We start from the raw sequence: 57,671 nt of genomic DNA on the forward strand, positions 1-57,671 counted from the left end.
TAATCGAAACAGACTCGCCTTATCTAGCGCCAGTACCGTATCGTGGGAAAACTAATCAGCCCGCTTATGTGCAAGATGTTGCTTATTACATTGCTGATTTAAAAGGTATTAGCTACAAAGAGCTAGCCAAAGCGACTACGGAAAACTTCTACTCATTGTTCAACTTAGTGAACAAAGGTTAATTAGCATATGAGCACAGCATCACTTCCTCTATTAATAATGGGGCCGATGGTGCGCCGAGCTGATGCTGCAGAGGTTTGCATACAGTTTGCAACGTCTGTAGCATCACAATTTAGTATTGAATTTGATGATATAGACGTTTTTAGTGAGCAACAGAGCATTGCTTTAGGTACTCATCTTTACTTGCACTTTGTGATCGTAAAACCGATTGCCGCAACATTGCCTGTTAATCAGCTGATCAGCTACCGCCTATTAAACAGCAACTTAGACGTTGATTTAAGTGATTTTTGTTATCAAGGAAAAGCCACCCCTGAATTTGTGATCCCGCAAAAACTTGAGCAGATTTTACATGGCTCATGCCGTAACCCACATCATCCTGCAAAAGATAGCTTAGTGGCTGCGAATGATTTTCAACAGCAAAATCGCAGTGTAAATAAAACCGGGGCGGATGTTTTACTGCTCTCTGGTGATCAAGTGTATGCCGATGATGTTGCTGGTGCGATGTTATTAGCAATTGAACGACTGATCAGCGTATTAGGAATATACCAAGAGCAACCACTGGCAATTGATTTACCTGCACAGTTAAGTGAACAACTTTATCAGCGCCACTTATATTTACCGACGGTCCCTTGGCAAAAACGCAATAAAATAGGGGTTGGCTATTGGCTAAAAAAAGATGAGCCACATTTTTCAAGCTTAAAAGCTGCAAATCACTTGATCTTTTTTGAAGAGTTTATAGCCCTTTATTTACTCAATTTTAGCCCGTTACTGTGGGACTTAATTGACTTTGATAGTATTAGCTATCAAGCAAGCTCGCCCAAATGCCAGCAAGTTTTTGATAATGAAAAAGCAGCTTTAACGGATTTTAAAAATGGCTTAGTACACGTTCAGGTGCTACTGGCAAATATTTCAACGTTAATGATGTTTGACGATCATGATGTTACCGATGATTGGAACTTGACGGCTGGTTGGGAGCAGGTTATTTACCAACATCCAGTTAGCCGCCGTATTGTTAATAATGGCTTGATCAGTTATTGGCTGATGCAAGGCTTTGGCAATGATGCAGGTCATAAAACAGCTGCTTTACTTGATGCGTTTAAGACGAGTTTTTCTGAGCAAAAACAATGGCAATTTAAAGCGTTTGATAAAACCATTCTCGAGTTTAATCATTGGCATTATGAGTTGAATACTGTGCCTAAAGTGGTCGTGCTGGATACCCGCACTCATCGTTGGCGTAATGAGCAAAACTTTAATGAGCCCTCTGGTCTACTTGATTGGGAGCGTCTCACTGAGCTCGAAGAAAGTTTAGTGACTCATGAACAAGTGATCATTGTCTCACCCGCACCGGTGTTTGGCGTTAAATCAATTGAAGCTATTCAGTCATTGTTTAATATTTGCGGACAGCCATTATTAGTTGATGTTGAAAACTGGATGGCCCACGAAGGCTCAGCTAAAAAGTTACTGGATACCTTTCGCCGTGACGATACCCCTAAAGAAACGCTTATTTTATCGGGTGATGTACATTACTCATTCTGTTTTTCCGTACAGAAACGCTTTGGTAAGCACCCCAATAGAATTTGGCAACTTACTGCCAGTGGTATTAAAAATGAGTTTCCGCGTAAATTAATTAACGTGCTGGATAAGTTAGACTCGATTTTATACGCGCCGAAAAGCCCGTTAAACTTTTTTACAAAGCGTTGGCAGATGGAAGTCGATAAACATCAAACCATCGGGGAGGGGCAAAAATACTTGGTGAGTGATTCAGCGATTAGTTTGATTGAATTACAACAAGGAAAGCTGGCGCGTTATCAGTTACTCCATCCCGATAATCGCACCACAGAGTTTGATTTAAGCAATGATTAATTTAATGGTTTGCGCTGTTGTCTTACATAGTCGCTAACGTTACTTACTGTATCTAACCAATAACCGTTAGCAGGATCTTTCAGATAAACAAGCAATTGCTCGAGTACTTTTGCGTCAGTGGTATATTGATCTCCGTTACCAATTTCATGGCCCGCCAAAATCAACCAAGCATTATTTTCCCGTAATTGATCCAGCATGGTAATGATTTCATCAAAACTCATTCCGTCGATCCTAAGTCCTGTTAGCTGTGCAAAATCAGTAAAATTAGGATTATTAGCTGACTCATCTAACCAAGTTCGGCCGCTGTCAAAATGTTTAGCGATTAAAGGCACGTAGCTCTTAGTATCAATGCCCCGGCCAACAAATGTATTGCCGCACGGATAAGCAAAGGCGCGAGGGGTCACTCCTAAATGATCTTTTAGGTATTGCTGCGCTGATAAAATATCATTTTCAAGCCACTTGAGTGTAGTGTGTTCAAGTGATAAGTCTTGTGCTCTTAACCATTCAAAATTCCCTGTACATACGTGGCTGCTGGTATGATTTGCAATTTCATGGCCCGATTTTACCGCGTCTTGCCACTGAGTTAGGCGCTGCTTGACGTTAAAAGGGGAAACATAAAAAGTTGCTTTGACTTGGTGCCTGTTCAAAATCGCAGCGCCAACATCGACTTGGCTGTGACGGGCATCATCAAACGTGATACTCACAGCATTTTGCGCTTTATGCGGGTAATTAAAACCAAGGTATTTTTGCGACTCAGGATTGGCAATAACAGAGAATGACAGTACTGAAATAGTCATGATCAATGAAGATATTTTTAACATGGTAGTCCTTACACTTTCTTAGTCTATATATAGAAACAAGTTATGTGTAATAAAGCAATGATTACCTATGTGACTGAGACTGAATAAATTTCAAGACGATAGCTTATTTATAGACAAAAAAACGCCCAGAACGAATCCGCATTGTTCTGGGCTTAGGGGATGGCTCTAATGAGCCTGCGCTAACTTTAAAAACACCTTCTAAGTTCATTAAGGGAGAAGTAGAAAGTAATATTAAGTGTAGTTAACATATGTAAAAAAACCCAATAAATGATGATTTTTTATACTGCTTATAAAACAACTGTTTGTCTTAAAACGAAGCGCAAAGCTTAAATTTTATACATTGGTTGTTGCCAACTTATCCACACCTTATTATTATCACCAGCTGATCAGTTGAGTGTTTTGTACTAAATCTCGAGGTAAGGAGTTTTTAATTTTATTTTTTTGCCATTTTCCAAGCCCTATCGGACAGCCACAAAGGGTTAAAACCACTTCGCCAAGTGCGTTGCTAGGTTCGCTTAAACGAATATCTTTACCTTGAAAGTAGTCATTGGCCTGCTCGTTACTTAGCGCAATTACATTAGCCTTACATTGGCCACCAAATACGGTGGCAAATTCGTGGTTAAGACGCACCCCATTTTTGTGGATCATGCCGAGGTGGATACCAAGTCGCGCGTATTTTATTTTGTTTTCAATGGCGGCAAACTGCTCAGGGAATAGCCACAGTTCTTTATCGCGCTGCATTAGTGAGCCGCTGAGTGATGTCAGGTCAAATTGTTTTTTTAGCTCAGTGTAAAATGCTTGGCTGGATTTTTTGTCAAACGGCTGAAAAGGGAATGCACCTTTTTTTACTTTTTGATTTGGATTATCGCAGCTAGCAAGCTTTTTAAACTTAGCAATAAAAAAGCCTTCGCTGTCGAATGTTTGCGGCCAGACATGCAAATAGCCTTCGCTGGTTGTGGCTCGCTCTGCACCTGCAAACAAATGATCTAATGGTTGTATTTCAAGATGTTCTGTAAACTCAGTGAGAAGATATTCGCACACTTGCTGATTTTCGAGCGGGGTTAAAGTACAGGTTGAATAGACTAATGTACCGCCTGGTTTTAATGCATAGAAAGCGCTTTTTATTAAGTTTTTTTGCACTTTGGCAATATCAATGTTTGACTCAATCGACCAATTCTTTAAGGCATCAGCATCTTTTCGAACCGTACCTTCGCCAGAGCATGGGGCATCGAGTAAAATACTGTCAAAGCATTCATACATATAATCGCCAAAAATAGCCCCATCAAAATGCGACAATGCACAATTGCCAACTCCCATACGCTTTAAGGTTGCGCTGAGTACTTTTAAACGAGATGACGACAATTCATTGGCAACCAATACCCCGTGATTATTCATTAATGCTGCTAATTGTGAAGTTTTAGAGCCAGGAGCGGATGCCATGTCGAGCACATGAGTTGCATCAGTTAATGCGTCTTTGAGTGCTATTGGTGGCAGCATCGAACTGGCTTCTTGTACATACATAGCGCCACTTAAATGTAGATCCGTGTTACCCAGTGCCAGAGCTTGCTCTTCATGTTCACTGCGCTCTAACCAAAAACCTTCGCTACACCATGGGATTGGGCTTAATGTCCAGCCTCTATCAAGGGCATACTGCTGAAAATCCTCAACCGACATTTTAAGCGTATTGACACGTACAGATTTACGAAGCGGTCTGCGACAGGCATTGAGAAAGTCATCCAATGTTAGGTGTGCAGGTAAATAGGTCTTTACGTCATCTATAAAATGCTGGGGAATATAGGTATTGGCGTCCAAGGTCGTGCTCACAGAGAATTTTAAAGTTGTATTCTAGCATTATTAGTGGCTCAGAGCAGTGCCTTAAATAATCTTTTAAAGTATGCAAACCTGTCGACACTTGGTGCATAAATGTGTGTTTTAAGTGTTTTTAAACATTATTTATTATACTTATGTCGACAATAGCCGTTTTAAAACGCAGTTTTTACTGATTTAGGGTTGACACATTTACAGCTAAAGACCATAGTGTATCCGTAAATTGTCGACAATCTTGGAAAGGTGAATAATGACGCAAGATGCTTTTAGTGAAACACCTATTACTACCGCCTCAGATCAGGTATTTGTGGATATGCGTCGAGAAATTGTCGAAGGCAGTATTGTTCAAGGTAGCAAGATATCCGAGCCAGAACTGGCAAAGCGTTATGGTGTAAGCCGTGCAACGCTTCGTGAAGCGCTTAACCGCCTTGAAAGTTGTTATTTAGTTGAGCGTAAAGCGAATGTGGGTTGTCGTGTTGTGGCACTTACAGCTGAACGTTTAATAGAAGTATATCAAGTTCGCAGTGCGCTTGAAGGTTTAGCGTGTCGTTTAGCTGCCGACAATATGGCACCGGATGAAGTACAAAGTTTAAAGCAATTACTTAATCAGCATCTGAAAACACAACGTGTAAAAGAGGGTGAGTCTTACTATCAAGAAGCCGGCGATCTGGATTTTCATTATCGCATTATTAAAGGCAGTAAAAACGACCACCTTATTCACTTATTGAGTAACGGACTTTATCAGTTAATTCGTATGTATCGTGTGCAAATGGGTATGGTTGGGCCTCGCGTATCAAAAGCGTTTGATGAGCACTTAGCCATTATTAATGCGATTGAAAACCATGATGGGGAATTAGCTGAGTTATTGATGAAGCGCCATATCAGTGCATCGCAAGCCAATATACAAACGAAGTTTAATTTACATGCCGCGCAAAATGAGCGCGCGGAGCAGTAAAAACGTCATATTAAACCATTAAAAAATATAAGTTGTCATAAAGCAACCCCGTTCAAAGTTAGGAGAATGTAATGTCAGCAGGATTAAAATTTAAACAGGCGATTGCCAATAATCATCCATTACAAGTCGTCGGCACAATCAACGCTTACACGGCGATGATGGCTGAAAAAATGGGTCATCAAGCAATTTACCTTTCAGGTGCAGGTGTCGCGAATGCTTCATTTGGTATGCCTGATTTGGGGATGACCAGTCTTGATAATGTTTTGGAAGATATTCGCCGCATCACAGGTGCCAGCGATTTACCATTACTTGTTGATGCCGATACTGGTTGGGGTGGAGCATTTAATATTGCTCGCACAGTCAAAGAGATGACCAAAGCTGGCGCGGCGGGGTTTCATATTGAAGACCAAGTAGCGCAAAAGCGGTGCGGCCATCGCCCGAACAAAGAAATTGTCTCGCAAAGCGAGATGGTTGACCGTATTAAAGCAGCTGTTGATGCTAAAACTGACAGTGACTTTTACATTATGGCGCGTACTGATGCGTTTCAAAAAGAAGGCTTAAATGCCGCGATTGAACGTGCAGCAGCCTGTGTTGAAGCTGGTGCCGATGCTATTTTTGCAGAAGCCGTACACGATCTTGCCGACTATCAAGCCTTTACCAAAGCGATTAATGTGCCTATTTTGGCCAACATTACTGAGTTTGGCCAAACGCCAATTTATACTAAAGAGCAACTAAGTGATGTAGGCGTAGAAATGGTGCTTTACCCACTCAGCGCGTTCAGAGCAATGAATAAAGCGGCACTTAACGTCTATTCAGCAATTTTAAATGAAGGGTCTCAACAGAGCCAAATTGAAAATATGCAAACACGTGCTGAGCTTTATGACTTTTTAGATTATCACTCGTATGAAAATACACTCGATAACCTTTTTTCAGCAAAATCTGATAAATAATAATAAATTCAACAGGAGACACATCATGGTAGATAAAGCATTAGGCGGCGCAGGACTTCGCGGACAAGTAGCAGGCCAAACAGCACTTTGTACAGTAGGGCAAACCGGTTCAGGCTTAACGTATTGTGGTTACGACATTGCAGAGCTTGCTGAAAAAGCGCAGTTTGAAGAAGTATCTTTCCTGCTTTCGCGCGGTGAATTACCGACCTCTGCAGAGCTTAGCGAATACAAAGCTAAACTAAAAAGTTTACGTGGTTTACCACCGGCACTGAAAACTGTACTTGAAAACATTCCAAAAGACGCGCACCCAATGGATGTTATGCGTACAGGTTGCTCTATGCTAGGTAACCTTGAAATGGAGCATGATTTTAGTCAGGCTAATGATGCCATTGACCGTATGGTTGCGGTATTCCCAAGCATTATTTGTTACTGGTATCGTTTTACTCACGACGGTGTGCGTATTGAAACACAAACTGATGATGACTCAGTTGGCGCGCATTTTTTAACGCTACTACATGATAAAGCGCCATCAGAGTTATTTGCTCAAGTGATGAATGTATCGCTGATTTTATATGCAGAGCATGAATTTAATGCCTCAACCTTTACTGGTCGCGTTTGTGCATCGACATTATCTGACATTCACTCTTGTGTAACAGGTGCCATTGGCACGTTACGTGGCCCATTACATGGCGGCGCGAATGAAGCGGCAATGGATATGATTGAAGGCTTTAAAGATGCAGACCATGCAGAGCAAGAAATCATGGGCATGCTGGAGCGTAAAGATAAAATTATGGGCTTTGGTCACGCAATCTATCGCGAATCAGATCCACGTAATGTGATCATTAAAAAGTGGTCTGAAAAACTCGCTGCAGAGCTAGGCGACGAGGTACTTTATCCAGTATCAGTGCGCTGTGAAGAAATTATGTGGCGTGAGAAGAAGTTATTTTGTAACGCAGACTTTTTCCATGCATCGGCGTATCACTTTATGGGCATTCCAACTAAGTTATTCACCCCTATTTTTGTTATGAGCCGTGTAACAGGCTGGACCGCACACGTAAAAGAGCAACGCGCTAATAACCGTATTATTCGTCCAAGTGCAGATTACACTGGGCCAGAAGCGCGTAGTTATACGCCAATCGAATCACGTTAAGACTATTAAAGGTGGGCGAAAATACGCTCACCTTTTATTTTTTGCACATTGCCACTAGCGCATAGTTTTTAAGGCCTCTTTTTTCATACATCCCTTAAACACGCTATACGTGTGCGACCACCGTCACCAAATTAGCGAGTCTTGTAATGACTATCATAAACAATACTAAATACAGAAAACCCTTACCTAACTCTAATGTCGATTATTTTGACACCCAAGCTGCAATTGATGAAATTAAGGCTGGTGCGTACGCAGCCTTACCCTATACATCACGTGTTTTAGCAGAGAATTTAGTACGCCGCTGTGAGCCGCAAATGCTAACCGCAGCACTGTCGCAGCTTATCGAACGCAAACAAGATTTAGATTTCCCTTGGTATCCCGCGCGCGTAGTCTGTCACGATATTTTGGGACAAACAGCGCTGGTTGATTTAGCTGGCTTGCGTGATGCCATTGCAGCCAAAGGCGGCGATCCAGCTAAAGTTAACCCAGTAGTACCAACACAGCTGATTGTTGATCACTCATTAGCCGTTGAATACGCAGGGTTTGATCCTGATGCTTTTGAAAAAAACCGCGCTATTGAAGATAGACGTAACGATGACCGTTTCCACTTTATTAATTGGACTAAAACTGCGTTTAAAAATATTGATGTGATCCCTCCGGGTAACGGCATTATGCATCAAATCAACCTTGAGAAAATGTCGCCGGTGATCCAAAGCCGCGATGGGATTGCTTTTCCTGATACCTTAGTCGGTACTGATAGCCACACACCGCATGTTGATGCGTTAGGTGTCATTGCAGTAGGTGTTGGCGGCCTTGAAGCCGAAAGCGTGATGCTTGGCCGCGCCTCTTATATGCGTTTGCCTGATATTATTGGTGTTGAACTCAGTGGCAAACGTCAACCGGGTATTACAGCAACGGATATCGTGCTTGCGATCACTGAGTTTTTACGTGGCCAGCGTGTCGTATCAAGCTATTTAGAGTTTTATGGTGAAGGCGCAGATGCATTGACATTAGGCGATCGCGCTACTATCTCAAATATGACACCAGAATTTGGTGCCACCGCAGCGATGTTTTATATCGACCAGATGACCATTGATTACTTACGCCTAACAGGACGTGAAGAAGAGCAAATTGCCTTAGTTGAAAATTACGCAAAAACTACCGGTCTGTGGAGCGACAGCCTAAAAACAGCGCAGTACGATCGGGTATTAAAATTTGATCTATCAAGCGTTGGCCGCAATATTGCTGGACCGTCAAATCCGCATCGCCGTGTTTCAACCAGTGATTTGGCAGTGCAGGGGATCTCTGGGGTTGTTGAAAATGAAGATGGTTTAATGCCGGACGGTGCCTGTATTATTGCTGCTATCACTAGTTGTACGAATACCAGTAATCCACGTAACGTCATTGCAGCTGGTCTTATTGCGCGTAATGCAAATGCGAAGGGCTTAACTCGCAAGCCATGGGTTAAAACCTCATTAGCACCGGGTTCAAAAACAGTGCAATCGTATCTTGAAGATGCCAAATTACTGTCAGAATTAGAGCAACTTGGTTTTGGTATTGTTGGCTTTGCGTGCACTACGTGCAACGGTATGAGTGGCGCGCTTGATCCCGTTATTCAACAAGAAGTGATTGATCGCGACCTATACGCCACGGCTGTGCTCTCTGGTAATCGTAATTTTGATGGCCGTATTCACCCATACGCTAAGCAAGCATTTTTAGCGTCTCCGCCATTAGTAGTTGCCTATGCCATTGCAGGAACTATTCGTTTTGATATTGAAAAAGACGTACTCGGACAAGATCAGCAGGGCAATGACGTAACCTTAAAAGATATTTGGCCATCAGATGAAGAGATTGACGCAGTGATTAAACAAAGCGTAAAACCTGAGCAGTATAAGAAGGTTTACGAGCCGATGTTTAATTTAACCGTTGATTACGGTGAAGATAACGACCCACTTTACGATTGGCGCCCACAAAGTACTTATATTCGCCGCCCGCCATATTGGGAAGGCGCACTCGCTGGTGAGCGTACCATGCAAGGCATGCGCGCATTAGCGGTACTTGGCGATAACATCACAACTGATCATTTATCACCGTCAAATGCAATTATGGCCAGTAGTGCAGCAGGTGAGTACTTAACGCATATGGGTGTGCCAGAAGAAGACTTTAATTCTTATGCAACGCACCGCGGCGACCATTTAACTGCACAACGTGCAACTTTTGCTAATCCTAAATTACTTAATGAAATGGTGATTGAAAATGGCGAAGTGAAACAAGGCTCATATGCCCGTATTGAGCCTGAGGGCACAGTTACTCGGATGTGGGAAGCAATCGAAACCTATATGCAGCGCAAACAACCATTAATTATTGTTGCAGGAGCTGACTATGGACAAGGTTCTTCTCGTGATTGGGCAGCCAAAGGCGTGCGTTTAGCAGGCGTTGAAGTTATTGCTGCAGAAGGTTTTGAGCGTATACACCGTACTAACTTAATTGGTATGGGTGTATTACCGCTGGAATTTAAAGCGGGCACCACCCGTAAAACGCTTAAGCTAGATGGTAGTGAAAGTTACGATGTAACTGGTGAATTAACACCAGGTGCGAGCGTTAATTTAACGATTACCCGCACTGATGGTGAAGTATTAAATGTGCCAACAAAGTGCCGTATTGATACTCAAGAAGAACTATCCATTTATGCTGCAGGTGGCGTATTACAACGCTTTGCTCAAGACTTTTTAGAAGCCACGCAAAGTGTATAAGGAAAACAGCTATGACATTTAAACCACAAATTAAAGTACCTGCCACCTACATGCGCGGTGGCACTAGTAAAGGGGTATTCTTTAATCTCAGCGATTTACCAGAGGCTGCACAAGTGGCAGGTTCTGTGCGAGATAATTTATTGCTGCGAGTGATTGGTAGCCCAGATCCATATGGCAAACAAACCGATGGTATGGGGGGGGCTACTTCTAGTACCAGTAAAACCGTTATTTTAAGTAAAAGTGAGCAAGCTGATCACGATGTTGATTACTTATTTGGCCAAGTTGCTATTGATAAAGCGTTTGTTGATTGGAGCGGAAACTGCGGCAATTTAACTTCTGCAGTTGGCGCATTTGCAATTAGTAATGGTCTTGTTGATGCTAGCCGTATTCCAGAAAACGGTGTGGCTATAGTGCGAGTTTGGCAAGCTAATATTAAAAAAAGCATTTTAGTGCATGTGCCAATGACCAATGGTGAAGTACAAGAAACGGGTGACTTTGAACTCGACGGAGTGACATTTCCCGCCGCTGAGGTGAAATTAGAGTTCATTGATCCAGCGGATGGCGATGGTGCGCTATTTCCAACAGGCAATGTGGTTGATGAACTAGCAGTCCCTGAGTTTGGTGTACTTAGAGCCACTATGATCAACGCGGGTATCCCTACTATTTTTGTTAATGCAGCAGATATCGGCTATACCGGCACTGAACTTCAAGATGATATAAATAATGACGAACAAGCATTAGCTAAGCTTGAGTCTATTAGAGCGCATGGAGCAGTAAAAATGGGCTTGATCGCTCATATTAGTGAGGCGGCAGCGCGTCAACATACACCAAAAGTGGCATTTATTAATAAACCAATGAAATATCTAGCTTCAAGCGGTAAAGAAATTCACAGTGATAATATCAACCTACTGGTACGTGCCATGTCGATGGGGAAACTTCATCATGCCATGATGGGGACTGCCGCTGTTGCAATCGGCACCGCAGCTGCGATAGCAGGATCGCTCGTTAATCTTGCAGCTGGTGGCGGTCAGTTGAGCGAAGTTAATTTTGGCCATCCGTCAGGTACATTAACTGTAGGCGCGCAAGCGATACTTCAAAACGGTAAGTGGCAGGTAACCAAGGCCAGTATGAGTCGCAGTGCTCGTGTGCTAATGGAAGGCGTTGTCCGAGTACCTGAGGCGAATTAATTAATGTAAGAAAACGAAAAGTGACTGCTAAGTTACTTTTCCTCTCTTATTTATGTGAATGAATGTAAATGGATTTGCATTATTTTATATCTTTCGGTTAACATTTCATCTCTTATCTGTTCCCCAATCAATTAAAAAACAAATGAAAAATAATTAAGAACTTGTTTTTAAATGTTTTTATTTTTTATTTTCTTACTGGATATATAAATTCTTTGAGCCTGTCAGTTGATTATTTACAGGTGTAATTAAAATTACATTTTTCCATAAATTGTCATATATTGGTGGTAAGTTGATAACATGTAATAACAAAGTAGCTTATTGCGTTAACTTGATACGGTTTGATACATAATTTTAACTTAAATGACTGTTGATATTAATATAGGCTACGATTTCAGTAATGCTATTTGCTAACAAGCACTCTAGGAGATTTTCATGGCGAAAAGAATAATTAAATTTACCCCAATTGCAGCCTCGGTTGCATTGACTCTCGGCCTAACTGGTTGTGGTTCAGATAATGATAATAACTATAACAAGCCTGACCCAGTTACAGTATATAAAGGCGAAGTCAGCACTAATTTTAATACCCAAGTATCTGGGAAAGCGGTAAAAGGTTCGTTAAAAAATGCTGTAGTGACAGTATCTACAGTCGATGACTCGGGTGAACCTGTTCCCGTTGCGTATCGTTTAGAGGCTGCGTCTGATGCAAGCTATACTGCAGAATCGACGACTTCTCAAGCTGATGCTGATGCCAAAGCACAGGCAATGGTTGCGGCAGCTAATCCAACTGAGACAATGACATCAATCACGGGTGCATATAATATTTACCTTGAAGACGGCTTTACGGGAGCACTTTATATTACGGTGAGTACGTCGAAAGAAGATGATAACAGTATGGTTAAATGTGATTCATTTACTGGTTGTGGCAGCTATGATGAAGCCCCAGCAGCATCTGAAGACGCTGGGATGATAAATAATGGTGATACTGCGATTGATTTTGGCGAATGGTACAAAGACGATCTTGAACTACAGGTTGTTAAGTTTATTAAAGCGCCAGTAGCGCCTGCAAGTGCTCGTGGTATTAATTTTGCGGAAGGTGATGGGAGTGGTGCACAGCAGTACTTTGCTAATGTGACTCTTTATACAAGTATTGCAGCAAAAATATTGTTAGATGGCGCTAAAGATGGTTCAACAGTCTCCGATGAAGCAGTTGCAGCGGCAAGTTTAAAAACATTAATTCAAATATTAGGCCCTGATACCGCAATTAAAGCAGCTTCTTTACTTGGTGATATTTCTCTTGGTGGTGCGGTTGACTTCAGTGATATTGGCGAAGGTGATTCACTGGATGCAGGTACTTTGGCATTAGTTCAAACTGCCGTTTCATTGCAGTCTGTTGCTGGGGCGGGTGCCAATGGCTCATTAAAAGACCTGATTGCAAGTTTGTCTGCCGCGGTTACAGAAGGCAAAGTAAGCAACAGTGACAATGAAATTGTCCAAAAGATTGCAGCTGAACTACAAAAAGCCGTTGAGAATACTAGCCTTATTTTTGCCGCAGTAGTAACAGGTGAAGGCATTGATGAAGCATTTACTAAAGTTGCTGAAAACTTAGGTATTACCGATCCTGATGAGATTGCAAAACTCAAAGATAAAGCCACTAAAGCTGTTGAAGATGTGCAAGCAAAAGCAAAAGAAAAAGGCTTAGATAAAGATTTAAATGAAACCGCAAAAGAAGTAAAAAAAGCATTAGAGAAGATTGGCTGTGAAGATAACTGTGATGCTGGTGATGACTTTGTAGCTAAAGTAGCTGCAGAATTAGAATCACAAATAACAACTATCACTAGCGCATTAGCAACTGCTACAACTTCCGTTTCTAAGGGCGTGACTGAACTCAATACAGTTAAAGAATTGGGGGATGCAGGTTTAGATACAACGGATAAAGTACTCGCTTATAGTTCAGCAGTATTCACTTTATCGGGTAATAAAGTAGCGTATAGCCAGTTGCAAGTAGAGCTTTCTGCTGCGCTTAATTCAGCCACTTCAATTGCCAGCACTGCCGCAGGTTTAGGGGATGAATATCAGCAACTAACAGATAAATCAGATGTGTTAGTCAATGCCATAACAGCACAACTTTCTGCCGTTGTTACGTTAATTAAAGGTATTGCAGAAGAAGAAGCACGTTCTAATGAGGCTGTAGCAGCATTTGAATTAGCACTAGATGTTGCCAAAAATAATGCTAGTGTTGCCAATGCCTCACTAGGTTCAGCTGATTCAGCTGCAATGGTTGCTCAAGCCGATTTATCGACGGCTATGATGGCTGTTGATGCAGCAATGCTTGATACAAAAGAAAATGCTGTAGCTGCTCTTGCATCAGCACAATCTGCAATTATCCAGGCTATGGCTCTTAGTACTAAAGCAGATGAACTTGCCAGTGCTGCTGACCAAGCTGAAACTGCTGCTGCATCGTTAGCGGCGATTGCTTCCGAAGAAATTGATAAAACAATGGCCGCTGAATTATCAGCAGCTGCAAAATTAAGTACTGCGTTTGCAACTGAACTTGCAGATAAAGCCGCTACTGCTCTTACAACAGCTACAACTCTTGAAACAAATGCTAAATCCACAATTGCTAAGTTTGAGCTGTTAGTTAAGGTAAAAGCAGGAACAGAACAAGCGCGTAGTGCTACGCTTATAACTAAAACTGGTGGCCAAGCTTTATTTGATATTTCAGAAGTAATCTACGACGTATTGACTGAAGCATGGGATTATGGCGATGAAGGAGTTGATGTGGTTTCAACTCGCTATCCAGCTTGGACTTATAGTTTTGATAAAGATGATTTAGAGCTGGATCTTATGAATACAGTAACAGGCGAAAAGGTTACTGTGAATGGCTCCATCAACAACAAAGCACTTATTTTTGCTTTTGGTGGTATGATAAAAAGCGAAGATGGTGCGGTTATTAAAATCGAAACACTAGCTAACATGAGTGATGCTTTAGAAGATTGTGTTGATGCTTACTATGGCGTAATCTCAACAGAGCAATCTGACTCATGTTTAGCAATTGACTTTGAGGAAGAAGTTAACTCAGATACGGCGATTGATGGAACTGTATTGGCTGTAAATGGTTGGAGCAGAGTCGAAATAATTGATGGTGATTCTGGTTTTGTGGGGACACTTTCATTAGCAGGAACCGACTCTTCTAGTATAGCTGCAATTACGGCTTCAGGATTAACTTCAGGCCTTAACTTTACCGCAACTATTTCTATTGATGGTAACTATCAAGAAGACCTTTACGGATTAGAAATTCAATTACATAATGGGTTTGGTTACGAGTTGTTCATTGGCGCTCGAGATGGTGAAGATTTCTCTGGGTCTGTTAATGCCAATTTCAATAATATGATTACGGAATTCGGACAGGTTACAGAAATAACAAATGGTATATCTGTTAAATATTATGATGGCGAAGTCATCGATTACACAGATATTACTTTCTTAGATTCGTCTAAGTAAAAGTAACTTTAAGAGGGAGAGTACTCTCCCTCTTAGCTAAAATAATAACAAGTGAAATAAGTATGAAAAAAAAAATTCTCACGTTAGGATTTTCCGCTTTTTTAATTACCCCTATTAGTTACGCTGCAGAGCAGTTTCAAGTCTTTACCACATTCGATTCAGAAGTGTACACAGAGACCCAACCAGTTAAAGCATTTATAGATGATTTTGATGCTCCATTAACATCCGGTGATAGCGCCTTTACTTATAATGTTTTTGAGTTTGGTGTTGGCTATGGAAATTTTAAAGTCGGTTATCAAAGCCGCTTTGATTATGTTTTAAGCTTTGATGCGGATACCGCGCGTTATTTGCATACTGAAAAAAATGACCTGCCTTTTGAAGATAGAAATTATGTTTATTACCTAGACGGTAAGCAATCAACCACCAATGGGTTGTTTGTTTCATATGATTTCAAATTTTTAGACTCTGACGCATTAACAATAACGCCTAAATTAACGGTTTTTGCTAGTACGCATTTTCAAGATCTGAAAGTCGAAGGCACAGTCTATAGTGATGAGATCCAAGGCGCATTAACAGTCGACTCTTATTTTTCGAAAGATATTTTATTTAAGCGATTTACTCCAGATGAGAACCCATCCGGCTTAGGGTACAGCGTTGATTTAGCGGTTAATTGGAAAATAAACCATGATTTAAGCGTTGGGCTACTTGCACAAGACTTACTGTATGAAACTGAGTATGAAAAAAGCGGTTTTGCAAATGGTTATACAACAGAGGTCCCGTTTACTGAAAACGATGATGGGGATATTGTCACTGAGCCAACAGTACGCTTAGCAACGTCTGAGTATGGCAACGAAGTCACGCATAAATTTGATATGCCGGTGCGTATCAAAGTTTATGCAGATTATCGCATTAACGATTTGTTTTCTACTGAGCTGATGGTTAAACAATTTGATCAAGATACGTTTTCTCAATTAAAAGCACGCATGCACTTTTGGGATCATTGGGCAGTAATTGGTGGTTATGAAATAAAAAGTGAAGCATTTTTGCTTGGTATTGAGAACGATTATTTTGGTTTCAATATACAGACTGATAATCTCGATATTGATAAAGCGTATTATGCCAATGTAAATTGGTACCTGAAGTTAGCGTTTTAAGGACTTGTGATGTTTAAAAAACTTATATCAGTTAGTTTACTTATGTCATTAGTTGGTTGTGGTGGCTCATCAGATAATGGCACAGCAGACACTTTACCGGCCATGCTGGAAACGTCTTCTACGGTAAGCTTTTATATTGCTCCTTGGCAATCCACTGCGGGTACATTAACGATCATAAATGATAACACGGGCTCTATAGAAAATATTGACGTTGCAGATATTAACGATGTTACTTTATCAGCCACAACTTTAAATTTTCATCATGTTGAATTTACCTCAAATGCAACGACGTTAACATGTCCAAGTTTTGCAGGTTGTGGTCGCACAGTGAGAAATAATCCGAATGATGGGAATGCCAATCGTCGTATTGATTATCAAGAAGTGATGGATATGACATTAAGTTACCGTGCTGATTTTTTTGCAGCTCCGGGCGAAAATAAGGTCTATTTATCACCGATCAGCTCAGTGATTAGCGACAATAACTTAGACATAAGCATAACCACGCAGAGCTTGAGTGCGACACCTTTTTATCACCTTACTCACAGCCAACTAAATGACAACCTTGAAACCGAGCTGCTTACTAATGCACTGACTTTTGGTGTGATCTTAAAAAGAGCTGCGGATATCGAGGCGAGCTTAAATACAGCCAATAATACGGTGGTAGAACAACAGGCCCAGTTAGCAAGTTTGCCACTTTATCGTACTTTTGCAGATCGCTATGTGTCAGAGAATTTACTTAATGAAGATGGTAATCAATTATTGCAATCCGTCGTTGGAGAGGTCAAACAACAGCTCATTATGATTGGGAGTGCTAGCAATATTTCGCCACAAGAACGAGATGAAGAGCAATTACACTCTCGTGAGTTACTCGAAGATGTGCGTAATATAATAGGTGTGGCACGCTTACAAGAGCAAACGTACAGTGATGAGCTCAAACAAAAGCTGACTGAATTTGAAACAATATTAGGCGAAGACTCGCAACAAGCTATTATCGTTTTAGGGAATGTGCTTTATGACGTGCTCTATAATTTTTCGCCATTAAATAATACCGACGCAGGAGTTTATAATTTACAGGGACTGACAATAAACTACCAACAATCCCCTTATTCTTGGGCTATTAGTGGCCAGTATGATGATCATGACGTACAACTAGATTTGAATATTCCACAATGGCAAGTAAGTGGACTGTTGGGTAATAAAGTCTCCGGTATTATGAGTGCTAAAGTGATAGGCCAAGATACTCAACTAAACGCCGATGTGAGTGATTTAGTGCTGTCGTTTGATGGTACTGACGATCCATTTTCAAATGATCAAAGTGAAACAACCGGGCAGCTGAATATAGAGACAACGGTATCATTAGAAAACGCCAATAGCGGTGTGTTAACAGGTGACATAAAGCTAAACGCCGATCGCTTCGTTACTCCTTTTGAAGAGCTTGTGACAGTGGTATCTGGTTTTGACTTTAAGGGTCAGCTTGTTAGTGAAAATCAAACGACACAGTTTAACTTACAAGCAATCGAAGCAACGCCATTTATAAATGAAGCTACACAGAATCTTGCATTTGCTGTGCAATTGATAACGCCATTAAATGGCGCACCGGATTTTCAGTTTGCTTATGTTGGTCGTTTGAATCGTTTAGCTGATATTACCAATGCAGAGATTGCCTTACGGCTAAAGAATAGAGCACTTGAAATTAACTTACGTACAGTAGGCAATAATATTAATGCTGTGATCCACGGTGCTCAAGGTCGCTGGTTAGATGTTAAGCAAAAAGGTCGCAACTACAGTGGTGGATTATATTTTGGCGATACACAAATCGCAGATGTAACAGCGGTAAGAGGGGTGCCTGGTATATTATTTCCTGATGGGACATTTGAGTCGTTGTTTTAGTAGTATAAAGGCGCTTATTTGCTAATATTTAAGCGCTTTACTATTATCGGCTACACTGTTGCTTATTTTTTTCGATATAGGCTAAAAGTGTTCTTTGCTCTTTCATTTTACTTATCTCGTTATTGAGATCGGCTAAAATTTCCTGCCACTGTGGATTTGCTTTACTTACCATGTAATACAATGGTTTGTAAGCGAGAGCAGGGGATAATGGAACCAGAGCGTTTTTCATTTGTTGCTTTTCTTTTGCTGAAGCGACAGATTTTTCAATACTGGCAATTAACACATCATAATCGGCTACAATCAGGTTGACTCTCAGGCTCATTAGTAAATGAATTAGCTGATACTCATTATTGGCAATAATGGTATTAATTTTTTTTGAATCAATCAGCTCATCGAGTTCAGGGGTGTTTTTATATGATCGGACCACACCAATAATTTGATCTTTTATTGACTCTAAACTGCCGTTATAGTTTGAGTTATTACCTCTGAGTGCGATCAGTGACAAATTACCACCAGGAACTGCTGAGGATAAAGCCAGTAAATCATTGCGTGTTTTACTCGGCCTATTATCTGACATAATGGCATCATCAATAAAATACTCGGGAAATAAAATATCCGCTTTTCCTAACTCGGCTGCTCTAACCGCTCTCGCCCATGGAAAAAATTCAATATGCACACCATAGCCTTTTTGCAGCAACAGTTTAACGGTTAATTGAAACAGCCAGCCATTGTTGCACAATGATTCATCGATATAAGGAGCCCAATTTAACGTGACTAGTTTTAAAAGCCTTTTGCCACCAATGTTATAGGCATAACCATATTCATATCGTACTGCTGGCGCAATGATTGTTTGCTTACCCACTTGGTAACTAACAGGGGTCATAGTTGCCTGTGTGAACCCGCAAAATAACAATAAAAAGACTAAGTACTTTTTCATTTATTTGATAAGTTTTCGTAATTATTACTAAAGCTTAGTCGCATATATGCATTTAACAACTTAAAAAGACGATAACTAAAATGCATTGGCAATGTTTATCGTTGCAGCCGTTTGAAAAGGAACGGGTAAATGATGGCATGTTTTTTATGTGTTTTTATTGGCAAGGTAAGGAGTAACAGCAGCTATCAGCGCCTACACAAAAGTTACTTGGCTTGCTTAAAAATACGTTAGATGCAAGAATAAAGACGATAATTTATTCATTCTACATAAGGAACAATGTTTTGCGTTTAACGCCGCCCTAAGTTATTCCTCCCCTAAATCACCGCTGCGTGATACCTATATACCAAACATTGGTAGGCATTTATGTGCCGTTTTAATAAATAAAAAAACATTAATGAAAATGCGTTTGTCATCGTTTAGTAAAGCATTGTCGGTGTTTTATTGACTGCTGTATGCGCGTTAATGTTAACTACATGACAAGGTTTTTTATGTTAGAAAAAATAAAACGAGATTGGCTTTTTAACATCCGAGGGGACTTATTAGCAGGTACTGTGGTGGCGCTTGCGCTAATACCAGAAGCGATTGCTTTTTCTATTATAGCGGGCGTGGATCCTAAAGTCGGTTTGTATGCTTCATTTTGTATTGCCGTGGTTATTTCGATAGTGGGTGGACGACCAGGGATGATTTCTGCTGCTACTGGCGCTATGGCTTTACTGATGGTTACCTTAGTTAAAGAGCATGGTTTAGAATACCTTTTGGCGGCGACATTACTCACCGGTGTGATACAAATTATTGCAGGCTATTTAAAACTGGGGAGTTTAATGCGCTTTGTGTCTCGCTCCGTGGTTACAGGCTTTGTAAATGCGTTGGCAATTCTTATCTTTATGGCACAGCTGCCGGAGCTGACGAATGTAACATGGCATGTCTATGCGATGACGGCTGCGGGTCTTGGGATCATTTATTTATTCCCTTACTTACCGGTGATAGGCAGAACAATTCCATCACCACTAGTGTGTATCGTGGTTTTAACTTTGGTTGCAATGTTGGTAGGACTTGAGATTCGAACTGTTGGCGATATGGGCCAGTTACCAGATACCTTACCAATATTTTTATGGCCTGATGTGCCTTTTAACCTCGACACACTGCTAATAATTCTTCCTTATTCATTTGGCCTTGCTGTCGTTGGTTTATTGGAGTCGATGATGACAGCGACAATTGTTGACGACTTAACCGATACCGCTAGTGATAAAAATCGTGAATGTAAAGGTCAAGGGATCGCGAACATAGGTTCAGGTTTAATGGGAGGAATGGCCGGCTGTGCGATGATTGGCCAGTCGATCATTAATGTAAAATCAGGGGGCCGTGGCCGCTTATCAAGTTTTACCGCGGGTACTTTTCTGCTACTTATGGTGGTGTTTTTAGATGAATGGCTAAAGCAAATCCCAATGGCGGCATTGGTTGCCGTGATGATAATGGTGTCGATAGGCACCTTTTCTTGGAGTTCACTGCGAGATTTAAAGAAAAACTCATTATCAAGTAACATCGTAATGGTTGCCACGGTCGTTGTTGTTGTCGCAACGCATAACTTGGCCATGGGAGTATTGGTCGGTGTGCTATTGGCGACACTATTCTTCGCCAATAAAATTGGTCGTTTTATGGTTGTAAAGCCAGCGCAATCATCGGCTAATGAACGAGTATATCAGGTTGTTGGACAGGTGTTTTTTGCATCCTCAGAGCAGTTTATTGAGTCGTTTGACTTTAAAGAGGTCGTTGCTAAAGTAGTGATTGACTTAACCCATTCGCATTTTTGGGATATTACGGCAGTGTCGTCGCTTGATAAAGTTGTGATTAAATTTAGACGCGAAGGTGCAGAGGTCGAGATTATTGGTATGAGCGACGCGACAGCAACGATTGTTGACAAATTTGGCGTTCACAATGACCCTGAAGAAGTTGAAAAACTCATGGCAGGCCATTAAGGAGAGCACAATGAATAAAATTATTACTTGTATAGATGGCTCAATTTACACAGATGATGTGTGTAAGGCGGGGATTTGGGCGGCCAAGAAACTTAATAAATCGATGCTATTTTTGCATGCCATAGAAAAACAAAACGCTGCGATGATTGACGACTTAAGTGGCATAATTGGTTTTGGTGCAACTACATCATTATTATCAGAGATGGCGACACTGGATGAGCAACGCAGTAAATTAGCATTGCAAATAGGCAAAGAAATGTTAGAGCACGCGAGTGTATTTGCTAGCCAACAAGGGTGTAAGTCAATTGAAAGTAAGCAGCGCCATAGCGGTATTGTTGAGGCAATTTGCGACCTTGAAGATGCAGCGCGACTGATTGTTATTGGCCGAAGCGGTAAAACTCACGAACAGAATTTTAAAGCTATTGGGTCGCATATTGAGCAGGTTATTCGCCATGTTCATACACCTATTTTAATTGCCAATCGTCACTTTAGTGAGCCGAACAACTTTATGCTTGCTTATGATGGACGAGAAACAGCAGATAAAATGGTTAAACAGATTATTGCTGGTGGCTTGTTGCATCATTTAACGTGTCATTTAGTGACTGTAGAAAATGGCAAACATGATTTGTTGGAAAAATTTAAACGCACCGAAGCGCTGCTTGTTGAAAGTGGTTTTGAAGTCAAATCAAGCATTTTAGAAGGTAATATTTTTAGTTCTTTAATGGCATATAAAGCTAAAAATGAAATAGAAATGCTGGTGATGGGGGCCTTTTCGCATTCAAAAATAGCACATGCTTTTTTGGGCAGTAATACCCTAAAAATGATAGAAAACACCCAACTGCCGCTGGTGATTTTGCGTTAATTTTAGGTGAGTCAAAACGCAGTTTAATTATGCTTACACTGCGGTTTGGCTTTACTGATTAAACGATTGCTTTGTCCCAATATGGCGGCGTACCATAGTATCCGTTAATAAAATCAATAAAACACCTGATTTTATGTGGTAGTAATTTTCGGTGGGCATAAACAACATATAAACCAACAGTTCCCGTTGCAAATTGAGGTAAAACTTCGATCAACTTGCCACTATTAATGGCTTCACTGGCGATAAATGTAGGCTGTAATGCTATCCCTGCACCGGCGATAGCACAATCAACTAATACATCCCCATTATTACTTTGAAACTCGCTACTACGTTGCGTGTTTTTTACCCGTAACCACTGATATATTTCGTCTTTAGTATCCATTTCTGTATAGCTATAATGCAAGTATCGGTGGTTTTTTAGATCTTCAGGTTTTTCAGGAGTACCATGTTTTTCAAGGTAGTCAGGTGAGGCACATAAAATTAATCTAATGGGCGCGACCTGCTTGGCAATCAAAGACGAACTTTTGAGTCGACCAATACGCAGTGCTACATCATAACCTTCATCAACAATGTCAACTTTGCGGTCGTTCAGTTGCAAATCAACATTAACAAAAGGGTAATGTGATTGGAACTCAGTCACTAATTTACCCATGTGTTTTAACGCGAACGACACCGGAGCACTTATTCTCAGAGTTCCGGTTGGGTGCTGCTGTAAGCCCCCTAATTGTGAATCCATTTCATCAATGCTTAACAATATCTGTTGCGCATGCTGAAAATAATGAGTGCCAGCTTCAGTGAGGCTCACTTTACGGGTAGTGCGATTAAGTAACCGTACAGCAAGGCGTTCTTCTAGTTTAGAAACGTACTTACTAACCAATTGTGGTGAAAGTTGTAAGGTTGTTGCTGCATTGCTAAAACTACCTTCGATCACCACAGATACAAAGGCCCGCATTGCATCAATTCTATCCATAATTTTTCTCATATTTAAATTGATTAACAACATTTTGTTGTTAATCATTCTTTATTTGTCATCTTACTCCGCCATGACATTGATAGTAAAGTGTACTTATCCCAACAGGGTCTAATTAAAACGTAAATAAATACTTTGCTAAAGAGGAACAAATAATGAAACTAATAAACACGATACTAAAATCAGATGCAGGACTTGCCGCTTTACTACTTCGCGCGCCAATTGGTTTGATTTTAGCTGCACATGGATCACAAAAATTGTTTGCTTGGTTTGGTGGTTATGGTCTGGAAGGAACAGGTCAATGGATGGCGAGTATCGGTATTACTCCAGGTTATTTAATGGCATTACTCGCAGGCAGTGCTGAATTTTTTGGCGGGTTAGCATTATTACTTGGGTTATTGACGCGTCCTGCTGCACTTATTTCAGCATTTATCATGCTAGTGGCTATTTTTTCAGTACATATAGACAATGGCTTGTTTATGGCAAATAACGGCTACGAATATGCACTGACACTGTTTGTAGTACTGATTGCGCTAACATTAAAAGGTGGTGGTCGTTTTAGTATTGATAACTTTATAGCGAATAAATTAACGTCTAGGCAGTTACAGTCCAAGCATGTTTAATCACTATTATGAAATGACGTGGATTACGGATAAATCCGCGTCTTAGCTTTGCGTTAGTTTAACTATCAAGGTTTACTTGCTCATGTTAAGTGAGCTTGTTTGGAGTAACTATGAATAATGTAGACATTGCATTTATCTCTCATGGTGGCGGCCCAATGCCACTGTTAAATGAACCAAACCATACACAATTGGTTGCTTATTTAAAATCACTTGCAAGCACGCTAAAAAAACCAAGTGCCATTTTATTAATTAGCGCTCATTGGGAAGAGTCAGTAGCGACTATTACTGCCAATGCAGCACCGGGGATGATTTACGATTATTATGGTTTTCCGCCAGCTGCCTATCAAGTGCAATATCCAAGTCAGGGAGAGCCCAAGTTAGCTGAAAAAGTACAACAAGTGTTACAACATGCTGGTATTGAAGCGAAGTTAGATCATCATCGCGGTTACGATCATGGTTTGTATGTGCCTTTAACATTAATGTACCCAGCAGCCGATATACCCGCGATTCAACTATCACTAGTGAATAACTTAGATGCTGTACAGCACTTAGCAATCGGTAAAGCGTTGCAATCTTTGGATTATGAAAACTTATTAGTTATTGGCTCTGGTTTTTCGTTTCATAACATGCAGGCATTTTTCGCGCAGGATAATCAGCAGAGCCAAATCAATAACCACGAATTTGAACAGTGGCTACGATCGACCTTAAGTGATAACACCTTGCCTGAACCAAAGCGTAATTTAATGATGCAAAACTGGCATAAAGCGCCTCATGCACGTTATTGTCATCCGCGAGAAGAGCATCTATTACCACTGCATGTATGCTATGGCTTAGCTGGCAGAGCAAGTGATGAATATGAAAATGTTACTATTTTCAATAAGCAATCAAGCGCATTTGTATGGCGAAGGAAAGAGCAGGGTATTTAATATTTGAATCATTGATCTTCTGTGTAGAGTCAAATCGTGGCGGGCATTTTTTAATTTATTTATTCAGAATTGATACGACTGAGTGGATTCGAACCACAGACCTGTGGACCGGGTGATCAAGAGTGGGTAGTGCTCTAATCAGCTGAGTTGTAGTTTACTTAAGATTTATAAAGTAGGTTAGGCTGATTTTTGTTTTTACTTGAATTGGTACGACTGAGTGGATTCGAACCACCGACCCCTACCATGTCAAGGTAGTGCTCTAACCAACTGAGCTACAGTCGTACAATATATTTGAATGGGACTTTTACTTAAATTTGGTACGACCGAGTGGATTCGAACTACTGGCCTCCGGACCGGGTGATCAAGAGTGGGTAGTGCTTTTTCTTACGATAGTACTTTTATTTAAAATTTCCTTAAATTTGGTACGACCGAGTGGATTCGAACCACCGACCCCTACCATGTCAAGGTAGTGCTCTAACCAACTGAGCTACGGTCGTATCATAAATTTAAGTTTTGCTAATTGCTTAACAACGGTCGCTAATATATAGCGTGCGCTGAAGTGAATCAAGCGAGAAACGCTTTTTTTAGTTCGTTTGCCGTTTTTTTATTCATATTGGGCTGATTTCACACGTTTTATAAAATTTTTGCCACCAAATAACGTGTGTTTTGGTGGAGTCTTTAAATGCTGTGAGTATATTATTTGGCTGTGCTGGGCTTAGTAATGCCGTTAGTTGCGGTTGTATTGGGCTGGAGTCTTGCCATAATGCTTGATACAACGGCATTAGGCGCTCTAAAGCACCTGATAGTTGAGCCTGATAGGGTTGTAACTGCTGCAAGTAATACTTCTTGAATACGTTGCTGAGGATCTGTGCTTGGCGTTTATTTTTTAGCGGGTTGCATAGTGTGCTTAGCTCAATATTCGCTAAAAAGTTACTAGTACTATTATTTAGCTGTGTTTGTTGGCGTACTGCGCTTATTAAAGCTTGATTGAAGTTAAACTGGCGCAATTGCGCCAGTAGCGGATAGAGCGCTTTAGAGTCTATTTGTGCATATTGCTGCTGTATTATTTGCTGTTTTAAATTCACTAGGCTTTGCAGCGCAAGTTCGGTTTCTACAAGGCCGGCTAAGTTTGTATCAAGTGTATAGCCGGTTAGCTGCCATGTGCGTTTTAGTTCTGGGTCTTTATAAAGTAGCTGCTTGAACTGATCTAATAACTGTTGTTTTTTATTATGTAATTCGTTACTTATGGCTTGATAACTTTTTGAATCAGGTTCTAGACTATCTAAGCACTGTGGTGCAAATTGAATAAATTGAATCTGGTATATTAACTGGCTAGCAGGAGAGGCGAGTTTTCCTAGTTGACTATTATGTTCAGCAATAAGGGTATTGAGTTTACAGTGTGAAAGTTGTGCCAGTTGCAATATGCTCAACTGTTGTGCATTTGTTGGTTTATTGTTGCTAACAGCTGATAGCGCAACATTGGTAAGTTTTGCTGTATCAGGAGTTGGCTTGTCTAACGCATTCGCGAGCCGCTGCTGATATTCTAAATACACATCAGCGGGTTTATCTGTGCATGCACAAAGTAGCAGTAAACAGCAAAGTAAACTACAAAGGTAACCAAACCGTGACGTTTGGTTACCTTGTTGGTGCGATTTTTTAAGCGCTTTTAAGTGGTTCATGTTTGAATCTATTCGCGACAGTGAGCATTAATAACACTGCGGCTACACTTAAGCCGACGATGATACCTACCCAAAAACCATGCGGGCCCATTGCTGGCACTATTAAATCGGTGCGTGCTAAAACAAAACCCAGTGAAAAACCAATCAACCAGTAAGATATAAAGGTTATATACGAAATCGGTGCTGTGTGTTTTAAACCCCTTAATATACCGTTGGCAGCTACTTGTAAGGAATCAGGTAGTTGATAAATACACGCTAGAATCATGATTGACGTTGCTAAGGCAATAACACGTGCATCATCTGTATAAAGTTGACTGATCACGTCACGGCCAAAGAAGGTTATGGCAGCAAGTATAACGGCAATGATCATGGCTAGAATATAGCTTGTTGAAATAGCTTTTTTAAGCTGCTGAAAATGATGTTGGCCGTATAAATTGCCAATCCTAATACTGATCGCAATAGATAAACTCAGTGGCATCATAAACAGCAAGGTTGTGACACTTGCAGCAATCTGATGGCCGGCTACCGCAACCGCACCTAAGTGCGCAATAAATAACGGAATACAGGCAAATAAAGTGACTTCAAAAAATGTAGCAAGTGAGATTGGTATGCCCACCTTAGTAATTGCCCACATGGTTGGTAATTGCGGTGCTTGAAAGTTTGCTAATAGTGTTTTGGCATCTACTTTTTTACTTAACTGGCAATAAATAACTTGTGCGATGGCCATTGCAGTAAATACCAATGCGGTGGCAATCCCACAGCCTGCACCACCGAGTGCTGGCATACCAAACATACCGTGAATAAACACATAGTTGGCTGGGATATTGATGGCTAAACCAATTAAGCTGATATAAAAAGCCGGCTTTGTCATCCCCATGCCTTCGGTAATATTACGATAAACACTGAATACTAAAAATCCAATAATGCCCCATTTTACAAAATGAATATAGTCATAGGCCATATTGGCAATAGCAGGGCTGGTATCGAGTTTGAGAATAATAATATCGGCAAAATAGGCAATAGATAAACCGATAACACTCAATACACCAGCTAGGTACAAGCCTTGTTGAAAGTAATGGCTGATGCCGGTTTTATCGTTAGCGCCGGAAAATTGCGCAATTATGCCAGTCAGGGCTAATAATATGCCTTGCAGAGCCAACATGGCGGGGTTCCATACGCCGGTTGCAATTGACAATGCTGCTAAATCGGTAGGACTCACTTGTCCTGCCATGATGGTGTCGACCACTGACATTAAAACTAAGGTTACTTGTGCTAAAAAAACGGGGATTGCCAGAGAAACTAACCGTTTGGCTTCCCAACTACAAAAAGTCATATCACTTACTACGTAAACTGAAGAGGCAGATAGTGTAATCGATAAAGCACAGAATCAAAAATTATAGCGATGAGTCAATGTTATTGGTTACAGTAATAATAACGTGGATCGGGTAAACTAAAGCGTTAAATAATATGAATAGTATCTACTTTAGGTAATAAAAGGTGAATTGATTTATGTTTACAGGAATTGTGCAAACACAAGCGACGGTGATTTCGACTAACCAGCAGCAAGGTGTGATGCGTTTAGTGCTCGCTGTAGCAAAGCAATATGTTACAAAACTTGAGTTAGGTGCCAGCGTTGCCATTAATGGTTGCTGTTTAACGGTTGTTAAAGTAGAAAATATCTCTGATCAACCGCTTGCTCAGGTTCACTATGATGTAATTGACGAAACATTACAGTTAACTAACTTAGGAAAGCTTATTGCTGGCAGTACCGTTAACTATGAGCGCTCTATGACTTTTGGTACTGAGTTAGGTGGGCATATTGTATCTGGTCACATTCACTGCACCGCCCAGATTGAAAATATTATTCATACACAAGATAATTGTAAAATACAGTTGTGCTTACCAAGTAAATGGCAAAAGTATGTGATGTATAAAGGTTTTGTATCAGTCAATGGCGCTAGTCTCACGGTCGGTGAAACCGATGAGCAGGGCTTTTGGCTGCATTTGATCCCAGAGACATTAGCTATTACCAATATTGGTAAGGCTGTAATTGGTGATGCGCTAAATATCGAAGTTGATCAACAAACTTATACCATCATCAATACGGTCGAAAACTACTTACGGCAGCAGGCTTCGTAGTCAAATATAAATGCTAGGCTAAAATATTTGTTCGTCATCGCTGTCTATATGTAACTCTACCTTGCTGTTAGCATAGTCAATATGCATATTAAAATGGATAGGGTTACAGCATGCTGCGCAATCTTCGAAGTAATCTTGATCGCCATCACTAGCATCAAGGGTAATATGAATATGATGGCCACAATGTGGGCAGCAGATCCGTTGTGAGAGTTGGTTTTTCATAAATGATTCAACCTTACAAAGCAGAGCAATAAAAGGTAATTATTTATCGCTGCTGATAAATGGTTATGCCCCCCACAATTGAACGCTAGCGCCTGTCATTGCTGGGGTTGTTCAACATTAAGCGATACCTAAATATAGTCTGCTTTATTCATTTATGACATCTATTTGACAATAAAAACGACCTTATTTCAGTAGTAGTTCTATTTTTTGTTTAGCTTCAGTAAGATAGTGGCCGGCAAAGATATTTGCATGATTTAAAATAGGGTAAAGCTGGTAAATTAACTTACGTTGCTCATAGCCCTGTGTTAGTGGGTAATGCTTGTTATAGGCGATGTAAAAAGCGTCAGGTAAAGGAGCAAACAGCTCGCTCATGGCAATATCAACTTCCCGATCACCATAATAGCAGCTCGGATCAAATACACTCGGTACTGATTGAATAAATCCCATGTTGCCACGCCAAAAATCGCCATGCAACAATGATGGTTTTACGGTATGACCATGTAGCATGTCTTTTATCAGGGCGACAAAGTAATCTTTGTCGACGAGATCAATGCCTTTTTCATGTAGTAATTGGAGCTGCCAGCCAATGCGCTCTTCGGCAAAAAATATATTCCATTTTTTATGCCAGCGATTGGGCTGAGTTGTTGGGCCAATAAAGTTATCCTGATCAAAACCAAACATAGCTTGGCGATGTTTCAGATGCAGGCTTGCAAGGTGGCTACCCATAATATGCCAGTTGGTATGAGGTTGTTGGTCAAGTTCAAGCCATTCTAAAACGATAAATGAAAACTCAATATTAGCACCTGTAGTGATACAATCTGGCACCATAAATAAGCTCTCTTTAGTGAGCAGTTGTAAATTGTGGGCTTCGTTTTCAAATCGCTCTAAGTCACTACGATGAGCTACTTTAACAAAATACTGGTGTATACCATCACTGAGTTGAAATAATTTATCGCTATTAGGGCTTTGCAGTTGGCGTTTTATAGTGTGTTTAAAGTCAAAATGCATTGCTTGGCTGATCTGTTCGTTAACCGTATTCCACATAGCATTGTTCACCTTTTATACAGATAGTTAAACTATGGCAAAAAGTAGTTAAATAAACAAACTCTTGAGAGTAAAATTAATATTTTGTAAGCGCGCGCTTAGATTTATGCAACAACCAAGTGGAGAGAATGATGAATAAAAGCCTTATTACCAATGTAATTGCCGGGATTTTAGTGGTGGCGGGTTTTCTATTTGACCAAGCAATTGTACTGTCAATCGGCTTATTTGCACTCTCAGGCGCAGTGACTAATTTACTCGCAGTGCATATGTTATTTGAAAAAGTACCTTTGTTATATGGGTCGGGCGTGATCCAGCTGAAGTTTGCAGGGTTTAAAGTGGCGATTAAAAATCTTATTTTAACCGAGTTCTTTTCAGAGCAAAAAATATCTCAATTGTTAAGCAACAAAAATATCAATGTTGATCTACAGCCAGTGATCAATGAAGTCGATTTAAATCCTGCTTTTGATAGCTTACTTGACGTTATTGAGCACTCCCAATTTGGTAGCATGTTAGCTATGTTTGGTGGTAGTGCCGCGGTTGAGCCGATGCGCGAAGCATTTATTGATAAAATGCGTGGTTCATTACTTAATATGAGCGAAACCGATGAGTTTAAAAGCTTGGTGAATGAAAAATTAACGCAATCAGGACTCGCAAGTGATTCGTTGTTTAACACGGTTTCTGGCTTAGTTGATGAGCGTTTAGACGAGCTGACACCAAAAATGGTCAAAGATATTATACAAACTATGATCCGTGAGCATTTAGGCTGGTTAGTTGTATGGGGCGGGGTATTCGGTGGTTTGTTTGGCCTGATTGCTGCAATTATATAAATTAATTTTAAGCAGGCCAACGACTCGCCTGCTTAAATTTGATATTGCTTAGCCATACTACTTAGAACCGGCAACAACCATAATTGTTTGTTGGTCTAGTTTTGCTAAATCTTGAATTGAGGTACCCGTTGTCGTTTCAAGGTTTAGATACTTTGCCGTTTTATTAAAACCGTAAGTTCCCGCAAATTTTGCGATACTCAAGTTGTTACAACGTAGTTTATTGGTTACGGTTGTTTTGCTAATACGTAAGTCTTTCATTGTTGCATAAAGTTGCAAACGTTTATTGGAGCTCACAGCCATACAAATTTGAGTGCCAGGGCTATTATCAGCTGCAACAAATTGTGCTGCTTCAGTATTGGTTGTAGTAAGTGCTGCTGAGCTTAAAAGTAACGTTGTACAAAGTGTAGTTGTTAAAGTATTCATCATCATTCTCCAGTGGTTTGGTATGTCTGCTTGTTGACGAGTTAAATATTAGCTTTATTTTTAAATAAAGCTGTAAATGAAAATCGACAAGATGTAACACCGTGTGTGGATGTGTTTTATAATAACTAACTATCTGATAGTAAATGATTTAATGTGTGTTTTTTGACATGTTTCAAACAAATTATTTTTCACTTTTTTTATTGCTTTTGGTTGTTTTTCAATCTGCTTTCATAGGTTTTACATGCTATTTACTTTAGAGTCATTGCACTTTGTTGTGCAGCATTACTGACATATTTTTCAACCCTGTTATGATCGTCTTGATTATCAAATACCTGTCTATTAGGAGACTCTGTGAGTAAAACATTGGCGAGTTATTATCAGCAAGCATACGCCTGTGAACAGCATAATTTTAACCGTTGCTTTTATTGTGGCTGTGAAGCGACTGAGCGCGATCATTGCCCGCCATTGCATATGCTACAAAGCATTATTGATTTAGGTGAAGAAGCTGAGTTTATTAGTATTCCAGCGTGCTATGAATGCTATGCAATATTGCATAACGAGCGCTTAATGACGATTGATGAACGCTTTACTAAGTTAAAAAACAAACTCGGTGCCAAATATGCTAAACCACTGCGGGTTTATAATATGTGGCATGAGAATGAACTTAGCGATATGAGTGATGAGTTTGCACATAGCATTAAAGCGGGTATGGCGTTAGGAAAAGAAGCCGCAGAGCGCTTGGCGTTTAGTGGTTTTAGTTATGCAACCGAAGAAGCCAAGGTCACAGTGCGAGAAAAAACGGCTGAGTTTGATGTCGAAGGCGCCATTTTTACTGATTTTAAAGAAGCTTTAAATTATTGTATTAGCGAATTAAAAGTACAAAAAAGTGATTTTTATAAAATTTTAGTAGAAGACTACCAAGGTGATTTTAATAAAGCCTTGAGTCAGTATCGTCATCGTCACGATAAAGTGACTGCCGCTAAAGATGGCGATTGCCTAATTAAGGATTTTTCAAAATTGCATAAACAAAATTCAGACTTCGTAACTCGAACTGTTAAGCACTTTATTAGTAAAGATCCAAGTTTGACAACAGAAGCTGCACTTGAGCAACTGTATAACAATTATATTAAGAAATAACATTCATCTTATATAAATGCAGCTCTAGCTGATTTTTTAGCTTTATGTTGTGTGTTTATATAAAGTAACAAAAAAACAACAACAGAGACTAATATGATGCAAAAATTTGCTCCTTCATTGTTGGTTGTTGCACTTGGTGTGGCGATTGCCGGCTGCCAAGACAACGGCCCACAAGACGACAAAGTAACAATCAATAAAAATCCATATCCAAGTACCTATAAGGTACTTAAATCAACCACGACGCTTATCACCAATGCAACAGTACTAACAGGTACAGGTGAGCGTTTAGAAGAAGCCGATGTATTACTTGTTGACGGAAAAGTGCAACAAGTCGGTAAAGATCTAACTGCACAAGCTGATTTGACTATTGATGCACAAGGTAAATGGGTTACACCTGGGCTTATTGATGTACATTCACATTTAGGAGCATACCCAAGCCCTTCTGTTGAATCTCATCAGGACGGCAATGAAATGACCAGCCCAAATACTGCCGAAGTGTGGGTTGAGCATTCAATTTGGCCGCAAGACCCTGGCTTTAACCGCGCGCGTGAAGGCGGTATTACCGCATTACAAATTTTACCCGGCTCAGCTAATTTATTTGGTGGTCGTGGGGTTACTTTAAAAAATGTTCCATCGCACACGATGCAGGGTATGAAGTTCCCTGACGCACCGTATGGTTTAAAAATGGCCTGTGGTGAAAACCCTAAGCGTGTTTACGGGCGTAAAGGGGTATTACCATCAACACGAATGGGCAATATGGCCGGTTATCGTGAGGCTTGGATAGGCGCCGCTGAATATAAACGCGCGTGGGATAAATACGATGCTGATTATGCAGCAGGTAAAAATCCAGAGGTGCCGCATCGTGATATTAAATACGATACATTGCGTGGTGTATTAGAAGGCGAAGTTAGGATCCACAATCATTGTTACAAAGCAGAAGAAATGGCAATGATGATTGACCTTTCAAAAGAGTTTGGTTATCACGCGGGTACTTTCCATCACGGTATTGAAGCATACAAAATTGCTGATTTACTTGCAGATAACGGCTCATGTGCTGCGCTTTGGCCTGATTGGTGGGGCTTTAAAATGGAAGCTTACGACATGGTACAAGAGAACGTAGCGATTGTTGATGCGGTTAAAAATTCTTGTGCTGTTGTTCATTCAGACTCTGACACCACTATCCAGCGCTTGAATCAAGAAGCCGGTAAAGTAATGTACCGCGCTAACGATAATGGGTTTAATATTTCAGAACAGCACGCAATTAAATGGATCACTTCGAATGCTGCAAAATCGCTAGGTATAGCTGATAAAACCGGTTCACTCGAAGCTGGCAAACAGGCTGATGTGGTAATTTGGAATCAAAGTCCGTTTAGTGTTTATGCTAAAGCTGAGCAAGTATTTGTTGATGGTGCGAAAGTGTATGATCGCTACGATGATACATTCCAAGCACAAAGCGATTTTATGTTAGGTCAAAAATAAGGAGTAACTAGGATGACAAAATTAACACATTCATTTTCACTCTCGCTAGTTGCTGCTGGTTTGTTAGCAAGTACTGCGGTGAACGCCCAATCAGTCGCGATCATCAACGCCACTGTTCATACCTCAACTGAGCAAGGTATTTTACAAGGCGCTAGCATCATCATGGATGAAGGCAAAATTATTGCTATTAATCCTGCAACAGTCGAAGCTGATACGATTATTGATGCCAAAGGGCAAATTGTTACAGCTGGCTTTATTGGCAGCATGAATCAGTTAGGTCTAGTTGAAGTGGGCGCTGTTGCTGGCTCTCGCGATGCTGGCGATGATAAAGCGGGGATCGATTTTGATCCAAGCCTAGCATTTAATGCTCACTCAAGCTTGATCCCGTATGCACGTAAAGGTGGCATCACCCGTGATGTGATCACCCCTCATGGCGGAGAAAGTATTTTTGCAGGCCTTGCCAGCGTAGTTGATTTAAGCGGTGAGTTTGACAGTGTTAAGCAAACGCAAGTCGCGCTGGTAGTTAATTTAGGTGAGAAAAGCAAAGGCTCGCGCGCAATGTCGCTGAAAAACTTGATTGATAAGTTAGCAGCACATCAACAAAAAGCCAGCAAAAAAGATAAAAAAGACGATGCTGTACCAAGCACTGAAGATAAAGTGCTCGATAAAGTATTAGCGGGTGAAATGCCACTATTAGTAACGGCTTCTCGCGCCGCAGATATTATTGAGCTAATCAAAGTAAAACAACAGTTTTCACTTAATTTAGTGATTGCAGGCGCACAAGATGCCGTGGTTGTAAAAGAGCAATTAGCGCAAGCAAATGTTCCAGTCATTGTAAGTTCTATGGAGAGCTTGCCAGGCAGTTTTGATTCGCTACATGCGAGTTTAGATAATGCAGGCAAACTCGAAAAAGCAGGCGTAAAGGTGTTGTTGTCGATCGCAGGCGATGCCAGTCACAATGTTTATCAATTGCGTTTTGACGCGGGTAATGCGGTTTCTTATGGCATGACACAAGCGGGTGCATTAAAAGCGATAACAGCGAATGTTGCTGATGTATTTGGAATTAATGCCGGTAGTGTGGCGGTAGGTAAAGCTGCTGACTTAGTGATGTGGAACGATGATCCATTTGATTTTACTAGTCACGTAACTAAAATGTTTATTAACGGCGAAGAAGTTTCAACTGAAGCACGCCAAGATAAACTCCGTAAGCGTTATACTACTGACTCAGATATGCCTCGCGCATATACTAAGTAACTACGTTCAGCTTAGTAACTTGAACAATTTAAAGGCTGCATTTGCGGCCTTTTTGCTTTTTGTATCAGTGAAAAATAAAACATTATTTAAAAACCACAAAAAAGGCGCTCACTTTAACAGTGAGCGCCTTTTAAATTTAAATCGATACTTATACTAGTTTAGCTAAGATATCGTTAAATGTTGTGCTAGGGCGCATTGCTTTAAATGCTGCATCATCATTTGGTTGGAAATAACCACCGATGTTTACAGCTGGGCCTTGTGCATCGTTAAGTTCGTTAACGATTTGTTCTTTGTTGGTTTCTAAATCACTGGCGATTTGTGTGAACTGTGCTTTAAGTTCACTGTCATCGTTTTGCTTGGCAAGCTCTTGCGCCCAGAATAAAGATAGGAAGAAGTGAGAACCACGGTTATCAATTTCTTTCACTTTACGAGACGGTGATTTGTTTTCAGCAAGGAAAGTACCTGTTGCTTTATCAAGGGTATCAGCTAGCACTTGTGCTTTGTTGTTACCAGTATTTACAGCTAGGTGCTCAAGTGATGCCGCAAGTGCTAAAAACTCACCTAACGAATCCCAACGTAAGTGGTTTTCTTTTTCGAATTGTTGAACGTGCTTCGGTGCTGAACCACCCGCGCCAGTTTCAAATAAACCGCCGCCATTCATAAGTGGTACGATTGAAAGCATTTTTGCACTCGTACCAAGCTCAAGAATTGGGAATAAATCAGTTAGGTAATCACGTAATACGTTACCTGTTACTGAAATAGTATCTAGGCCATCTTTAATGCGTGCAAGAGAGAATAAGGTTGCTTCAAGTGGTGCAAGTATTTGAATATCAAGGCCAGATGTATCGTGGTCTGGCAAGTATGCGTTAACTTTTTTGATTAACTGTGCATCGTGTGCACGGTTTTCGTCAAGCCAGAAAATAGCAGGGTTACCGGTAGCGCGTGCACGGTTTACAGCTAATTTTACCCAATCTTGAATTGGTGCATCTTTAACTTGGCACATGCGCCATACATCGCCTTGCTCAACAGTGTGTTGTAGCAATACGTTGTCAGCACTATCAACAACACGGATCACACCATTTGCTGGTGCTTCAAATGTTTTGTCGTGTGAACCATATTCTTCAGCTTTTTGTGCCATTAGGCCAACGTTAGGAACGCTACCCATAGTGGTTGGATCAAATGCACCGTGTTCTTTACAGAAATCAATTGTTGCTTGATAAACACCAGAGTAACAACGATCAGGAATGACAAAGCTAGTATCTTGTAATTTACCTTCACTGTTCCACATTTGACCGCTTGAACGAATTGCAGCAGGCATAGACGCATCGATAATCACATCACTTGGTACGTGTAAGTTAGTGATACCACGATCAGAATCAACCATCGCAATTGCAGGGCGTGTAGCGTATACAGCGTCAATATCAGCTTCGATTTCAGCGCGTTTAGCATCGTCTAATGTTTGGATTTTAGCGTAAACATCACCAAGACCATTATTAACATCAACACCTAGCTCAGCAAATAAAGCGCCGTGCTTAGCAAAAACGTCTTTATAGAATACTTTTACCGCATGACCAAAGATGATTGGATCAGATACTTTCATCATGGTTGCTTTCATATGTAATGAAAACAGAATGCCTTTTTCTTTTGCAGCATCGATTTCAGCCGCTAAGAAAGCTTGTAGTTTCGTAATACTGATTGAAGATGCGTCAATCACTTCACCAGCAAGTAATGGCGTGCTTGCTTTAAGAACAGATACGTCGCCATTTTCAGCAACGTGCTCAATACGTACATCAGTAGCAGTATCGAGTGTTACTGATTGCTCAGAGCCAAAGAAATCGCCTTCGCTCATGCTCGCAACATTTGAAGCAGAATCTTTGCTCCATGCACCCATTGAATGTGGGTTATTACGTGCATATTCTTTTACAGAGCCAGGAGCACGACGATCAGAGTTACCTTCACGTAATACTGGGTTTACAGCACTACCTTTGATTTTGTCGTACGTTGCTTGAATTGCTTTTTCTTCATCTGTTTTAGGTTCAGCAGGGTAGTCTGGCAGTGCGTAACCTTTTGCTTGTAATTCTTTGATAACAGCACGTAATTGTGGAACTGATGCACTGATATTTGGTAATTTAATGATGTTTGCTTCAGGTTTTTTAGCCAGCTCGCCTAATTCAGCAAGCGCATCACCAATACGTTGTTCTTCAGTTAAATACTCAGAAAAGTTAGCAATAACACGACCCGCTAAAGAGATGTCACGTGTTTCAACTTCAACGCCTGCGGCATTAGTGTATGCTTGGATGATCGGCAGCAAAGAGTATGTTGCTAGTGCCGGAGCTTCGTCTGTTTTAGTGTAGATAATTTTTGATGTCATCATCATTCCTAGATAGTAGGCGTAAGAGCCATATTCAACAATGCAAAGAAATATCATCGCCATCATGCGTGCACGACGTGACAATGATCAGTCAGTTAGGTGTTAATACTGTTGATTAAATAATCACACCTGACGAACTGTATTTAATTTTATGTTATTTATAAACTAAGTAAATTAGCCATTAGCCTAATTATTAGTGTTTAAAGGGCCTTTTGAGGCTGCTTTTAAGCACCTAAGAGTGTAACAAGCTTGGCAACAAAGGGCTAATAACAAATATATACCCAAACCATCTCAAGATGCGAGTTTCAGTTGGAATTAAAAGCGATTTAGGCAAGGCATTGATTGCAAATAATAGTGGTTCTATTGTTAAAATCAATAACGCAGTATAAATCGCTTTTAAACCAACCCGTTGGGCGTTTCACAGGCACTTACTCTCATCGTTGTTACTTCTTAAAAGGGACTGCCATTGTTGCAAAGTAACGCCTTGATATTAAGCCCCTGTGAAACGCTGGATTCTGCATCTTGAGGTGGTTTGGGTATAACATGGGGGTATTAAAAAAGAATTTCAAGAGGAAGGACAGTTTTTGTTCATTCTGTACGTTTAATTTCTAATAGATTAAAAATGCCAGCTTTGAGTCTGAATGTATAATTTAATTGAGATTAAATAAATTTAGAGGAATTAAGCGAGGATCTTTACAGGTCGCTCGCTTTAGTCGAACGTCTAAACAACTACACTAACTCTTCGTTAGGCGCTATATTAGTCGCATGCATGCCTTTAGGGCCTTGCTGCAATTCGAATGTTACATCTTGACCAGCTTTAAGTGTTTTATAACCGTCCATTACAATCGTTGAGTAATGGGCGAATATATCATTCTCGCAGCCGTCTTCTACGATGAAACCAAAACCTTTGGCATTATTGAACCATTTGACTTTACCACAAGCCATACTTCTACATCCTTCTATAAGTTGACTAATTTAGTTATTCTAAACCGTATAGTTTGATAGACTGACTAAGGTTTAATCAATCTACAACTGACTGTAGTTTATTTCGCCGATCAGTCAAGTGTTTTAAACTATTTTTTTAACATTTAATTTATTTTTTATTCAAGTTTGCTTGAGTTCCAAAGACAAGACTATATTTAATTATGAGTGGCATGAAAGATTCAGGTGTTTTAGATACGGTTCGCGATAGTGAGAAGCAAAAACTGCAACCACCGCGAAAATACAAAGTCATTTTAAATAATGATGATTACACGCCAATGGACTTTGTGATAGAAGTACTAACGACGTTTTTTAATATGGATAGCGATAGAGCAACAGATGTGATGCTGCAAGTTCATCAAAATGGTCGCGCAATTTGCGGTGTTTATACCGCAGATGTAGCATATACCAAAGTTGAACAAGTTAACCGTTATGCACGAGATAACGAGCATCCACTGCTATGTAGTTGTGAGCAGGAATAATACCAAGGTAGGGTGATCAAAATACCCATCACAACGGTATAAAAATATTATCTCAGTAAGGGGTTGCTAATGCTAAACAAAGATTTAGAACTAACTTTAAACGCGGCGTTTCGCGAAGCGCGTACACGTCGCCATGAATTTATGACTGTAGAGCACCTATTACTTGCCCTACTTGATAATCCATCGGCTGGAGAAGCGCTACACGCCTGCGGGATTGATATGGCAGCATTAAAAGCTGAGCTATCAGAGTTTATTAATGAGACCACTCCAGTCATTCCTGATTTAGAAGAAGAACGTGAAACTCAACCAACACTTGGTTTTCAGCGGGTATTGCAACGCGCAGTATTTCATGTGCAATCATCGGGTAAAAACGAAGTAACAGGCGTCAATGTGCTGGTTGCCATTTTTTCAGAACAAGAAAGCCAAGCGGTTTACTTGCTGAAAAAAGCTGATATCTCGCGACTAGATATTGTGAACTTTATATCTCATGGTATCTCTAAAGCAGACGATGACATGGGCGGTGAAGATGCTGATGACATCCATGAAGAAGTACAAGCCGTTCAAGGCGAAGAGCCAAGTAAATTAGAAAACTTCACGTCTAATTTGAATGTACTCGCCCGTGAAGGGAATATCGACCCATTGGTGGGCCGTGATAGTGAAGTAGAGCGCACGGTACAAGTACTGTGTCGTCGTAAAAAGAATAATCCGTTATTAGTTGGCGAAGCTGGGGTAGGTAAAACTGCTATTGCTGAAGGTCTAGCGTATCGCATAGTGCATGAACAAGTACCCGAAGTGATTGCCGATGCTGTGGTGTACTCGTTAGATATGGGGGCATTACTTGCTGGTACTAAATACCGCGGTGATTTTGAAAAGCGCTTTAAAGCATTACTAAAAGAGCTTCAGGCGAAACCTGGCGCTATTTTGTTTATTGATGAGATCCATACCATAATTGGTGCCGGCGCAGCCTCTGGTGGCGTTATGGACGCATCTAACCTGCTTAAACCACTGCTTTCGAGCGGTAAGTTACGTTGTATGGGCTCAACTACCTATAACGAGTATAAAAATATCTTTGAAAAAGACCGTGCGTTAGTGCGCCGTTTTCAGAAAATTGATGTACTTGAACCAAGTGTCGCTGATACCACTAAAATACTTAATGGTTTAAAAGAACGTTACGAAGAGCATCATGGCATTCGCTATACGCAAAAAGCGTTAAAAGCGGCGGCAGAGCTCAGTGCTAAGTACATTAATGAGCGTCACTTACCTGATAAAGCCATTGATGTTATTGATGAAGCGGGTGCTAGCCAACGATTGCAACCGATCTCTAAACGCAAAAAAACCATTGGTGTGGCAGATATCGAATTGATCGTGGCAAAAATGGCGCGTATTCCGCAGCAAAGTGTGTCATCAAGCGATAAAGAGACTCTTAAAAATCTTGATCGTAACTTGAAGATGTTGGTATTTGGCCAAGATCAATCAATCGATGCACTAACCTCGGCCATTCGCTTATCACGTTCAGGCTTATCAAATGAAGATAAACCAGTCGGTTCGTTCTTGTTTGCAGGACCAACGGGTGTAGGTAAAACGGAGGTAACTAAACAGCTTGCAAAATGTATGGGTGTTGAGTTTATCCGTTTTGATATGTCTGAGTATGTTGAGCGCCACGCGGTAAGCCGTTTAATTGGTGCGCCTCCAGGCTACGTTGGTTTTGAACAAGGTGGTTTGTTAACTGAGGCTGTGATTAAAAATCCACATTCGGTTGTATTACTGGATGAGATTGAGAAAGCTCACTCAGATATTTACAATATCTTACTGCAAGTGATGGATCATGGCACGCTGACCGATAATAACGGCCGTAAAGCTGACTTTAGAAACGTTGTGGTGGTGATGACTACTAATGCGGGCGTACAAGAAACAGTACGTAAATCAATAGGCTTTACTGATCAAGATCATTCTCATGATGCGATGAGCGAAATCAATAAAGTATTTTCGCCAGAATTTAGAAACCGCCTAGATAACATCATTTGGTTTAACCACCTTGATCGTGATGTAACTTTACTGGTTGTTGATAAATTTATTGTTGAGTTACAAGCGCAGCTGGATAAAAAGTCAGTTAATCTTGAGCTTACTAATAAAGCGCGGGAATGGTTGGCAGATAAAGGCTACGATAAAGCTATGGGCGCACGTCCAATGGGCCGCGTGATCCAAGAGCAATTGAAAAAGCCGCTGGCAAACGAGATCTTATTTGGGCAACTTATCGACGGTGGCACAGTGAAAGTGTCTATCAAAGATAAAAAATTGCGTTTTGATTATGAAACGAATTTAACACCTGCATAATTACAGCGTTAAATAGAAAACAAAAAGCCCAGCAATTGCTGGGCTTTTTGTTTATTAAATGTAATTGTTAGTTTAGCTATCAATTACATTTAATAAACGCTTCAAGCTAATGTAGAAAGTAACTAAGTTACTCAGACAACTTAGCTAAAAACTTGATATTTCGTTAACGCACTAACTTAGCGAGCACGGAATACGATGCGACCTTTTGATAAATCGTATGGGGTCATTTCTACGGTAACTTTATCGCCGGTTAAAATGCGGATATAGTTTTTACGCATTTTACCTGAAATGTGAGCCACAACTACGTGACCATTTTCAAGCTCAACTCGGAACATTGTATTTGGTAAAGTATCAAGGACCGTCCCTTGCATTTCGATTACGTCTTCTTTCGCCATGTTTAGCGTAACACCTCTTTAATAGTTAAACGATGCAGATTCTGCCGAAAATACACCAATAAGTAAAGCCGCAGTAGGCATTTTTGTAAATTAAATAGCCAGCCACTGGTCTGCAACCCTATTTTGGGCAGGTAAAAATTGGGTTTTGTAACGCATTTTTGCACATTCATCAATTTGATAACCTAAATAGACAAATTCTTTATCGTATTGTTTGGCGAATTTGAGCTGCTCTAAAATCATAATTGTGCCCACACTGAAGTGCTCATAATCAGGATCAAAAAAAGTGTAAATAGCAGAAACAGCGTTGTGCATACAATCAGTTACCGCCACTGCAACCAGTTTCTCTTGGTCCCATAATTCAATAAAAGTAATTGGTAACCAGTGACAAAATATAAAGCTGTTAAACTGACTCTGTTCTGGTGGGTACATAGAACCGTCTTGGTGACGCTCGGTAATGTATTTACTGTATAACGGAAAGTATTCAGGGCGTTGTTGGTCTGAGTATTTCACGCAAAAGGCATTTTTTGCTTTATTAAGTTTACGTTTTTGTGATTTTGTCGGTAAAAATGCCTTAGCTAATACACGCACAGACTTACATGCGCTGCAAACAGGGCAGTGTGGTCGGTAAATTTGGTCACCACTACGGCGAAAACCGAGGGCCAGTAATTGCTCAAATTTGCCCGGGGTATAACAACTTGGATCCAAAATGACTAATAATTGCTCTTGGCGATCGGCTAGGTAGCTACAATGAAATTGTTGGCTTAAACCTAAACGAGCAGGTAAGTGTTCAGTCATAAATAGCGATAAGCTCCTGAGGTTGCCACATTGTTGTTGGAATAATAAACTCTTCTGCTTGTTTTAGTTTAGTTAAAAATTCTGAGCGCGGTAGCACTTTTTCACCTAAAGTGACTAAATAAGGATTCTCAAGCTGACAGTCAATAAAATGCGCATGGTGACGTTTCAACCAATTGACCAATGCCCACATGGCTAATTTTGAACAATTAGCTTGATGATGGAACATTGATTCGCCGCAAAATACGCCATGCTGCATAATACCGTACAAGCCACCAACAAGTTTGTCGTCTGACCAGATTTCTAAACTATGCGCTAAGCCTGCTTTATGTGCATCTTTATAAGCGTTGAGCATTTTTTTTGTGATCCAGGTGCCATCGGTTTCTAATCGTTGTTGGCGACAGGCTTCAATCACCTGAGTAAATTCGGTATTAATAGTCACTTTAACCGGATTTTTTTTCAGATGCTTGCGTAAGCTTCGGCTAATATGAAATTCATCGAGTTCAATGATGCCGCGCATACTTGGCGACCACCACATAATTGGCTCGTATTCACTAAACCATGGAAAAATACCGTAGCGATAGGCATTTTTTAATCGCGTTACAGATAAGCATCCACCAATGGCAAGTAAACCATCTGGATCATCTAATGCATGGGTGGGATCAGGAAAAGCAAAGTGGCTTTTAGCGAGTTGATAAAGTTGTTTAGTCATAACACCGATTGAATAACTGAATGATCAAGATAAAGTGTAACCTGTTGCTTTAAATTCACAAACCACAAATTATTGTGTTATCCATAGCCTCGTACAGGGCTTACTTCTGATAGGCAAATTGTAGGCATAAAAAAGCGCGTTAAAAAACGCGCTTAATTGAACCATTAACTAATCGAATTAGCTAACCACTTTTACGGGTACTGCTTGACCTGCGTTGAACTTAGTTGTCATCGCTTCTTCAACAGGTACAAACGATGTAAGGTCAATACCTTCAACTGCAGACTTATACTCTTCGATAGTCGGGAAACGACCAAGAACAGAAGAAAGTACTACAACTGGCGTTGACCCCAGTAGTGACTCACCTTTTTTCTCAGATGTATCAGCTACTACACGGCCTTGGAACAGACGTGTTGACGTTGCGATAACAGTGTCACCAGGTTCAGCTTTTTCTTGGTTACCCATACATAGGTTACAACCAGGGCGTTCTAGGTATAAGATATTTTCATACTTAGTACGTGCAGCCGTTTTTGGTTTTGCATCGTCAAATTCAAACCCTGCGTATTTAGCAAGGATATCCCAATCGCCTTCCGCTTTAAGCTCATCAACAATGTTATATGTTGGTGGCGCAACGACCAATGGCGCTTTGAATGAGATAGAACCGTTTTTCTTCTCAAGGTTACGTAGCATGTGAGCAATAATTTTCATATCGCCTTTATGAACCATACACGAACCAACAAAAGCTAAATCAACAGGCTTGTCGTTGTAAAAAGAAACAGGGCGGATCACATCGTGAGTATAACGCTTAGAAACATCATCGTTATTTACATCTGGATCGGCAATCATTGGCTCAACGATTTGGTCTAAATCAACCACAACTTCTGCGTGGTATTTAGCATTATCGTCTGGAGAAAGTGCTGGCTCTTCACCAGATTGAATACCTGCAATACGCTTGTCGGCTAAGTCGATTAGACCTTGTAGCGTTTGCGCCTCGTTATCCATCCCTTTGTTGATCATGATTTGGATACGTGACTTAGCAAGTTCAATTGACTTAATTAACGTTTCATCATTTGAAATACAGATTGATGCTTTCGCTTTCATCTCTGCAGTCCAGTCAGTGAAGGTAAACGCTTGGTCAGCCATAAGAGTACCAATATGCACTTCAATGATGCGACCTTGGAACACGTTTTCGCCACCAAATTGCTTAAGCATTTGCGCTTGCGTTGCATGTACAACGTCGCGGAAATCCATGTGCTTAGCCATTTTGCCTTTAAACGTAACTTTAACTGAATCAGGAATTGGCATCGCTGATTCACCCGTTGCAAGTGCAACAGCAACCGTACCCGAGTCGGCACCAAAGGCAACACCTTTAGACATACGTGTATGCGAGTCACCACCGATGATGATTGCGCGGTCATCAATAGTAATGTCGTTCAATACTTTGTGAATAACGTCAGTCATTGCATGATAAACGCCTTTCGGGTCACGTGCAGTGATCAAACCAAACTTATTCATGAACGCCATTAGTTTAGGAATGTTTGCTTGCGCTTTGCTATCCCATACAGATGCAGTGTGACAACCAGACTGATATGCACCATCAACAAGAGGTGAAATCGTAGAAGCAGCCATGGCTTCTAATTCTTGTGCTGTCATTGGGCCGGTTGTATCTTGCGAACCAACGATGTTCACTTTAACGCGAACATTTGAGCCTGCGTGAAGTGGCGTATCTGATAGTACACCTACTGCATTACGGTTAAAGATTTTTTCAACCGCTGTTAAGCCTTGGCCTTCATGTGAAATTTCTTTTGAAGGTGCATACACAAGTGGAGTTTCAATGCCGAGTGTTTCAGCAGCAAACGTTTGTAGTTTTTTACCGAATACAACAGCGTAAGAACCACCGGCTCTCATGAATTCAACTTTTTGCGGTGTGAATGCTGACGAAATATCAACAAGTTCTTTATCACCGTTATAAAGCTTTTTCTCTTTAGTATTGATTGTTAACACAGTACCGGTAGCAACAGAGTACGCTTCTTCAAGCACTGCATCACCATTGTCATCAGTCACTGTATTGCCGTTTGCGTCTACTTTTTTAACCCAGTTTTTAAGGTCAAGACCAATACCGCCAGTTACATCAACCGTTGTTAAAAAGATTGGCGCAATACCATTAGTACCTGCAACAACAGGTGCAATGTTGATGAAAGGAACGTATGGGCTTGCTTGTTTACCCGCCCAAAGTGCTACGTTATTCACACCAGACATACGAGATGAACCAACGCCCATCGTGCCTTTTTCAGCAATAAGCATTACTTTAGCGTTAGGGTGTTTCTTTTGAAGCGCAACAATTTCTTGCTGTGCTTCTTCAGTGATCATGCATTTACCGTGTAGTTCACGGTCAGCACGTGAATGTGCTTGGTTACCTGGAGACAGTAAATCAGTTGAGATGTCGCCTTCACCGGCGATATAGGTTACTACATCGATTTTTTCTTCGATGTCAGGTAATTTTGTGAAGAATTCAGCTTGTGCGAAGCTCTCTAGTAATTCTTTAGCAATTGCATTGCCTGCTTCGTATGCCGCTTTTATGCGAGCCATATCTGCATCGTATAAGAATACTTGAGTCTTAAGTACTTCAGCCGCTTGTGCTGCGATTGTTGCGTCATCAGCAAATACTAAATCAATTAGCATTTCAATTGACGGGCCGCCTTTCATGTGTGAAAGCAGTTCAAATGCGAATTCTGGAGTGATCTCTGCAACTTGCTCTTCACCCAAAATAATTTCTTTTAGAAACTGTGCTTTAACGCCCGCAGCACTGGTTGTTCCTGGTAATGTATTAAAAATAAAGAAATGCAGTGAATCTTTACGGTGCTCGTTATTAGTATCTTTAATTTGATTAATGATTTCTGATACTAGTTCAGCGCTATCGATTGGTTGTGGGTTTAATCCAAGCTCCGTTTTACGGGTTTGGATTTCTTCCATATATTTTGTATACAAACTCATAGAAAACTCTCGGTATTTTACTTGATATGAAGTTAAGCATTTTAACTGATTTTACAGTCTCTAGTAATGCCTAAATGAATAAAGCTTTTCTGCCTAACTATAATTATAGCTAGTTTTACTTACTATACTTTGACGATATTCATTGCTCGAACTTAGATCCTATCGCACCTAAGCCATTAATTGTATAAATATGATTGATTCCGAGTATAAGTGTGGTGAATGTTGATGCGACTGCAATGAGTACTTTTCGGTGTTGGATGAGCCTTTATAATTTTGGGCCACAAAAAAAGGGCTGAAAATTCAGCCCTTACTATATGTTGTGTAAACTTATAGGTTATCTAAGAAACGCTCAGCATCAAGTGCTGCCATACAGCCAGTACCAGCAGAAGTGATTGCTTGACGGTAGATATGATCAGACACATCACCTGCAGCAAAAACACCTGGTACACTTGTTTGTGTTGCATTGCCGTTTAGGCCTGACTCAACCACTAAGTAGCCGTCTTTCATTTCAAGTTGGCCAACAAACATATCAGTATTTGGTTTATGACCGATTGCAATAAATACGCCCGCTAACTCAATTTCTTCCGTGGCTTCTGAGTTTGCATCCTTGATACGAACACCGGTAACACCCATTTGGTCGCCCAGTACTTCATCAAGCGTACGGTTATAATGCATGACTACGTTACCGTTTGCAGCTTTTTCAGCGAGGCGATCGGCTAAGATTTTTTCACTGCGGAAGCTATCACGACGGTGAATTACATGTACTTCATCAGCAATGTTCGATAAATAAAGCGCTTCTTCAACCGCGGTATTACCACCGCCAACAACCGCAACTTTTTGACCTTTATAGAAAAAACCATCACAGGTTGCACATGCAGACACACCACGGCCTTGGAAGTTAGTTTCAGACTCTAGGCCCAAGTACTTAGCAGATGCACCCGTTGCAATGATCAGCGCATCACACGTGTAAGTACCTTGGTCGCCAGTTAGCGTGAAAGGGCGCTTAGTTACATCAACAGTGTGAATGTGATCAAAGACAATTTCAGTTTCAAAACGCTCGGCATGCTCTTTCATACGATCCATTAATGCAGGACCTGTTAAACCGTGAGCATCGCCCGGCCAGTTTTCAACTTCAGTCGTTGTTGTAAGTTGACCGCCTTGTTGCATACCGGTGATCAATACCGGGTTTAAATTTGCGCGTGCTGCGTAAACTGCTGCAGTGTAACCCGCAGGTCCAGATCCTAAAATTAGCAACTTACAATGTTTTACTTCACTCATGTTTTTATATCCTAAACGTTTAATAGCGTATTAATGCGCTCGATTTTAAGAGAAACAAGAGGGAAGTAAATAAAAGCGGCGATTATTTTTTTTTCTAAATCACAAAGCTGTCAAATATTGTGTACTAGAATCATGATAAGTGTACGATTTGTATGATATCTGAGCTATTAATTCAGTATTAACTCAGCATGCGACGTTAATTCATGACCAAGCTGTGTTTTTTTGATATGTTTTAACTAATTTTGATTTGTGACCCTGATTAAGGGTGACCTAAGTGAATAGGCAATTATGTTATTTTGGCAGGAAAAACCCGCGTACGGGTTGACTTCAAAAGACGTTAACGTCTTAACCAATGCACAAGAATATCGCACGCATTTACTAGCACTGATTGCGCAGGCAAAAACACGTATTTATATTACGACACTTTATCTGCAAGATGATGAAGCAGGGCGTGAAGTGTTAGCAGCGTTACATCAGGCTTCATTAGCAAACCCCGCATTAGATGTAAAAGTGTTGGTTGACTTTCATCGTGCCCAACGCGGTTTAATTGGTGCGGCAAAGTCAGATGGTAACGCCAGTTTATATTGTGAATATCAAGAAAAATATCAATCAAATGTACAAATTTTTGGCGTACCAGTAAAAGCAAAAGAACTTTTTGGAGTGCTGCATTTAAAAGGTTTTGTAATTGATGATACGCTGCTTTACAGCGGTGCGAGTTTAAATAATGTGTATTTGCAGTATCAAGAGCGCTACCGGTTAGATCGCTATTTTTTAGTCGAGCAGGCCTCACTATGTGATTCTGTGATTGACTTTATTGAACATGAATTGTTGAGTTCTGAAGCCGTTCCACGTATTGATGTGCGGCCTTTAACAAAGTTTAATGATATTAAAATCGCACAAAAACAATTGATGCGTTCATTAAAGCAAGCTAACTACGCTCACAGTGTGGAGCAAAATGAGCAAGCACTTGGCGTGCGACTATTTTTAGGACTGGGACGACGTAATAACGAGCTTAATCGTGTGATCAAATCCTTATTTGATGCCACCGAGCAAGAGTTAGTGCTGTATACCCCATACTTTAATTTTCCTGCACCGTTAATGCGTTCCTTGCGCCGCTTACTAAAACAGGGCAAGCAAGTAACAATCGTAGTAGGCGATAAAACGGCGAATGATTTTTACCTGCCACCAAGTGAACCATTTAGTAAAATAGGTGCTTTGCCATACTTGTATGAAACGATTTTGCATAAATTTTTAAAATCGCAAAAGCGCCATATTATTAACGGTAATTTAAATGTGTATTTGTGGCAGCATGAAAGTAACTCATTTCATTTGAAAGGTATTTGTGCTGATCGTAAATATCATTTATTGAGTGGTCATAATTTAAATCCTCGTGCCTGGGGATTAGATATCGAAAATGGCATTTTATTAGAAGATCCTGAGCAAAGTCTCATGCCAGCAATCGACAATGAAAGAGCCGAGATATTACAACACTGTCGTCGTTTAAACGGTGCCGAAGATTTAGAAACCATGGACGATTACCCGCCAGCGGTTAAAAAACTGCTGGGGCAAGCTAAGCGTGTCAAAGTTGATTTTATTATTAAGCGTTTTATTTAACGCAAAGTTAGAGACTAAAATGTAAGTACTATAAAAGCAGCGGTTACGCTGCTTTTTGTTGATTTAGCCTCGGAGCTGTTGCCCAATTCCGCTACAATATTTTGCAAAACTGATGATGGTTATTTTAATATTCAAAGGAACTAACAATGCTTATTAAATCCGCCGAGAAAAAAGATTACGCCTCTTTAATTGAGATCTGGGAAGCTTGCGTTTCTCATACTCATGACTTTTTAACCCAACAACACATTGATGAACTGAAACCATTGATTTTGGCACATTATTTTGATGCTGTTAGTCTTTTTTGTTGTAAAGACAACAGTGGAAAAATAATCGGGTTTATTGGCGTTGCTGGCGGCAATATTGAAATGCTGTTTGTTGAGCCGACTTTCTTTGCGAAGGGGGTTGGCACGTTATTAATTAATTACGCGATTGATAATTTAGCGGCAACTCATGTTGATGTTAACGAGCAAAACCCTAAAGCCCAAGGTTTTTATTTAAGTAGAGGGTTTGAGCAAATAGGGCGCTCTGAATTAGATGGTCAAGGAAAGCCGTTTCCGCTGCTACATATGCGTTTAGCAAAAGTAGCTGAGGCTGACTAAATGGAACTGGTGATTTCAGATTCAATAACTTTAAAGCCATTAGATATTAGTCACGCAGTTGAACTTTACCAAGTTATCGCCGATAGTCGGGAAAATCTGAGTCAATTTTTACCTTGGGTGGATGACGTAATAGATGTTAATTCAACTAAACGTTATATATATGAACGACTACATAGCGGTAAAGCAGGTTCTCAGTGGTTTGCGGTATATATAGAGGATCGCTTAAGCGGTGTATTTGGTATTAAACACATTGATCCTGACAGTAAGGGTGCTGAATGCGGTTATTGGTTAGCTGATTTTGCACGCGGGCAAAGAGCCATGAATCAAGTGCTTACTAAAATAGTGCCTTATATAAAAAATAATAGTCATGCAAAAGTGATTGAGTTTTGTTGTTTAGAGGAAAACTTAGCGAGTATAAAGGTTGTGCAACGCGCAGGCGCACAATTTAAATATTATCAAAAAGAGACATCAATCTTCCTTGCTAATCAGCAACAGCAGCGTTTAGGTGTTTATGAAATAAAGCTAACGTGATCTGTGTTCATGGTAAGTAAAAAAAGCGCAATACAATTGATATCGCGCTTTATTATTATCGCTAACTCGCTAAAACGTCCACTCAACATGAAATTGCGGTACCGACTCAGTGGTATCGGTCCCTAGCTTGTTGTGCCAATATTGCCACTCAAGGCCAAGTAGTAAGGTGTTTTCTTTCATGCTGATGGCATTACCCAAGTCCCAAGTAATGATAGGCTGCGCTAAGATCCACGCCTTAACATCTTCACCAAATTCATTTTCGCGCTCAGCAATATATTCAACATGGCCAGTTACATTAAATTTTTGTGAACCAATCGAAAACGGGTAACCCCATGCAACATCTAGCATCCAGCTGTTAGTTTCAATAGGCGCGCCGCCACGCGCAACACCCTCGTTATCATCTATATAGGCCGTAACTAGGGTTGATAAAAAACTAAATCCTGGCGCTTGCCAATTTACTTTAACACCGGGTAAATACTTCAATACTTTAGCATCACCTGCGGCGTTAAAGCCCGCTGTTAATCCAACGTCAGCAATAGCGCCAAACGAAAAGTCATTACCGGTTATTTTAGAAAGGCTAAAAGTTGAATACCATTCGCCATAAAAGTCACGGTCTTGATAGCCATCATCAACATTATCATTAATGTAATCTATGAAGAAAAAGTTATCACCATAGTCATAGCCAGAGGCGTGTTGCAGTGAAGCGATTGATGTACCTGCTTCTTGTTCAGTAAATGGGTTTTTAAAATCGCCGTAGTTTAAATGTAGTTGCGTTGTGCTCCAATTTGCAGCAAAGCTAGATGTACTAACTGCACAAAGGGCGAATAAAGATAATGTTGATTTTATATTCATAACTATATGTTTAATGGGGAGTAAAGTGCAAAGTATAGCAGATACGCCCAAACGTGAGCGCATCTGCTTAAGTATTTATGCCTTATTTCGGCGTAGGCAAATTACAGCTATAGCAGTAAATGCCAATATAAAGCAGTAGTAAGATGAGGTTGATACTTGCCACGGGCTAATTTTAAATGTTGCGCCAAGTAGTAACGCTTGTGCACCATAAGGGAGAGATCCTTGCGTAACACAGGCGAAAATATCCAGTAAGCTTGCTGAACGCTTACCGCTGATCTCACCATCATCGGCAAGTTTTTTGGCGATAGGACCGGCAACAATAATCGACACGGTATTATTCGCTATACATACGTTGCTGGTCATAACTAACGCGGCAATACCAAGTTGATCTGCCACTTTTCGGTGCCATTTTGCAATGACTTTAGTAATGGCTTGAATCTTTTGCGCGATATAATCAAGGCCACCGTTAATACGAATAAACTCTGATAAGCCACCAATAAACATCGACAGCAAGAATATTTCTTGCATATCAGTAAAGCCCTTATAAATGTCTTTTACAAAGCTGGCACCTTCATAACTGCCAGTAAAGCCCATCAGTGCCGCAAATATAATACCGCTGAACAGCACCACAAATACATTAAAGCCCATCACCGCTAGTACTAAAATAAATGCATAAGGTAGTACTAATAGAATATCGTAATCTTTAGTGTCTACTGCTTGAGCCGCAGGAGTTAAAAAGAATAATAAACCAATAGTGAGGATAGCTGCTGGCAATGCGATTTTTAAATTCTCACGGAATTTATCTTTCATCTCACAGCCTTGGGTACGCGTTGCAGCAATGGTGGTATCAGAAATAATTGATAAGTTATCGCCAAACATCGCACCTGACACAATCGTACCTGCCATTAATGCTGGATCAATGCCTGTTTTAATTGATACCGCATAAGCAATCGGGCCGATGGCCCCGATAGTCCCCATTGAGGTACCCATGGCGGTTGATACAACTGCAGCAATTAAAAATAAACCCGGTAGCAGCAAAGCAGGAGGAATAAGTGATAAACCGGCATTTACAACAGCGTCAACACCCCCTGTAGCGCCGGCAACGGCGGAGAAAGCACCTGCAAGTAAGTAAATTAAACACATGGTAATGATGTTATTGTGACCAGCACCTTTTATAAAGGTTTCTACACTGTGATTAATGGTGTTTTTATTAAGGATAAACGCCAGCATGATCGCCGGTAAAATCGCAACTGGGGCAGGGAGCTGATAAAAAGCGTAATCGACCCCTTGTGATTGCAGGTATAAACCCGCGCCTAAAAATAAGGCGACAAACGTAAGTAGCGGCAGCAAAGATAACTTTGCATTAGTTTTATTAAATGATGGCTGCATCATATTCCTCGTTAGATAACTCATAGACAACTAGTGCAGCAAAAACATCCTTCTTTTAGCAGCATTTAGTTGTGTGCTTATCAAAGTGATAAGTAACTCAACAGCGCCCGCAAGCCAAAGACCAAATCGGCGCAAAGAAAGAAGTTTAAATGTATAGATGGCTAAAGTCTATGGGTATCTGTTATTATTATTTTAAAAGGCGTACCTGACTATTACATGAGTTTTAGATAAAATCTAGCCAACATAAAAGCAAAGGTTAATTAAAATGAATCGAATTGGCGTATTTGGCGCGAACGGAAGAATGGGGTTAGCACTAGTTGAAGCCGCACATAAGAATAATCATGCCGAGCTCGGTGCAGCCTATGTACGTAGTAGTTCACCTTTATTAAATATTGCTGTTAATCAATTGAATAGTGCAGCCCCTCCGACTGTTAATTTCAGTGATGAGCGCAGCGTAGAGAACATTGACGTATTGATTGATTTTACATTGCCAGCAGGCATGCGTGAGCATCTAAAAACAGCTGTGGCACAAAATATCCCGATGGTGATTGGCACCACCGGTTTAAATGACGACGATATGCTGGCGTTACAAACGGCTGCCAAGCAGATTCCAATTGTGTTTGCGCGAAATTACAGCGTAGGCGTAAATTTACTGTTGAATTTAGTGCAAACCGCCGCCACTAAATTTGGTGATGATTTAGATATCGAAATTTTTGAAGCGCATCATCGCCATAAAATAGATGCGCCATCAGGCACTGCACTTGCCATTGGTGAGGCAATTGCCGATGCAAAAGGGTGGGTGCATGATGAGGTTGCGGTATTTGATCGCAGCCGAGTAGAAACAGAAAAATCGCAAAATGAAATTGGTTATTCGGTGCTCCGAGGCGGAGATATAGTTGGTGAACATACCGCATATTTCGCAACTTCTGGCGAAAGGCTTGAATTAACTCATAAAGCAAGTTCTCGAATGACCTTTGCATTAGGCGCAGTAAGAGCTGCGGGCTGGTTGAAAAATAAGCCTGCAGGACTTTATGACATGCAAGATGTCCTCGACTTGAAGTAGTTTAGTTACTTTTTTGGGTGTTTGGTGGCTTTTTTGGCTTATAGGGCTTATTTTTACTGATTATTGAAATAGGGTTAGACCTAAAAGGCAAATTACTATAAAATAGCGCTAATTTGCCAAAAATTCATAATTGCGTGTTTCCAATCGCTATAAACGGGTAGTAAAGCAAATGACTTTACTCCCGTTTTTTACTGTTAGGAGGTTAACTTGACTAAATCCGCTCTGTTAGTTCTAGAAGACGGCACAGTGTTTCGCGGTACTGCAATCGGCGCTGACGGCATGTCTGTCGGTGAAGTAGTATTCAATACATCAATGACTGGTTATCAGGAAATTCTGACTGACCCTTCATACGCGGAACAAATCGTAACTTTGACGTACCCACACATAGGTAATACGGGTACTAACAGCGAAGACGAAGAAGCGAGTCACATTTGGGCTAAAGGCCTAGTGATCCGTGATTTGCCACTGCTAGCAAGTAATTTCCGTAACGAGCAATCGTTAGATGATTACTTAAAAGAACGTAATATCTTAGGTATTGCAGACATAGACACCCGTAAGCTTACCCGTATTTTGCGCGATAAAGGCGCTCAAAACGGTTGTATTATTGCAGGTGACGAATTAGATGAAAACCAAGCGCTCGCAGCTGCGCAAGCCTTCCCAGGCTTAAAAGGTATGGATTTAGCGAAAGTAGTATCAACCAAGGAAAATTTCGAGTGGCGTGAATCAAGCTGGACATTAGGCGCAGGGTTCAAAACTCTAAACGCAGCCGATGAAAAGTTTCACGTTGTTGCTTATGATTTCGGTGTGAAGCGTAATATTCTCCGTATGCTTGTAGACCGTGGTTGTAAATTAACCGTTGTACCTGCACAAACCTCGGCAGCTGACGTGTTAGCACTTAACCCAGATGGTATCTTCTTATCGAATGGCCCAGGCGATCCTGAACCGTGTACTTACGCCATTGAAGCAATTAAAGCCTTTTTAGAAACTGAAATTCCTATTTTTGGTATCTGTTTAGGTCACCAATTGTTAGCCCTTGCCTCGGGTGCAAAAACAGTGAAAATGAAGTTTGGTCATCACGGTGGTAACCACCCAGTGAAAGATTTAGACCGTAACGTAGTAATGATCACTGCGCAAAACCATGGTTTTGCTGCCGATGAAACAACGTTACCAGATAACCTTCGTGCTACGCATAAATCGTTATTTGACGGAACGTTGCAAGGTATTCACCGCACCGACAAACCTGCTTTTAGCTTCCAAGGTCACCCTGAAGCAAGCCCAGGTCCACACGATGCAGCCCCATTATTTGACCACTTCATCGATTTGATGCAAGCGCGTAACAACTAATTAAACCGGAGTAACAATGCCAAAACGTACCGACATAAAAAGCATTCTTATCCTAGGCGCAGGCCCGATTGTAATCGGCCAAGCCTGTGAATTTGACTACTCTGGTGCTCAAGCGTGTAAAGCACTTAGAGAAGAAGGCTATCGAGTTATTTTAGTTAACTCAAACCCTGCAACAATTATGACCGATCCTGATATGGCTGATGCGACCTACATCGAGCCAATTCATTGGGAAGTGGTAGAAAAAATCATTGAAAAAGAAAAGCCAGATGCAGTACTACCTACAATGGGTGGTCAAACCGCATTGAACTGTGCGCTAGAACTAGACAAGCACGGTGTATTGGCAAAGCATGGTGTTGAGCTAATTGGCGCAACAGCTGATGCAATCGATAAAGCAGAAAACCGCGAACGTTTCGATATCGCAATGAGAAATATCGGTTTAGAATGCCCGCGTGCTGAAATTGCTCATTCAATGGATGAAGCAAAAGACATCATCAAACGCATTGGTTTACCGTGTATTATTCGACCTTCTTTCACTATGGGCGGCACCGGCGGCGGTGTGGCGTATAACTTAGAAGAGTTTGAAGAAATTTGTGAACGCGGTTTAGACCTTTCTCCAACCAGCGAGCTATTGATTGATGAATCATTGATCGGTTGGAAAGAGTACGAAATGGAAGTTGTGCGTGACAAAAACGACAACTGCATTATCGTTTGTGCAATTGAAAACTTTGACCCAATGGGTGTTCATACTGGCGATTCAATCACCGTTGCTCCTGCGCAAACATTAACTGACAAAGAATACCAATTAATGCGTAATGCCTCTATGGCAGTACTGCGTGAAATTGGTGTTGAAACAGGTGGCTCAAACGTACAGTTTGGTGTTAATCCTGATGACGGCCGTATGGTTATTATCGAGATGAACCCACGTGTATCACGTTCATCAGCACTTGCTTCAAAAGCAACCGGTTTCCCGATTGCTAAAATCGCGGCTAAGCTAGCGGTAGGCTACACACTTGATGAACTACAAAACGACATCACCGGTGGTAAAACACCTGCGTCGTTCGAGCCATCAATCGACTATGTAGTAACAAAAATTCCTCGCTTTAACTTTGAAAAATTTGCTGGTGCAAACGACCGTTTAACCACGCAAATGAAATCTGTAGGCGAAGTAATGGCGATTGGTCGTAACCAACAAGAGTCGTTACAAAAAGCATTACGTGGTCTGGAAGTTGGCGCAACGGGTTTCAACCCAATCGTGGCACTTGACGATCCGAAAGCGAAAGAGAAAATCATCCGTGAATTACGTGAGCCAGGCGCTGAGCGTATTTGGTATATTGCTGATGCAATGCGTCACGGCATGAGCGTTGAAGAAGTGTTTCAGTTAACCAAAGTTGACCGTTGGTACTTAGTACAGATTGAAGATATCTTAAAAGACGAAGCTAAAATTGCCGAAGTGGGCATGGCTGGCTTAAGCGCTGATTTCCTTCGTAAGTTAAAACGTAAAGGTTTTGCTGATCCTCGTATCGCTGAAATTGCCGGTGTGTCTGAAGCTGAAATTCGTAAAAAGCGTCATTTATTAAACATCGTGCCAGTATACAAGCGCGTTGATACGTGCGCTGCAGAATTTAGCTCTGATACTGCATACATGTACTCAACGTACGATGAAGAGTGTGAAGCTAACCCATCTGATCGTGATAAAATCATGGTTATTGGTGGCGGTCCTAACCGTATCGGTCAAGGTATTGAATTTGATTACTGTTGTGTTCACGCAGCCCTTGCACTACGTGAAGACGGTTACGAAACTATCATGGTTAACTGTAACCCTGAAACGGTTTCTACCGACTACGATACGTCAGACCGTTTATACTTTGAACCAATTACCCTTGAAGACGTACTTGAAATCGTACGTGTAGAAAAGCCTGTTGGTGTAATCGTGCAATACGGTGGTCAAACACCACTTAAACTTGCCCGTGAACTTGAAGCTAACGGCGTGCCAGTAATTGGTACTTCACCAGATGCGATTGACCGTGCAGAAGACCGTGAGCGTTTCCAACAACTTGTTGAGCGTTTAAACCTGCTTCAGCCTGAAAATGCCACTGTGACTTCAACTGAAGAAGCGATTTTAAAATCAGCTGAAATTGGTTTCCCACTGGTTGTACGTCCTTCGTATGTACTAGGTGGTCGCGCAATGGAAATTGTGTATGACGAGCAAGACTTACGTCGTTACATGACCGAAGCCGTATCTGCATCAAATGAAGCACCAGTACTACTTGACCGTTTCTTAGATAATGCGATTGAAGTTGACGTTGACGCAATTTGCGACGGCGAGCAAGTGATCATCGGCGGCATCATGGAACACATTGAACAAGCGGGTGTTCACTCAGGTGACTCAGCCTGTTCATTACCAGCCCATTCGTTATCACAAGAAGTGCAAGACGTAATGCGCAAGCAAGTAACTGACATGGCACTGGAGCTTGGCGTGGTTGGTTTGATGAATACACAGTTTGCTGTTAAAGATGGCAAAGTGTACTTAATCGAAGTAAACCCACGTGCAGCGCGTACGGTACCGTTCGTATCAAAAGCGACCGGTGTGGCACTTGCAAAAGTAGCGGCACGTTGTATGGCGGGTCAATCTTTAGCAAGCCAAGGCATTACTAAAGAAGTGATACCACCTTACTACAGCGTAAAAGAAGTGGTATTGCCATTTGCTAAGTTCCAAGGTGTGGATCCTATCCGTGGCCCTGAAATGCGCTCTACTGGTGAAGTAATGGGTGTCGGTGATACATTCGCCGAAGCCTTTGCAAAAGCACAATTAGGTGCAAGCAACACTTTACCACGCGGTGGCCGCGCGTTACTATCTGTGCGTAATAGCGATAAGCCACGTATTGTTGAACTAGCTAAAACCATGACAGACCTAGGTTTTGAACTAGATGCAACAGGTGGCACAGCCGCTGCACTTGAAGATGCTGGTATTGCAGTACGTCGTGTAAACAAAGTATTTGAAGGTCGCCCGCACATTCTTGATAGAATCAAAAATGGCGAGTATAGCTATATCGTTAATACTACCGAAGGTCGCCAAGCGATCGAAGATTCGAAGGTGTTACGTCGTGGTGCATTGCAACACAAAACTAACTATACAACGACCTTGAATGCGGCATTTGCTAACTGTACTGCTAACCAAGCAGACGACCGCAGCAAAGTGACGTCAGTTCAAGAA

Annotated in this window: 45 protein-coding genes and 2 tRNA genes (2 of these 47 cut by a window edge); 27 read left to right on the forward strand and 20 right to left on the reverse strand. The window is 40.9% G+C overall.

The features are described 5' to 3' along the window. Positions 1-182, forward strand: the final stretch of a protein-coding gene (locus H5186_RS00505; protein WP_145233593.1) for a TatD family hydrolase. 598 nt of this gene lie to the left of the window's left edge; only the last 182 of its 780 coding nucleotides appear in the window; the start codon falls outside the window, past its left edge; the stop codon is at positions 180-182. 7 nt (positions 183-189) lie between these two features. Beyond that, entirely contained in the window at positions 190-2,043 is a 1,854-nt protein-coding gene (locus H5186_RS00510; RefSeq protein WP_149982362.1) for a metallophosphatase, read from the forward strand. Here H5186_RS00510 and H5186_RS00515 read toward each other — a convergent pair. Both H5186_RS00515 and rsmF read right to left on the reverse strand, forming a co-directional pair. Continuing rightward, a complete protein-coding gene (locus tag H5186_RS00515; RefSeq protein WP_182731435.1) occupies positions 2,040-2,864 on the reverse strand; it encodes a polysaccharide deacetylase family protein in 825 nt (274 codons plus the stop codon). The two genes, H5186_RS00510 and H5186_RS00515, sit on opposite strands and share 4 nt — an antisense overlap. Before the next feature lie 375 nt (positions 2,865-3,239). Further along, positions 3,240-4,676: a 16S rRNA (cytosine(1407)-C(5))-methyltransferase RsmF gene (rsmF, locus tag H5186_RS00520; RefSeq protein ID WP_182718766.1), complete on the reverse strand. Its 1,437-nt coding sequence runs from the start codon at positions 4,674-4,676 to the stop codon at positions 3,240-3,242. A 265-nt stretch (positions 4,677-4,941) separates the two neighbouring features. On the opposite strand from rsmF, the gene H5186_RS00525 reads away from it, so the two are divergent. The 8 genes from H5186_RS00525 to H5186_RS00560 all read left to right on the forward strand — a co-directional run bounded on the left by H5186_RS00525 (position 4,942) and on the right by H5186_RS00560 (position 18,231). Next, entirely contained in the window at positions 4,942-5,646 is a 705-nt protein-coding gene (locus H5186_RS00525) for a GntR family transcriptional regulator (protein WP_145233596.1), read from the forward strand. A 71-nt stretch (positions 5,647-5,717) separates the two neighbouring features. Beyond that, positions 5,718-6,596: a methylisocitrate lyase gene (gene prpB / locus H5186_RS00530; RefSeq protein ID WP_145233598.1), complete on the forward strand. Its 879-nt coding sequence runs from the start codon at positions 5,718-5,720 to the stop codon at positions 6,594-6,596. Between the two features lie 25 nt (positions 6,597-6,621). After that, the gene (prpC, locus tag H5186_RS00535; protein ID WP_145233600.1) at positions 6,622-7,746 is read left to right on the forward strand and encodes a 2-methylcitrate synthase; all 1,125 of its coding nucleotides are present in this window, start codon (positions 6,622-6,624) and stop codon (positions 7,744-7,746) included. Positions 7,747-7,892: 146 nt separating this feature from the next. Further along, positions 7,893-10,499, forward strand: coding sequence for a Fe/S-dependent 2-methylisocitrate dehydratase AcnD (acnD, locus tag H5186_RS00540; RefSeq protein ID WP_182784971.1), 2,607 nt, complete (start codon positions 7,893-7,895; stop codon positions 10,497-10,499). 11 nt (positions 10,500-10,510) lie between these two features. After that, entirely contained in the window at positions 10,511-11,686 is a 1,176-nt protein-coding gene (prpF, locus tag H5186_RS00545) for a 2-methylaconitate cis-trans isomerase PrpF (protein WP_182718741.1), read from the forward strand. Positions 11,687-12,118: 432 nt separating this feature from the next. Next, the gene (locus H5186_RS00550) at positions 12,119-15,187 is read left to right on the forward strand and encodes a hypothetical protein (protein ID WP_182793934.1); all 3,069 of its coding nucleotides are present in this window, start codon (positions 12,119-12,121) and stop codon (positions 15,185-15,187) included. Between the two features lie 62 nt (positions 15,188-15,249). Beyond that, positions 15,250-16,341 carry a hypothetical protein gene (locus tag H5186_RS00555; RefSeq protein ID WP_182739757.1) on the forward strand — a complete coding sequence of 364 codons (1,092 nt, stop codon included), beginning with the start codon at positions 15,250-15,252 and terminating at the stop codon, positions 16,339-16,341. A gap of 9 nt (positions 16,342-16,350) precedes the next feature. Then, on the forward strand, positions 16,351-18,231 hold the full coding sequence (locus H5186_RS00560) for a hypothetical protein (protein WP_182793936.1): 1,881 nt from the start codon (positions 16,351-16,353) through the stop codon (positions 18,229-18,231). A 43-nt stretch (positions 18,232-18,274) separates the two neighbouring features. Here H5186_RS00560 and H5186_RS00565 read toward each other — a convergent pair whose 3' ends face one another. Beyond that, positions 18,275-19,114: an ABC transporter substrate-binding protein gene (locus tag H5186_RS00565; RefSeq protein WP_259398518.1), complete on the reverse strand. Its 840-nt coding sequence runs from the start codon at positions 19,112-19,114 to the stop codon at positions 18,275-18,277. 542 nt (positions 19,115-19,656) lie between these two features. Here H5186_RS00565 and H5186_RS00570 point away from each other — a divergent pair. Together H5186_RS00570 and H5186_RS00575 are read left to right on the forward strand one after the other, a co-directional pair. After that, positions 19,657-21,144, forward strand: a complete 1,488-nt coding sequence (locus tag H5186_RS00570) for a SulP family inorganic anion transporter (protein ID WP_182793938.1) — start codon at positions 19,657-19,659, stop codon at positions 21,142-21,144. A 10-nt stretch (positions 21,145-21,154) separates the two neighbouring features. Continuing rightward, positions 21,155-22,006: a universal stress protein gene (locus H5186_RS00575; protein ID WP_182784967.1), complete on the forward strand. Its 852-nt coding sequence runs from the start codon at positions 21,155-21,157 to the stop codon at positions 22,004-22,006. Positions 22,007-22,064: 58 nt separating this feature from the next. Here H5186_RS00575 and H5186_RS00580 read toward each other — a convergent pair whose 3' ends face one another. Next, positions 22,065-22,976, reverse strand: coding sequence for a LysR family transcriptional regulator (locus H5186_RS00580; RefSeq protein ID WP_182784965.1), 912 nt, complete (start codon positions 22,974-22,976; stop codon positions 22,065-22,067). A gap of 155 nt (positions 22,977-23,131) precedes the next feature. Between H5186_RS00580 and H5186_RS00585 the strand changes: the two genes are divergently transcribed. Further along, positions 23,132-23,599, forward strand: a complete 468-nt coding sequence (locus H5186_RS00585; protein ID WP_182784963.1) for a DoxX family protein — start codon at positions 23,132-23,134, stop codon at positions 23,597-23,599. Between the two features lie 110 nt (positions 23,600-23,709). Continuing rightward, positions 23,710-24,525, forward strand: a complete 816-nt coding sequence (locus H5186_RS00590; RefSeq protein ID WP_259400262.1) for a class III extradiol ring-cleavage dioxygenase — start codon at positions 23,710-23,712, stop codon at positions 24,523-24,525. Positions 24,526-24,730: 205 nt separating this feature from the next. Here H5186_RS00590 and H5186_RS00595 read toward each other — a convergent pair. The 4 genes from H5186_RS00595 to H5186_RS00610 form a co-directional block, all read right to left on the reverse strand. Then, a tRNA-Val gene (locus tag H5186_RS00595) sits at positions 24,731-24,807 on the reverse strand. Positions 24,808-24,945: 138 nt separating this feature from the next. After that, a tRNA-Val gene (locus tag H5186_RS00600) sits at positions 24,946-25,022 on the reverse strand. Positions 25,023-25,133: 111 nt separating this feature from the next. Continuing rightward, entirely contained in the window at positions 25,134-26,204 is a 1,071-nt protein-coding gene (locus H5186_RS00605) for a DUF3080 family protein (RefSeq protein ID WP_182793940.1), read from the reverse strand. Further along, positions 26,182-27,537, reverse strand: coding sequence for an MATE family efflux transporter (locus tag H5186_RS00610; RefSeq protein WP_182793942.1), 1,356 nt, complete (start codon positions 27,535-27,537; stop codon positions 26,182-26,184). Before H5186_RS00610 ends, H5186_RS00605 begins: the two co-directional genes overlap by 23 nt. 176 nt (positions 27,538-27,713) lie before the next feature. Here H5186_RS00610 and H5186_RS00615 point away from each other — a divergent pair, with 176 nt between their 5' ends. Continuing rightward, positions 27,714-28,343, forward strand: a complete 630-nt coding sequence (locus H5186_RS00615; RefSeq protein WP_182739764.1) for a riboflavin synthase subunit alpha — start codon at positions 27,714-27,716, stop codon at positions 28,341-28,343. Between the two features lie 18 nt (positions 28,344-28,361). Here the strand turns inward: H5186_RS00615 and H5186_RS00620 are convergent, their stop codons facing one another. Beyond that, on the reverse strand, positions 28,362-28,565 hold the full coding sequence (locus H5186_RS00620) for a CPXCG motif-containing cysteine-rich protein (protein WP_145233067.1): 204 nt from the start codon (positions 28,563-28,565) through the stop codon (positions 28,362-28,364). Between the two features lie 183 nt (positions 28,566-28,748). Then, complete coding sequence (locus tag H5186_RS00625) at positions 28,749-29,609, reverse strand: fructosamine kinase family protein (RefSeq protein ID WP_182767555.1); 861 nt, start codon at positions 29,607-29,609, stop codon at positions 28,749-28,751. 131 nt (positions 29,610-29,740) lie between these two features. Here H5186_RS00625 and H5186_RS00630 point away from each other — a divergent pair, with 131 nt between their 5' ends. Beyond that, a complete protein-coding gene (locus H5186_RS00630; RefSeq protein WP_182794043.1) occupies positions 29,741-30,436 on the forward strand; it encodes a DUF445 domain-containing protein in 696 nt (231 codons plus the stop codon). Positions 30,437-30,493: 57 nt separating this feature from the next. Here the strand turns inward: H5186_RS00630 and H5186_RS00635 are convergent, their stop codons facing one another. After that, the gene (locus H5186_RS00635; RefSeq protein ID WP_149982345.1) at positions 30,494-30,859 is read right to left on the reverse strand and encodes a DUF3718 domain-containing protein; all 366 of its coding nucleotides are present in this window, start codon (positions 30,857-30,859) and stop codon (positions 30,494-30,496) included. A 351-nt stretch (positions 30,860-31,210) separates the two neighbouring features. Between H5186_RS00635 and H5186_RS00640 the strand changes: the two genes are divergently transcribed. From H5186_RS00640 to H5186_RS00650, 3 genes are all read left to right on the forward strand, one after another. Continuing rightward, positions 31,211-31,996, forward strand: coding sequence for a hypothetical protein (locus tag H5186_RS00640; RefSeq protein ID WP_145233071.1), 786 nt, complete (start codon positions 31,211-31,213; stop codon positions 31,994-31,996). A gap of 96 nt (positions 31,997-32,092) precedes the next feature. Further along, a complete protein-coding gene (locus tag H5186_RS00645; protein ID WP_182739777.1) occupies positions 32,093-33,475 on the forward strand; it encodes an amidohydrolase in 1,383 nt (460 codons plus the stop codon). A 12-nt stretch (positions 33,476-33,487) separates the two neighbouring features. Next, on the forward strand, positions 33,488-34,729 hold the full coding sequence (locus H5186_RS00650; RefSeq protein WP_145233072.1) for an amidohydrolase family protein: 1,242 nt from the start codon (positions 33,488-33,490) through the stop codon (positions 34,727-34,729). Between the two features lie 148 nt (positions 34,730-34,877). Here the strand turns inward: H5186_RS00650 and H5186_RS00655 are convergent, their stop codons facing one another. Together H5186_RS00655 and cspD are read right to left on the reverse strand one after the other, a co-directional pair. Beyond that, positions 34,878-37,100, reverse strand: coding sequence for an NADP-dependent isocitrate dehydrogenase (locus H5186_RS00655; RefSeq protein WP_145233392.1), 2,223 nt, complete (start codon positions 37,098-37,100; stop codon positions 34,878-34,880). A gap of 729 nt (positions 37,101-37,829) precedes the next feature. Then, complete coding sequence (cspD, locus tag H5186_RS00660; protein WP_054204685.1) at positions 37,830-38,045, reverse strand: cold shock domain-containing protein CspD; 216 nt, start codon at positions 38,043-38,045, stop codon at positions 37,830-37,832. Between the two features lie 209 nt (positions 38,046-38,254). Between cspD and clpS the strand changes: the two genes are divergently transcribed. Together clpS and clpA are read left to right on the forward strand one after the other, a co-directional pair. Further along, positions 38,255-38,563, forward strand: coding sequence for an ATP-dependent Clp protease adapter ClpS (clpS, locus tag H5186_RS00665; protein ID WP_179959204.1), 309 nt, complete (start codon positions 38,255-38,257; stop codon positions 38,561-38,563). A gap of 69 nt (positions 38,564-38,632) precedes the next feature. Continuing rightward, positions 38,633-40,897, forward strand: a complete 2,265-nt coding sequence (gene clpA, locus H5186_RS00670; RefSeq protein WP_145233074.1) for an ATP-dependent Clp protease ATP-binding subunit ClpA — start codon at positions 38,633-38,635, stop codon at positions 40,895-40,897. Between the two features lie 176 nt (positions 40,898-41,073). On the opposite strand, the gene infA is transcribed toward clpA, so the two are convergent. The 5 genes from infA to trxB all read right to left on the reverse strand — a co-directional run bounded on the left by infA (position 41,074) and on the right by trxB (position 47,065). Then, positions 41,074-41,292 carry a translation initiation factor IF-1 gene (gene infA, locus H5186_RS00675; protein WP_002962494.1) on the reverse strand — a complete coding sequence of 73 codons (219 nt, stop codon included), beginning with the start codon at positions 41,290-41,292 and terminating at the stop codon, positions 41,074-41,076. Between the two features lie 90 nt (positions 41,293-41,382). Next, the gene (locus H5186_RS00680; RefSeq protein ID WP_182793944.1) at positions 41,383-42,087 is read right to left on the reverse strand and encodes an arginyltransferase; all 705 of its coding nucleotides are present in this window, start codon (positions 42,085-42,087) and stop codon (positions 41,383-41,385) included. Then, complete coding sequence (aat, locus tag H5186_RS00685; RefSeq protein ID WP_145233076.1) at positions 42,080-42,796, reverse strand: leucyl/phenylalanyl-tRNA--protein transferase; 717 nt, start codon at positions 42,794-42,796, stop codon at positions 42,080-42,082. The genes H5186_RS00680 and aat overlap by 8 nt, the downstream gene beginning before the upstream one ends. Positions 42,797-42,973: 177 nt before the next feature. After that, positions 42,974-45,787 (reverse strand): bifunctional aconitate hydratase 2/2-methylisocitrate dehydratase, encoded by a 2,814-nt coding sequence (locus tag H5186_RS00690; RefSeq protein ID WP_182717360.1) that lies wholly within the window; start codon positions 45,785-45,787, stop codon positions 42,974-42,976. Positions 45,788-46,114: 327 nt separating this feature from the next. Beyond that, positions 46,115-47,065 (reverse strand): thioredoxin-disulfide reductase, encoded by a 951-nt coding sequence (gene trxB, locus H5186_RS00695; RefSeq protein WP_182739767.1) that lies wholly within the window; start codon positions 47,063-47,065, stop codon positions 46,115-46,117. A gap of 288 nt (positions 47,066-47,353) precedes the next feature. Between trxB and pssA the strand changes: the two genes are divergently transcribed. The 3 genes from pssA to H5186_RS00710 all read left to right on the forward strand — a co-directional run bounded on the left by pssA (position 47,354) and on the right by H5186_RS00710 (position 49,809). Next, complete coding sequence (gene pssA / locus H5186_RS00700; protein ID WP_149982341.1) at positions 47,354-48,679, forward strand: CDP-diacylglycerol--serine O-phosphatidyltransferase; 1,326 nt, start codon at positions 47,354-47,356, stop codon at positions 48,677-48,679. 146 nt (positions 48,680-48,825) lie between these two features. Then, positions 48,826-49,278 carry a GNAT family N-acetyltransferase gene (locus H5186_RS00705; protein ID WP_182785037.1) on the forward strand — a complete coding sequence of 151 codons (453 nt, stop codon included), beginning with the start codon at positions 48,826-48,828 and terminating at the stop codon, positions 49,276-49,278. Beyond that, the gene (locus tag H5186_RS00710) at positions 49,279-49,809 is read left to right on the forward strand and encodes a GNAT family N-acetyltransferase (RefSeq protein WP_182731288.1); all 531 of its coding nucleotides are present in this window, start codon (positions 49,279-49,281) and stop codon (positions 49,807-49,809) included. 69 nt (positions 49,810-49,878) lie between these two features. Here H5186_RS00710 and H5186_RS00715 read toward each other — a convergent pair whose 3' ends face one another. Next, positions 49,879-50,661 carry a nucleoside-binding protein gene (locus H5186_RS00715; RefSeq protein ID WP_182785036.1) on the reverse strand — a complete coding sequence of 261 codons (783 nt, stop codon included), beginning with the start codon at positions 50,659-50,661 and terminating at the stop codon, positions 49,879-49,881. Between the two features lie 75 nt (positions 50,662-50,736). After that, positions 50,737-52,050, reverse strand: a complete 1,314-nt coding sequence (locus H5186_RS00720; RefSeq protein WP_182785041.1) for a Na+/H+ antiporter NhaC family protein — start codon at positions 52,048-52,050, stop codon at positions 50,737-50,739. Between the two features lie 265 nt (positions 52,051-52,315). Between H5186_RS00720 and dapB the strand changes: the two genes are divergently transcribed. The 3 genes from dapB to carB form a co-directional block, all read left to right on the forward strand. Next, positions 52,316-53,113 (forward strand): 4-hydroxy-tetrahydrodipicolinate reductase, encoded by a 798-nt coding sequence (dapB, locus tag H5186_RS00725; protein WP_182785035.1) that lies wholly within the window; start codon positions 52,316-52,318, stop codon positions 53,111-53,113. Between the two features lie 207 nt (positions 53,114-53,320). After that, positions 53,321-54,457 carry a glutamine-hydrolyzing carbamoyl-phosphate synthase small subunit gene (carA, locus tag H5186_RS00730; RefSeq protein WP_145233083.1) on the forward strand — a complete coding sequence of 379 codons (1,137 nt, stop codon included), beginning with the start codon at positions 53,321-53,323 and terminating at the stop codon, positions 54,455-54,457. Positions 54,458-54,473: 16 nt separating this feature from the next. Then, positions 54,474-57,671 carry the 5' portion of a carbamoyl-phosphate synthase large subunit gene (gene carB, locus H5186_RS00735; RefSeq protein WP_149982336.1) on the forward strand. The gene runs 21 nt beyond the window's last position, so the window shows 3,198 of its 3,219 coding nt (coding positions 1-3,198); it begins with the start codon at positions 54,474-54,476; the stop codon falls past the right edge of the window.

It is taken from the genome of Pseudoalteromonas sp. SG41-2, assembly GCF_014164535.1.
GTDB classification, from domain to species: Bacteria; Pseudomonadota; Gammaproteobacteria; order Enterobacterales; family Alteromonadaceae; genus Pseudoalteromonas; species Pseudoalteromonas rhizosphaerae.

Bases quoted from the DNA above. Each gene is read 5' to 3' on its own strand.
- H5186_RS00510 (WP_149982362.1), top strand. From the start codon at position 190: ATGAGCACAGCATCACTTCCTCTATTAATAATGGGGCCGATGGTGCGC.
- H5186_RS00515 (WP_182731435.1), bottom strand. From the start codon at position 2,864: ATGTTAAAAATATCTTCATTGATCATGACTATTTCAGTACTGTCATTC.
- H5186_RS00525 (WP_145233596.1), top strand. From the start codon at position 4,942: ATGACGCAAGATGCTTTTAGTGAAACACCTATTACTACCGCCTCAGAT.
- prpB (WP_145233598.1), top strand. From the start codon at position 5,718: ATGTCAGCAGGATTAAAATTTAAACAGGCGATTGCCAATAATCATCCA.
- prpC (WP_145233600.1), top strand. From the start codon at position 6,622: ATGGTAGATAAAGCATTAGGCGGCGCAGGACTTCGCGGACAAGTAGCA.
- acnD (WP_182784971.1), top strand. From the start codon at position 7,893: ATGACTATCATAAACAATACTAAATACAGAAAACCCTTACCTAACTCT.
- prpF (WP_182718741.1), top strand. From the start codon at position 10,511: ATGACATTTAAACCACAAATTAAAGTACCTGCCACCTACATGCGCGGT.
- H5186_RS00550 (WP_182793934.1), top strand. From the start codon at position 12,119: ATGGCGAAAAGAATAATTAAATTTACCCCAATTGCAGCCTCGGTTGCA.
- H5186_RS00555 (WP_182739757.1), top strand. From the start codon at position 15,250: ATGAAAAAAAAAATTCTCACGTTAGGATTTTCCGCTTTTTTAATTACC.
- H5186_RS00560 (WP_182793936.1), top strand. From the start codon at position 16,351: ATGTTTAAAAAACTTATATCAGTTAGTTTACTTATGTCATTAGTTGGT.
- H5186_RS00565 (WP_259398518.1), bottom strand. From the start codon at position 19,114: ATGACCCCTGTTAGTTACCAAGTGGGTAAGCAAACAATCATTGCGCCA.
- H5186_RS00570 (WP_182793938.1), top strand. From the start codon at position 19,657: ATGTTAGAAAAAATAAAACGAGATTGGCTTTTTAACATCCGAGGGGAC.
- H5186_RS00575 (WP_182784967.1), top strand. From the start codon at position 21,155: ATGAATAAAATTATTACTTGTATAGATGGCTCAATTTACACAGATGAT.
- H5186_RS00580 (WP_182784965.1), bottom strand. From the start codon at position 22,976: ATGGATAGAATTGATGCAATGCGGGCCTTTGTATCTGTGGTGATCGAA.
- H5186_RS00585 (WP_182784963.1), top strand. From the start codon at position 23,132: ATGAAACTAATAAACACGATACTAAAATCAGATGCAGGACTTGCCGCT.
- H5186_RS00590 (WP_259400262.1), top strand. From the start codon at position 23,710: ATGAATAATGTAGACATTGCATTTATCTCTCATGGTGGCGGCCCAATG.
- H5186_RS00605 (WP_182793940.1), bottom strand. From the start codon at position 26,204: ATGAACCACTTAAAAGCGCTTAAAAAATCGCACCAACAAGGTAACCAA.
- H5186_RS00610 (WP_182793942.1), bottom strand. From the start codon at position 27,537: ATGACTTTTTGTAGTTGGGAAGCCAAACGGTTAGTTTCTCTGGCAATC.
- H5186_RS00615 (WP_182739764.1), top strand. From the start codon at position 27,714: ATGTTTACAGGAATTGTGCAAACACAAGCGACGGTGATTTCGACTAAC.
- H5186_RS00620 (WP_145233067.1), bottom strand. From the start codon at position 28,565: ATGAAAAACCAACTCTCACAACGGATCTGCTGCCCACATTGTGGCCAT.
- H5186_RS00625 (WP_182767555.1), bottom strand. From the start codon at position 29,609: ATGTGGAATACGGTTAACGAACAGATCAGCCAAGCAATGCATTTTGAC.
- H5186_RS00630 (WP_182794043.1), top strand. From the start codon at position 29,741: ATGAATAAAAGCCTTATTACCAATGTAATTGCCGGGATTTTAGTGGTG.
- H5186_RS00635 (WP_149982345.1), bottom strand. From the start codon at position 30,859: ATGAATACTTTAACAACTACACTTTGTACAACGTTACTTTTAAGCTCA.
- H5186_RS00645 (WP_182739777.1), top strand. From the start codon at position 32,093: ATGCAAAAATTTGCTCCTTCATTGTTGGTTGTTGCACTTGGTGTGGCG.
- H5186_RS00650 (WP_145233072.1), top strand. From the start codon at position 33,488: ATGACAAAATTAACACATTCATTTTCACTCTCGCTAGTTGCTGCTGGT.
- H5186_RS00655 (WP_145233392.1), bottom strand. From the start codon at position 37,100: ATGACATCAAAAATTATCTACACTAAAACAGACGAAGCTCCGGCACTA.
- cspD (WP_054204685.1), bottom strand. From the start codon at position 38,045: ATGGCTTGTGGTAAAGTCAAATGGTTCAATAATGCCAAAGGTTTTGGT.
- clpS (WP_179959204.1), top strand. From the start codon at position 38,255: ATGAAAGATTCAGGTGTTTTAGATACGGTTCGCGATAGTGAGAAGCAA.
- clpA (WP_145233074.1), top strand. From the start codon at position 38,633: ATGCTAAACAAAGATTTAGAACTAACTTTAAACGCGGCGTTTCGCGAA.
- infA (WP_002962494.1), bottom strand. From the start codon at position 41,292: ATGGCGAAAGAAGACGTAATCGAAATGCAAGGGACGGTCCTTGATACT.
- H5186_RS00680 (WP_182793944.1), bottom strand. From the start codon at position 42,087: ATGACTGAACACTTACCTGCTCGTTTAGGTTTAAGCCAACAATTTCAT.
- aat (WP_145233076.1), bottom strand. From the start codon at position 42,796: ATGACTAAACAACTTTATCAACTCGCTAAAAGCCACTTTGCTTTTCCT.
- H5186_RS00690 (WP_182717360.1), bottom strand. From the start codon at position 45,787: ATGAGTTTGTATACAAAATATATGGAAGAAATCCAAACCCGTAAAACG.
- trxB (WP_182739767.1), bottom strand. From the start codon at position 47,065: ATGAGTGAAGTAAAACATTGTAAGTTGCTAATTTTAGGATCTGGACCT.
- pssA (WP_149982341.1), top strand. From the start codon at position 47,354: ATGTTATTTTGGCAGGAAAAACCCGCGTACGGGTTGACTTCAAAAGAC.
- H5186_RS00705 (WP_182785037.1), top strand. From the start codon at position 48,826: ATGCTTATTAAATCCGCCGAGAAAAAAGATTACGCCTCTTTAATTGAG.
- H5186_RS00710 (WP_182731288.1), top strand. From the start codon at position 49,279: ATGGAACTGGTGATTTCAGATTCAATAACTTTAAAGCCATTAGATATT.
- H5186_RS00715 (WP_182785036.1), bottom strand. From the start codon at position 50,661: ATGAATATAAAATCAACATTATCTTTATTCGCCCTTTGTGCAGTTAGT.
- H5186_RS00720 (WP_182785041.1), bottom strand. From the start codon at position 52,050: ATGCAGCCATCATTTAATAAAACTAATGCAAAGTTATCTTTGCTGCCG.
- dapB (WP_182785035.1), top strand. From the start codon at position 52,316: ATGAATCGAATTGGCGTATTTGGCGCGAACGGAAGAATGGGGTTAGCA.